This window comes from Tepidimonas alkaliphilus, from assembly GCF_007556595.1.
Taxonomy (GTDB): Bacteria; Pseudomonadota; Gammaproteobacteria; order Burkholderiales; family Burkholderiaceae_C; genus Tepidimonas; species Tepidimonas alkaliphila.
Map to the genome: position 1 here is coordinate 1 of NZ_VJNB01000003.1, position 57671 is coordinate 57671.

A 57671-nucleotide genomic window follows, 5' to 3' on the forward strand; every position below is an offset into this window, starting at 1 on the left:
GCCTTGTGGACGCTGCAGTTCAGCCCCCCGGCGCCTCCGCAGGTTGCCGCGCCTCGGGTGCTGGCAGCGCTTCAGGGGCGGGGGCCACCAGCTGCGCCGCCAGCACCCGAGGCGCGGCAACCTGCGGAGGCGCCGGGGGGCTGAACTGCAGCGTCCACAAGGCAGCCGCGTGCGCGGCCAGCACGCCGCCGCTGACGGCCAAGGTGCGCCGCGACCGCGGCACCGTGCCCGCAGCGTCTGGGCTGCCAGCTTGGGATGGGCTGAAAGGGGCCATGTGCGCGTTCATCATCGCGGGCTGCGCAACACCCACCAGCCCGCTATCGCTACGGCGGCCAGAGCGCCGAGCCAGGCCCACAGCATTTCACTCATCTTCGGCATCTCCTGCATGTCGATGGGGCGTCGCATCGGTCATAGGGATTAAGGTTACGCTTCGAGTTTCATGGGGGCTGGCGCAGCCCAGCAGCGCCAGCGTGGCTTGGAACGCGTCGCGCCAGTGGCGCCAAAAGCGAGCCACCCCGCGCGCGCCGTCTTGGGCCAGAGCCTGCACCACCGGACGGCCTACCAGCACCGCGTCGGCGCCCAGCGCCAGCGCCTTGACAGCGTCGGCGGCGCAACGCAGACCGCCATCGACCAGGACGCAGCGGCGTCCATCGACGGCGGCCAGCACCGCCGGCAGCGCTTGCGCGGTGGCTGGCAAGCCGTCGAGCACCCGGCCCCCGTGGTTGGAGACGATCAGAGCATCGCCAAGGTTGTGGTCGCAGATCCGGCGGGCATCGTCGGGGTGCAGCACGCCCTTGAGCACCAGCGGCAGCTCCAGCCGTCGGCGCAGCCAAGCCACGTCATCCCAGCGCAGCGCGCAGCCGAGCAGGGTTTCCAGCGTGCCCCGCGGGGCGGCGGCCGGCAAATTCGGCTGCGGCCAGTCCGGAGGCAAAGCAAAGCCGGCGTCTTGCTCGCGCGCGCTGGGCCACTGAAGCGGGGCATCGACGGTCAGCACGATGGCTTCATAGCCGGCGCGCTGCGCACGTTGCGCCAGCCGCCACCAGTCTTCGCGGCCTCCATAAGGATAAAGCTGAAACCACAGCGGGCCGCGCTGCGGCTCGGCGCGCACCGCGTCGGCCACCGCTTCCAGCGGCACGGTGGCCTGCGTGGACAGGACGAAGCCCGCCCCCTGAACCGCGCTGGCCAGCGCCGCGCCGAGCTCCGCCTCGGGATGCGCCAGCCGCAGGTGGGCCATGGGGGCGACGAGCCAGGGCGTCGGCCAGCGTTGCCCCAGCAGCGTGGTCGAGATGTCCACCTGCGTGGGGGTGGACAGCACACGGGGCAGCCAGCCGATCGAGCGCCAGGCGCGTTCGTTGGCGCGCAGGGTGATCTCGTCGCCAGCGCCACCCAAAAAATACGCCGCGGCGGCTGCGTCCATCCCGGCGGGCAACGCGGTGGCCGCGCAGCGCGGCGACGGAGCGGGCTGGGTCGCGTGCAGGGTCATGTCGAAGCCCACATGCGCAAGAGGTTGTGATAGACCCCGGTCAACGCGGTGGTCTGCGCGGTTTCCCCTAGCTGCTGGCGCAACTGCAGCAGATTCATGTCCAGCTCAAAGAGCAGGCGGCGCTGCTCGTCGTGGCGCACCATGCTCTCGATCCAAAGGAAGCTGGCCAGCCGCGTGCCGCGCGTGACGGGCGTGACTTCGTGCAGGCTGGTGCCGGGGTAGAGCACCGCGTCCCCGGCGGGCAGCTTGACGCGCTGCACGCCATACGTGTCGTGGATGGTGAGTTCGCCGCCATCGTATTCATCGGGGTCGCTCAAGAAGACCGTGCACGACAGATCGGAGCGTACCCATTGGCCATCGGCCTGGGAGTGCAGCACCGCGCCATCGATGTGCCGGCCATACGCGGGCGCTTGCGGGCGGTAGCGGTTGAAGAGGGGGTTAAAAATTTTGCGCGGCAACGCGGCGGAAAAAAACAGCGGTTCGCGCTGCAGAGCGGTCAGCACCATGGCTCGCAGCTCGGCGGCCTGGGGGCTGTCGTGGGCCAGTTGCTCGTTGTGCTTGACGAGCGCCGCCTGGCTGCCGGCGCTCAAGCGGCCATCCCGCCAGGGCGCATCAGCGGCGTCGAGCACGGCTCGAATGTGGGCGCGCTCGTCGGCGGTCAACAAGCCTTGAAGGTGAAGCAGCATCGGATGGCTTCAAGATACGGTGACATCGTTAAAAAGGGGCCCGATGATCCGGTTGGGCGCATCGGGCCCCAAGCCCCTTGGGAGCACCTTAAACGACAAAACCCCTCAGAAGACGGTTTTCAGGCTCAAAAACACGCGCCGCGGGGCGCCGGGGGTGTAAAAGCCCCGGTAAAGCCCGTCGGCGTAGAGCTTGTCGGTCAAATTGTTGACCGTCAATTTGACCGTGGTGCGCTCATCGACCGTGTATTCGACCATGCCGTCCAGCGTGGTGAACGCGGGTGCCACCACCGTGCGGTTGCCCACGGGGCTTTGCTCGCTGCGATGGTTGACGCCCAGGCCCAGCCGCCATTGGGGCGCGACGCGGTAGGTGGTCCAGGCGCTCAGGCTGTGCTTGGGCGTCAAACCGGGACGGTCGCCGACGCGCTCGACCACGCCGTTGGGCGGGCAGGTGGCGTCGTTGCAGCGGTCGATCTTGGCGCTGGGGATCCAAGTGTGGTTGTAGAAGATTTCCCACTTCGGCGTGATGCGGCCGGCGGCGTTGATCTCCACGCCGGTGGCATGCCGCTTGCCCGACAGCAGCAGCTGCTGCGCGGCGCTGTCGGGGTCGGTGTTGCGCTCGTTGTATTTTTCGGAGCGAAACAGTGCCACCCCCACCAGCGCGCGCTGCTCGAACAGCTCCCATTTGGCGCCGACTTCGAGGTTGCGGCTTTTTTCTGGCGGCGTCTTGGCAAGCTTGGCGTTGGTGCTGCCCGGATCGAAGTTGCCGAGCGCGAACTGATACGTGTCGCCCGACAGGTTGTAAGACTGCCCGAACGAGGCGTAGTAGGATGAGACCGCGTCGGCGTCGAAGATCACGCCGAGGCGCGGGCTCCAGACGTTGTCGCGGCGCGAGCCGGTGGCGCCGCTGGCGGCGTCGCGGTAGTCGGCCTCGAAACGGTCGAAGCGCACGCCGCCGACCAGTTTCCAGCGCGGCGCCACCTCCACCGCATCCTGCAGATAGACCCCGATGCTCTTGGCGTCGAAGGTGTTGTAGATCCAGGTGCGGGTGTCGTCGCGGCGCGCGCCGTCGTTGGGCGTGCCCACGCGCGTCAGGCGCACGCTGGCCGGTGCGGTGGCGGGCAGCGCGCCGCCGCCATTGTTGTTGTTGCGGCGCGCGTCTTCGTCGGTGATGTCGATCCCCGCGGTAAGGTGATGGCGCCAGCCCGCGGCTTCGAACTTGTGGCTGTAGTCGGCCTGCAGCTGGGTGATGTCGCTGATGCCGCGGCGCCCTTTGAAGTTGTTGCGCGACAGGATGGTGTTGGGCCCGGGTGGATTGGTCAGGCTGACCGTCTGTCCCGGGCACAGGGTGGCGTTGTTCTGGCAGAAGCTCACCACGGTGGCCCAGAGGTCGCGCTCGTAGCGTCCGTGGCGCAGGGTGGTTTTGAGCTCCTCCTGCGGGCTCAAGCGCCAGGTGTGCGACAGCGTCAACACGTTTTGTTCGCTGTTGAGGTAGTTGCTGGCCAGCCCGTAATAGTTTTTGGCTGGCAGCACCGGCACGATGCGCCGCCCGGTCTCGCCAGAGTTGCCGGTCAGCAGCCAGGGGTGGTTGTAGTTGGGGCGTTGCCGGGTTTCCAGGTGATAGAGGTCGATGGCGAACTCGTGCCGCTCGCCGATGCCGGTGCGCAGCGCCACCGCCAGCCCGCGGCGGTCATCCTTGGCGCCCCAGAGGTCGGCCTCTTGCGCCATGGCGTTGAGCCGCACGGCGGCGCCGCTGCCGAGCTGGCGGTTCAGGTCGGCCTGCAGGCGGCGGTGGTGGCCGTTGCCGACCGTGGCCTCCAGCTCGTAGCGATCCATCAGGAACGGCTGCTTGGTGACCTGGTTGACCACGCCACCGGTGGAGCCCTTGCCGAACAGCATGGAGGCCGAGCCCTTGAGCACCTCGACGCGGTCGGTGGCGAAGGTGTCGCGGGTGATCAGCTGGCCTTCGCGCATGCCGTCGCGGTAGATGTCGCCGGCCTGGCCGAGCGAAAAGCCGCGCAGCCGCACATCCTCTTCACCGGTTTCGCCGGCCTGGAACGTGATGCCGGCGGTGGTGCGCAGCACGTCGCGGAAGTCGTCCAGGTTGCGGTCGTCCAGCAGCCGCTCGGTCATGACGGTGACGTTTTGCGGGATGTCGCGCAGCGACTGCTCGCCTTTACCAAGCCGCGTGGTGCCGGGCTTGAGGGTGGATTTGGAGCGCACCTCGGCGGGGTCTTGCTGACCGGTGACGGTGACGGTCTCCAGCGTGCCAGCGGCCTGGGGTGCGGGCGGCTGCGTTTGCGCGACGGCGTGCAAGCTGGCGGCCAGCAACGCTGCGCCAAGCGGCAGCACCGGCGCGTTGCGCAACGGGAAGGAGGCGGTGGATTCAAGTTGCATGGGATGGTGGCTCCGTGTCAATGAGCTGTCAGAAAAGTGATGCGAAGGTGATTTTATACACAAATGAGAAACGTTTTTATTCAGTATAGGACGTGACGATCGAGCGGATAGAGACTATCAATGTTAAACTTTGATTGTTGTGGGCTATGATGCACGGGTCGCGGCGCCTCAAAGCGCCAGCGCGGGCGGACGCCTTGAGCGCCGCGTTCATTCCGCAACCACGAAAGGAGCAGCCATGTCGCTGATCAACAAGCAAGTGCAACCGTTCAAGGTGCAAGCCTTCCACAACGGCAAGTTCGTCGAGATCACCGAGCAGTCGCTCAAAGGGCACTGGTCGGTGCTGATCTTCATGCCGGCGGCCTTCACTTTCAACTGCCCGACCGAGGTGGAAGATGCGGCGGAAAACTACGCTGAGTTTCAAAAGCTGGGGGCGGAGGTTTATGTCGTCACCACTGACACGCACTTCTCGCACAAGGTGTGGCATGAGACCTCGCCGGCGGTCGGCAAGGCCAAGTTCCCGTTGATCGGCGACCCGACGCATCAGCTGACCCGCCAGTTCGACGTGCACATCGATGAGGAAGGTCTGGCGCTGCGCGGCACGTTCGTGATCGATCCCAACCTGGTCATCAAGACCGCCGAGATCCACGACAACGCCATCGCGCGCGACGTCAAAGAGACGCTGCGCAAGCTCAAGGCGGCCAAATACGTCGCCGAGCACCCGGGCGAGGTCTGCCCGGCCAAGTGGAACGAGGGCGCCAAGACCATCGCCCCGTCGCTGGATTTGGTTGGCAAGATCTGATCACTGTATGAGGCGGCGCCACGATCCAGCGGTCGCAGCGCTGCCGCACTGAACCTCCCTATCCCTGGATGCGCGCCGCCCCGCCCATCGGGGCGGTGGGGGAGGGCTGTCCCAGTCACCCGAACCACGAGAGGACTCCCCGATGCTCGACGCCCAACTTCAGAGCCAACTGCGCGCCTACCTGGCGCACGTCAAGCAGCCCTTCGAGCTGGTGGCCTCGCTGGATGACTCGGCCAGCGCGCGCGAGATGCTGGAGCTGCTGCAGGAGATCGCCAGCCTGTCGGAGGGGCGCATCACCGTGCGCACGGACGGCAGCGCGCCGCGCCGCCCGTCGTTCGCGCTGCAGCGTCCCGGCGAGCCGGCACGGCTGACGTTCGCCGCGATTCCGCTCGGCCACGAGTTCACGTCGCTGGTGCTGGCGCTGCTGTGGATGGGCGGCCACCCGCCGAAGGTAGCGCCCGAGGTGCTGCAGCAGGCAGCTGAGCTGTCCGGCGAGCACGACTTCGAGGTCTATATGTCGCTGTCGTGCCACAACTGCCCGGACGTGGTGCAGGCGCTGGCGCTGCTGGCGATCGTCAACCCACGCGTGCGCACCACCGTCATCGACGGCGCGTTGTTCCAGCAGGAGGTGCAGGAGCGCAACGTGATGGCGGTGCCGCTGGTGCTGCGCGCCGGGCAGGTGCTGCACTCCGGCCGTGCGACACTGGAAGAATTGCTGGCCAAGTTGGACGACGGCGCGCGTGCGCGCGCCGCGCAGGCGTTGGCGGCCAAGGAGCCGTTCGATGTGCTGGTGGTCGGCGGCGGGCCGGCCGGCGCGGCGGCGGCGGTGTACGCGGCGCGCAAGGGCATCCGCACCGGGCTGCTGGCCGAGCGGCTGGGCGGCCAGGTCAACGACACGCTGGCGATCGAGAACTACCCGTCGGTGCTCCAAACCGAGGGGCCGAAGATGGCCGCGGCGCTCGAGGCGCAGGTGCGCCACTATGAGGTGGACGTGATGAACGGCCAGCGCGCGGTGGCGCTGCGCCCGGCGGCGCAGCCCGACGGCTGGATTGGCGTGGAGGTGGAGGGCGGCGCGACGCTGCGCGCGCGCAGCGTGGTGCTGGCCACCGGTGCGCGCTGGCGCAACCTGAACGTGCCCGGCGAGGCCGAGTACAAGAACCGCGGCGTGGCTTATTGCCCGCACTGCGACGGCCCGCTGTTCAAGGGCAAGCGCGTGGCGGTGATCGGCGGCGGCAACTCGGGCGTGGAGGCTGCCATCGACCTGGCCGGCATCGTCGCGCACGTGACGCTGCTGGAGTTCGCCGAGCAGCTCAAGGCCGACGCGGTGTTGGTCAGCAAGCTCAAGAGCCTGCCCAACGTCACGATCCTGACGCAGGCGCAGACGCTGGCCATCCTCGGCGATGGCCAGCGCGTCACCGGTTTGCGCTTTCGCGACCGTGCCAGCGGCGCTGAGCATGAGCTGGCGCTGGAGGGCGTGTTCGTGCAGATTGGGCTGGTGCCCAACACCGAGTGGTTGGACGGGGTGGTGGCGCGCAACCGCTTTGGCGAAATCGAAATCGACGCCGCCTGCCACACCAGCGTGCCGGGGGTGTTCGCCGCTGGCGACTGCACCACGGCGCCGTACAAGCAGATCGTGGTCGCCGCGGGCGAAGGCGCCAAAGCGGCGCTGTCGGCCTTCGACTTCTTGATCCGCACGCCCGCGCCCGAGCCGGTCGCAGCTTGATCGATGCCGCCTCCGGGGGCTCGCCAGGGCCACCACCGGGCTACGGGCGCAGCATGCATCTCACCACCCCTTGGAGGGGTGGTTTTTTGGTCTTATACTTAAATACAAATCACTCTCGGTTGTGTTGAGTTTTCTGTCGATGTTGAGATCGGGGGCACTATGGCAAGCATCGCGAGGGCATTTCCTGCCCGGGTAGGGGCGGTCGCGCTGGCGTGCGTCGCTGGGTCGGTTGGGGCGCAAGCTTCGGGGGAAGCGGGGGTGGCTGCAGCCGGCGCGGCGGCCCGCTTGCCCGAGGTGGTGGTCAGCGGCGCCCGCAGCGAGCGCACCCTGGATGAGGTGCCCGCCGCCGTGGACATCTTGCGCGACGATGCGCTGGATCCGGCGGAGGTGCAGGACATCCGCGACCTGGTTCGCGAGATCCCCAATGTCAGCGTCAAGCGCGCCGCGGTGCGCTTCAGCGCGGTGTCGCCAGGCGGCACCGGCCGCGATGGCAACGCCGGCTTCAACATCCGCGGGCTGGAGGGCAACCGGGTGCTGCTGTTGGTCGATGGCGTGCGCGTGCCCAGGGAGCTGGTCAGCGGCGTCTTCGGCTCGGCCGCGTTCGGGCGCGATTACTACGACCTCGGGCTGGTGTCGCGGGTCGAAATTCTGCGCGGAGCGCATTCGGCGCTGTATGGATCGGATGGACTGGCCGGCGTGGTGGCGATGTACACCACGCAGCCCAGCGACTTGCTGCGCGGCGGTTCATCTTGGGGCGGGCGAGCGGTGGCGGCTTTTGACGGCGAAGATCGCGCGCGCCGCATCGGTCTGACGCTGGCGTCGGCCGCCGAGAACTGGCAATGGTTGGGCTCGGTTCAGCTTGGGCGCGCGCGCGAGCTGTCGAATCAAGGCGAGCGGGTGACAGCCGACAGCAGCCGAACAGCGCCCAATCCGGAGCGGTTCGAGCACGAAGGCTTGCTGGCCAAGCTGGTGCACACCCCGGGGGGCGGGCAGCGGCATACCTTTACGGTCGAGTATGTCAACCGCGAGGGCGAGGTCGAAGTGCTCAGTGGCCGCAGCGCGGCCATCGTCGCGCCCACGTCTGTGGCGGATTTGGATGGGACGCTCTCGATGCGCCGGGCGCGGTTATCGTGGGATGGTCGCTGGCGGCTGGATGCCCCGTTGGCCGATGAGCTCAGGGTCTTGTTGGCGCGGCAAAACGCCCGGGCGTTTGAGAGCGCCACCGAGTGGCGACCTCTGCAGCCGCCAGCCCAGCGCGAGCGCCAGCGCCAGGTGACCTATGAAGAAGCGCTGACGCAGTTGGCGGTGCAGGCCCAGCGTACGCAAGCGGTGGGCGGCGGCTGGAGTGCGCGTTGGGTCTATGGGTTGGATGTGATTCGAACCGACATGGACAACCTGCTGACCGGCACCGTGCCGCCGCCTTACGAGCGCTATCCGTTGAAGCGTTTTCCGGACACCCGCGAAAGCACCACGGCGCTGTTTGCCCAAGCAGAATGGGCGCAGGATGCCTGGAGCCTGATCCCGGCGCTGCGCTACGACCGGGTGCGTCTGCGCGCGGCGCGCGATGCGCTCTACCCGTTGGAACCAGCGCAACTTAGCGATGGGGCCTGGTCGCCCAAGATCGGGGTGATCTGGCGAGCGCACCCGCGCCAACAGGTGTTTGCCAACGTGGCCGCGGGCTTTCGCGCCCCAGGGCCGTTGCAACTGAACAATTTCTTTGAAAACCTCTCGGGCGCTTCCGGGGCCTACAAAACCATTCCGAATCCCAACCTGAAGCCTGAGACCAGCCGCACGCTGGAGCTGGGCTGGCGTGGCCAGGAGGAGCGCTGGCAATGGGAGGCCGTGCTGTTTCGTGGCCGCTACCGCGACTTCATCGAGGATCTGGTCTATGTCGGCGGACGCGGCACGGTGGCCGATCCGCTCATCTTTCAATCGGTCAACCGCAGTCGGGTCACCCTGCATGGTCTGGAGTTCAAAGGGCGGTTGGATTTGACCCCGAGCACCGCGGTGCGATGGGCCTGGGGCCGCACCGAGGGCACGGTGGACACCACCGGCAAGCCGCTCAATTCCGTCAATCCCCCGGAGCTGATCGTGGGAGTGGAGCACCGCGTGGATGAAGCGCTCGCGCTGGGCGCCAGCCTGCGCCACGTGCGCGGCAAGAAGGCCGGCGATGTCGATGACGCGGGCATCGTCGGCGGGCAGTTCCGTCCCCCGGCATTCACCACCTTGGACGTGCGGATGCGCTGGCGGCTGGATCGTGACTGGCAGCTCAGCGCCGCGGTGCGCAACCTGACCGACCGCCGCTACTGGGAGTGGACCAACGTGCGCGGGCTGTCGGCCACGTCGCCGGTGCTCGAGGCTTACACCGCTGCCGGGCGCTCGTTGGCTGTGGCGCTGACTCGCTCGTTCTAGCAGAGCCGTGCCAGGGCGCGGGGTTGCTCTTTGACCAACCTTTGAGGAGACGATCCATGACGAGCGAAACCCCCTTGGAGCAGGCCCAACGCCTGCGTGAGGCGGTGGCGCAGGGGCTGCAGCGCGGGTTGCGCCTGCGTGAGGCGGCGCAGGCCGCCGGCTGCAGCGAAGGCGAGGCCCTGGCGGCGCACCAGCCGGCGGCGTGGCCGGGTGGCTGCCCCCCGCACGACGCGGCGCTGGTGGCTTACCCGCTGCGCTGCGAGGGCCTGGCGTTGTTGCAGTCGCTGCAGTCGTGCGGCCCGCTGATGGCCCTGACCCGCAACGACGCGGCGGTGCATGAAAAAGTCGGCGTCTATCAAAACGTCAGTGGTGAGGGCGCCGTGGGCCTGGCGCTGGGGCCGGACATCGATCTGCGCTTGTTCTGGTCGCATTGGCACGCCGGCTTTGCCGTGGCCGATCGCCCTGGGCAAGGGGTGCGCAGCTTGCAGTTCTTCGATGCTTTCGGGCAGGCGGTGCACAAAATCCACCGGCGCGAGGAAACCGATGCGGCGGCGTGGGAGGCGGTGGTGGAGCGTTTTCGGGCCACGCAGGCGTGGCCGGGGTTTCGCCGCGGCTCAGCGCAGCCCGATGCCGCCGCCGCGACCAACCCGTCGTCGGCGCCGGCTTTTTTGCAGGCGTGGGATGCGATGACCGACACCCATGAGTTCGCGGGGCTGTTGCGCCGTTTTGGCGTGACCCGCTGGCAGGCCATGCAGTGGGCTGAAGGTCGTCATACCTATGGCGTGGCGCGCGACAGCCTGCAGCGTCTGCTGGAGGCCGCTGCGTTCGAAGGGGCGCCCATCATGGTGTTTGTGGGCAACCCGGGCTGCATCCAAATCCACACCGGCCCGGTGCGCCGGATCCACACCGGCATCTACGGAGGGCAAACCTGGGTCAACGTGCTGGACGAGCGCTTCAACCTGCACGTGCGGCAGGACGATGTGCACGCATGTTGGGTGGTGCGCAAGCCCACGCGCGACGGCGTCGTCTCGTCGCTGGAGGTGTTCGACCGCCACGGTGAGGTGATCGCCATGCTGTTTGGCGCGCGCAAGCCTGGCGAGCCGGAGCGACCCGTCTGGCGCGCGCTGCTGGCGTCGCTGCCGGAGGCGACGCCGCAGGAGGTGGCAGGATGAGCCGGGCGGGCGTTTGCCGCGCGCCGTCGATTTGGAGGCGACGCGACGCGCTGGCCATCCTGATGGCTGCGCCAGCCGCAGCCTGGTCGCCGGTGTCGGCGCAACGCTCGCCGCGCCTGGTCACGGTGGGCGGCGCGTTGACGGAAATCGCCTTCGCTTTGGGGGCGCAGGGACAACTGGTGGGGGTGGACAGCACCAGCGACTACCCCGAGGCGGCCCAGCGTCTGCCCCGCGTGGGCTACATGCGGCAACTGTCGGCTGAAGGCGTGCTGGCCTTGCGCCCCGACGCCCTGGTGGCCACCTCCGAAGCGGGGCCGGCGGCGGTGCTGCGCCAGCTGCGCGAAGCGGGATTGACGCTGCGCCTCATCCCGGTGACGCATGATTGGGATGATCTGCAGCGCAAAATCGAGGTCATGGCCGAAGTCACGCAGCGCTTGCGCGAAGGCCAGGCGCTCTTGGAGCGACTGCGCGCGCAGCGCCAGCGGCTGCAGGCGCATGTGTCGCCATCGACGCGGGGGCCGCGCGCGCTGTTTGTGCTGGCGCACGGCGGCAGCCCGATGGTGGCGGGCCGCCAGACCGCCGCCGACGCGGTGCTGCAGCTGATGGGGGCGCGCAACGCAGTGAGTGGCTACGCGGGGTATCGGCCGCTCAGCGCCGAAGCGGTGCTGACCCTGCAGCCTGATCTCATCGTGACCACCACCCAAAGCCTGCGCGCGGTGGGCGGGGAGGCCGCGTTTTGGGCGCGACCGGAGTGGGCCTTGTGGCCCATGGAGCGACGCCGTCTGTGGCACGACGACGCGCTGGCGCTGCTGGGCTTTGGCCCCAGGCTGCCCGAGGTGATCGAGCGCGCGGCTCAAGCCATCGGCACATGGCGCCCGGCGTGATGAACGTCCGGCGCGTGCCGGGCCCGCTGCTGATGGCGACGTTGCTGCTGGCGATGGCGGCGGCGCTGCTATGGTCGGCCACCCAAGGCGCTTATCCGGTTTCGTGGCAGCGCTGGCCGCAGTGGTGGCAGGCGTGGCGCGACAGCAGCGCTTGGCCGCAGGATGCCATGGTGTTTGGCACCCTGCGGCTGCCGCGCCTGCTGCTTGGAGCGTTGGTCGGAGCGGGCCTGGGGCTGGCCGGCGCGTTGATGCAGGGGCTGTTTCGCAACCCGCTGGCCGATCCGGGGTTGATCGGCGTCAGCAGCGGTGCGGCGCTGGCGGCCGGGGTGGCGATTGTCGCGCTGGGGCAGTGGTGGCCCGAAGCGCCGCGTTTGTTGGGCAGCTGGACGCTGATGGTGGCCGCGGCTCTCGGGGGTTGGCTGGCGACCCTGCTGGTGGTGGCCCTGGCGCGCGGCGAACACGGGGTGCGAGTCGGCGTGATGTTGCTGGCGGGGGTGGCGGTCAACGCCTTGGCCGGCGCGGGCATCGGTTTGCTTGGCTACGTGGCCACGGACGAGCAGCTGCGTCAATACCAGATGTGGATGCTGGGTAGTCTGGGAGGCGCGCGTTGGTCGGTGGTGGCGGTCATGGCGGTGGTGGTGGGATGCGCCTGCGCCATCGGGTTGGCGTTGGCGCGACCGCTGGATGTGCTCGCTTTGGGCGAAGCGCAGGCGGTGCTGATGGGGGTGCCGCTGGCGCGGTTGAAGGCGGGCTGCGTGGCAGTGGCCGCGGTGGTCACGGGCGCGGTGACGGCCTCGGTTGGCATGATCGGCTTCGTGGGTTTGGTGGCGCCGCATTGCGTGCGCCTGCTGGCTGGACCCTTGCACCGTTGGGTGATCCCCGGTTCGGCAGCCTTAGGCGCTGTGCTGGTGCTGGTGGCCGATGCCGCCGCGCGCACGTGGCGCTCTCCAGCGGAGTTGCCGCTGGGGGTGTTGACGGCGTTGCTTGGGGTGCCGTTTTTGATCGGGTTGCTGCGCCGCGCGCGGCGCAGTCTGTGAGCTGGCGGAGGTCGTGCGGTGTTGGCGCTGGATCAAGCGGCGGTGCGCGCACCTCAAGGGCATTGGTTACTGCAGGAGGTGACGCTTGAGCTCAAGCCCCAAGCGTTGTATGCGGTGGTGGGCCCGAATGGAGCCGGCAAATCGACCCTGCTGGGGGTGTTGGCTGGCTTGCGGCGGTTGACCCGCGGACGCAGCGAACTGGATGGCGTGGCCCTGCAGCGCTGGTCGGCCAGCGCGTTGGCGCGGCGGCGCGCCGTGATGTTGCAAGACACCGCGGTGGCGTTGGAATTGACCGTGCGCGAATTGGTGGAACTGGGGCGCTACCCCCACCGGCAGCAGCCAAGCGCGCATGAGGAGGCGCTGATCGATTGCGCGCTGGCCGAAGCGGACTTGACGGCGCTGGGCCAGCGCAGCGTCGGCTCGCTCAGCGGCGGGGAGCGCGCCCGCGCGCATTGGGCGCGGGCCTGGGCGCAGATCGGCTGCCCGGGCGCTGGTCTTGACGACGAGCCCGCAGGCCGTTGGCTGCTGTTGGATGAACCCACCGCCGCCTTGGATTGGGCGCACCAGCACCGTCTGTTGCAGCGCTTGCGCGCAGCGGCCGAACAATCCGCAATCGGCGTGGTGGTGGTGCTGCACGACCTGAACTTGGCGCTGCGCTACGCGCACCAGGCGGTGCTGGTGCACCAGGGGCGTGTGCTGGCCTGCGGCACACCAGCGCAGGTGCTGTCGCCGACGCGCGTGCAACAGGTTTGGGGCGTGGCGGTGCAGCACGTCGCGGCGCGCGACGGCGCAGTGCAGCTGATTACTTGAGATCGTCGGCCAGCAGCTGGGCGATGCGCACAGCGTTGGCGCTGCGATCGGGCTGCCCGTTGCCGTCGAGCACCTGCACGAGCGTGCGCGGGCCATCCGGACGCACAAGGATGCGCAGCCGCAGGGGCGCGGACTCGGCCTTGCGGCCCGAGCCGAACCAGCCAGCGATGCGGCTGAAGAAGCCCGATTCCTCGCGTGGGGCGCGGTCGGCCTCCGGGGTGACGTAACGAACGAAATACACCCCTTCCGCGCGGTTGCGATCCTCCACCGTAAAGCCGCTGCGATCCAGGCTCAAGCCCACGCGACGCCAGGCGCGGTCGAAATTGTCTTCCAGCACCACCACCGGGCCGCCGTCGCGCGTTTCCAGGCGCGCCAGCGCCGCAGCCGCGGTGGCCGCCGCAGCGCTGCGGGCTTGCTCTTCGGATGCGCCCAGCTTGACCATCAGCCGGCGCAGAAATTCGGCTTCCAGCTCTGGGTCGGCGGGGCGCGGTTGCCAAACCGTGCTGTCCTGGCGGGCGTTGGTATAGACCTCCACCATGCCGCGGTGGCTGATGAAGATGTCGCTGCCGCCGCTGGCGTTGCGCTCCACGCGCGTGCGAAATTTGTCGCGCTCGCCGGTGGAGTAAAGGTTGTCGAACAGCTTGCCGATGGTGGAGCGAATGAAGTCCTGCGGGATTTTGGCGCGGTTTTCGGCCCAGTCGGTTTCCATCAAGCCCAGTTGGGGCTGATCCAGCGTCAGCACAAAGCCGTGATCCTGCCAAAATTCCCGCAAGGTCGGCCAGAGTTGCTCGGGCGGGCGGCTGACGACCAGCCAGCGTTGGCTGCCCGCGCGCTCCAGGCGCACGTCGCCGAGCTGATCCGGCGCGGCCACCGCGATCTTCGGGCGCGCGGCTGAAGCCGCCTCCAGGCCGCTGGCGGTCACCGCCCCCCCAGGCAAGGCGTAGCGGCTGTCGCGGGCCAACTGGGTTAGATCCGGCGGAACCACCAGCGCGTTGACCGTCTTGGCGCTGCGGTAGTCGATGCGGGTTTCTTCCAGCACCGAACAGCCGCTGGCCAGCAGCGCTGCCACAGCCATCAGACCGAAGCGGGCGCACGCGGCAGGCGGTTGCAAGCGGTTCAAAGGCATCGGACTTTCCTTGGTTGGAGAGCTGGCGCCCGGGGTTACAGCAAGCCGCTTTCTCGCAAGGCCGCTTCCACCGCAGCCTGGCCGGCGCTGGACAGCGGCGTCAGCGGCAGCCGCAGCGTGGGGCCGCACAGGCCCAGACGCGCCATGGCCCATTTGACCGGAATCGGGTTGGCTTCGACGAAGAGCTGCTGGTGCAGCGGCAGCAGCTGCATTTGGATGCGCATGGCGCGGCGCGCATCGCCGGCGATGGCCGCCGCGCACAGCTCGTGCATCAGCCGCGGCGCCACGTTGGCGGTGACGCTGACGTTGCCCTGGCCGCCGCACAGCATCAGCGCCACCGCGGTGGCGTCGTCCCCGGAGTAGATGGAGAAATGGGCGGGCCGCTGACGGATCAGCCATTGGGCCCGCTCGATGTTGCCGGTGGCCTCTTTGATGCCGACAATGCCAGGCACCTCGGCCAGCCGCAGCACGGTCTGCGGCAGCAGATCCGCCACGGTGCGGCCGGGCACGTTGTAAAGCACGATGGGCAGGTCGCCAGTGGCTTCTGCGATCGCCTTGAAGTGCTGGTAAAGACCTTCTTGGGTCGGTTTGTTGTAATACGGCACCACCTGCAATTGGCAGTCGGCGCCCACCTTGCGAGCGAATTCGGCCAGCGCGATGGCTTCGCGCGTCGAGTTGCCGCCGCAGCCCGCCATGATCGGCACCCGCCCCGCGGCGTGTTCCACCGCCACGCGAATGATTTCACAGTGTTCTTCGACCGTAACCGTGGGGGATTCGCCGGTGGTGCCGACCACCCCGATGCAATCGGTGCCCTGCTCGATGTGCCAATCGATGAGCTTGCGCAAAGTGGCGTAATCCACGCTGCCATCCTCGTGCATGGGCGTGACGAGGGCGACGATGCTGCCGGTGATGGGCTTCATGAGAATCAGGCCAAAGCAAAGAGGGCGGCGGTTGCAGCAGGCAGACCGACCTGCATTCTAACCAGCTCCGGATCGTGCACGGGCCAGCGGCAGTCGCTGGGGCGTTGGATCGTTGGCGCCGGGGCGCAGCGCGACGATGCGCTGCACGAAGCGCGGCGCATCGGGATCAAACCCGTCTTCATACGCCAGCACGCGCAAGCCCGCGCAGGCGCGCAGCAGCTCGCCCGGCTGCAGCAGGAACTCGGCGCGCGCGGGCCGTCCGATCGTTTCTTGACCGGCGGCGAACGTTTCGTAGAGCAGCACGCCGCCGGGGGCGAGGCTGGCTACCAGCGTCGGCAGCAGCGGTCGCCAAAGGTAGTTGGTCACCAGCACGACGTCAAAGGTCTGACCGGGCAGCGGCCATGGGGCGTTTTCCAAGTCGGCCTGCAGCGGCGTGACGGCAGGCGCAGCATCCGTCAGCGCGGCCAGTGCGTCGGCGTCCCGATCCACCGCCGTGACGTGGTAGCCCAGCTGCGCCAGCCAGCGCGCGTGACGCCCGTGGCCGCAAGCCACATCCAGCGCGCAGCGAGCGCGCTCGCCGTGCAAGGCGTGCAGCAGCGCCGCGCGCGCGGTGATCCAAGCGGAGGGGGGCAGCGGGTTGGGTTGAAGCATCGTGGAAGAGGCCGGATTCGTGGCGCCGAGCCGGAGAGGGCTCGCAACGCTGGCGATGGTAGCCGATGGCGATGCCCGCGACGCCGCGCCATCTGGATGCGCGGGTTGCAGTGCTGTCGTAGCCGATGACGCTAAAGCCTTGTGCAGCCGAGCGGGATGGCGGTTTTCCCGCGTCGCTGTGGATAACTTTGTGGGCAAGCCGTGGCTTGCGGCTGCAAAGCCGCGTCCGGCAAGCCTTCCAACAGCTTGCCTATTTTTTGGGCAATCAAAAATATTGTATAAAAACAAGCACTTGTAAGCGCCTCGAGAGCGTTGCAGCGCAACCAAGGCGTGCGCGCGCCGGCACACAAGCCGTCTCCTGGGAGCAGGGCGGATGTGCACAAACCCGCCAACGGCTGCCCCTACAATCGCCCGCCATGGCCGAGACGACCGCCATCCCGCAGGGCTACGCCGAGGGCGCGATCCGTGTGCTAAAGGGGCTGGAGCCCGTCAAGCAGCGCCCCGGCATGTACACCCGCACCGACCACCCGCTGCACATCGTGCAGGAGGTGATCGACAACGCCGCCGACGAGGCGCTGGCCGGCTTCGGGCGTCGCATCGCCGTTACGCTGCACGCCGACGGCTCGGTCAGCGTGGAGGACGACGGCCGCGGCATCCCGCACGGCCTGCACCCGGAGGAGGGCGCGCCGGTGCTGGAGCTGGTGTTCACCCGGCTGCACGCCGGCGGCAAGTTCGACAAGGGCAAGGGCGGCGCCTACAGCTTCTCCGGCGGGCTGCACGGCGTGGGGGTGAGCGTGACCAACGCGCTGGCACGCCGGCTGGAGGTGGCCAGCCACCGCGACGGCCACGTGGCGACGATGGCGTTCGAAGGCGGCGAGGTGGTGCAGCCGCTGCAGCGCCGGCCTCTCGCCGCCGGCGAGCGGCGCCAGGGCACGACGGTGCGGGTGTGGCCCGATCCGCGCTATTTCGACCGCGCCGAGCTGCCGCGCGCGGAGCTGCAGCACCTGCTGCGCAGCAAGGCGGTGCTGCTGCCCGGCGTGACGGTGACGCTGGAGGACGAGGCGGGCGGCACCCGCCAGACGTGGCAATACAAGGGGGGCTTGGCGGACTACCTGGCGCAGAGCTTGGCGGCCGAGCCGGTTGTGCCGCTCATCACCGGCGAGGGCTGGGCCGAGGCCGGACACGAGAGCTTCGCCGAGGGCGAGGGCGCGCAGTGGGCGCTGGCCTTCACCGAGGACGGGCCGCTGGTGCGCGAAAGCTACGTCAACCTGATCCCCACGCCGGCCGGCGGCACGCACGAAAGCGGCCTGCGCGAGGGGTTGTTCCAGGCGGTGCGCGGCTTTGCGGAGCTGCACGCGCTGCTGCCCAAGGGCGTGCGGCTGCTGCCGGAGGACGTGTTCGCGCGCGCCAGCTTCGTGCTGTCGGCCAAGGTGCTGGACCCGCAGTTCCAGGGCCAGACCAAGGAGCGGCTGAACTCGCGCGACGCGCTGCGGCTGGTGGCCAGCTTCGTGCGCCCGGCGCTGGAGCTGTGGCTGCACCAGCACGTCGAGCACGGCAAGCGGCTGGCGGAGCTGGCCATCCGCGCCGCGCAGAGCCGCCAGCGCGCCGCGCAGAGGGTGGAAAAGCGCAAGAGCAGCGGCGTGGCGGTGCTGCCCGGTAAGCTGACCGACTGCGAAAGCCGCGACCTGGCGCGCAACGAGCTGTTCCTGGTCGAGGGCGACAGCGCCGGCGGCAGCGCCAAGATGGGCCGCGACAAGACCTTCCAGGCGGTGCTGCCGCTGCGCGGCAAGATCCTCAACACCTGGGAGGTGGAGCGCGAGCGGCTGTTCGCCAACGCCGAGGTGCACGACATCGCGGTGGCCATCGGCGTCGATCCGCACGGGCCGCAGGAGGCCGCCGACCTGTCGGGCCTGCGCTACGGCAAGGTCTGCATTCTGTCGGACGCCGATGTTGACGGCGCGCACATCCAGGTGCTGCTGCTGACGCTGTTCTTCCGCCACTTCCCGCGCCTGATCGAGGCCGGGCACGTGTTCATCGCCCGCCCGCCGCTGTACCGGGTGGACGTGCCGGCGCGCGGCAAGCGCCCGGCGGCCAAGTTCTACGCGCTCGACGACGGCGAGCTGCAGGCGCTGCTGGACAAGGTAGCGCAGGAGGGCGTGGCGCGCGAGCGCTGCGCGATCAGCCGCTTCAAGGGCCTGGGCGAGATGAGCGCCGAGCAGCTGTGGGAGACGACGCTCAACCCCGACACGCGCCGCCTGCTGCCGGTGCGGCTGGGCGATCGCGCCGCCGTCGAGGCGCGGCTGCACCAGCTGATGGGCAAGGGCGAGGCCGCGGCGCGGCGCGAACTGCTGGAGCGCTGGGGCGACGCGGTCGAGGTGGACGTCTGAGCAGCCGCCTGGGCCGGCGCCGCGGGCCTCATCCGGGGTCGCGCCGCAGCAGCACGACGCCGCCGCGCTGGTACAGCACCGTGTGCGGCACGTCGGTGGGCACGCGGTCGATCCGCGTCAGCGCCCACTCGCCTGGCTGCGGCGCGCGCCGTGGCGTCACCGCGCGCGCATAGACCGCCAAACTCGGCGCATCGAAGCGCCACAGCACCGCCGGCGCCTGCGCCGCCTGCACGCGCCGGCCGGCTTCGCGCACCGCGCCCTGCAGCACGTCGCCGAACCACGGCGCCACCACCGCGCCGAGCAGCAGCGCCTGCAGCGCCGCCAGCGCCTGCAGCCGCCGCCACGCCGGCCAGCGCGGCGCCAGCGCCAGCGCCACGCCGAGGCCGAGCGCCGCCCACGTCGCCGTCGCGTAGTGCGCGGGGGCGAGCGCCGGAGCCAGCGCCAGCTGCGCCGCGTAGTAGGCGTCGGAGGTGCGTGCGCCCAGTTCGGCCAGCAGCGCCGGCAGCCACGGCCACAGCGCCAGCAGCGCCAGCGGCGCCACCAGCGCAGGCGCGCGCAGCGCCGGCAGGCGCCGCGCCAGCAGCAGCATGAGCGGCGTGGCGCCGTAGAGCACGTAGTGCGGCAGCTTGGTGCCGGAGAGGCTGAAGAACGCTACCACGAAGCCGCACCACAGCCAGAGGTAGCGCGGCAGCGCCTCGCCGACGTCGGCGCGCAGACGGGCCAGCACCGCCGGCAGCGCCGCGCTCCACGGCAACAGCAGCAGCGGCAGCACGACCAGGTAATAGAGCCAGCCGCCGCCGTGGCCTTCCAGCGTGGCGGTGAAGCGCTGCACGTTGTGGCGCAGGATGAAGCCGTCGATGAACGCCTGCCCGTGCGTGGCCAGCATCGCCGCGTACCACGGTGCGGCCACCGCCAGCAGGATCAGCCAGCCGAGCGGATCCAACGCCGCGCGCCGCCAAGTGCGCGCGTCGCGCTGCAGCAGGCAATGCAGCGTGCCGGCGGCGGCCGGGATCAGGGCCGCCACCGGCCCCTTGGTCAACAGCCCCAGCGCCACCCACAGGTAGGCGCGGCGCAGGGCGCGCCGATCCCCGTGGCCGAGAAAGCGCCACAGGTCCAGGCACGCCAGCGCCAGCCACAGGTTCAGCAGCGCGTCCGCCGTGGCCGCGCGCGCGATGATCCACGGCCCCAGCGCCGTGGCGACGATCCACAGCGCCCGCTCGGCGCTGGCCTCGTCCCACTGCTCGCGCGCGAAGCGCCACGCCGCCCAGCCCCAGCCGAGCGCCGCCAGCGCCGACGGCAGCCGCAGCGCCCATTCGTTGAGTCCCAGCAGCGCCACGCTGGCCGCCTGCAGCCAATAGATCAGGATCGGCTTGTCGTAGCGCGGCGCATCCAGCAGCCAGGTCGAGAGCCAGTCGCTGCGCACCAGCATCTCGCGCGTGGCCTCGGCAAACGCCCCTTCGTCCACGTCGAACAGCGGCGGGCTGCCGAGACCGGTGAGCCAGACGGCCAGCGGCACCAGCCAGAGGATGAGCCGGCGCCAATTCCAATTCATCGGTTGCGGCGAAGCGTGCGCGTTCACGATCGACGGCAGGTCGCAGCTCCGGACGCGGGGTCCCCAAACCGCTCCCTTCAGAGCGCCCTTTGCGGCCCCAGGATCCGCGACACCGGCGCCAGCGCGGCCAGCGCCGCCCCCACCGCCAGCCCGCCCAGCGCCCAGGCCAGCGGCGCTACCTCCGCTGGCAGCGTGCGCATCCACAGCGTCAGCCCCAGCACGAGCGCCCCCAGCGCTGCCGCGCGCCGCCCGCCCAGCGCCGGCGGCAGCGGCCAGCGCCGCGCCAGCGTCACCGCCAGCGCCGCGCACAGCCAGCCCAGCAGCGCGCCGACCGCCACGTCCAGCGGCCAGTGCGCACCGACCGCCACGCGCGAGACGCCCACCGCCGCCGCCAGCGGCAGCGCCGCCGCAGCCGCCGCCCACCGGCGCGCCGGGGGCGTCGCCAGTACCCAGCAGCCGGCCAGCGTGAACGCGGTGACCGTGTGGCCGGAGGGAAAGCTGCCGTGCCGCAGCACCTCGCCGATGACGTGCAGCTGGTCCGGCGGCAATACCGCCGCCGGCCGCGGCGCCGCGGCGATCATCTTCAGCGCGTGCGTGACCAGCGTCGCCGGCAGCAGGCTCCAGATCAGCGCCGGCAGCGCCGCGCGGTGTCGCCCCAGCAGCGCCGCGGCGACGAACAGCGCCAGCGCCAGGTGCGTGTCGCCGAGCCAGGTCAAGCCATGCCAGAGCATGTCAGGCCCGATGCGGGTGAGCTGCTGCAAGCGAATCAAACCGTGGTCGGCCTGAACTTGCCACCCGATGAGGCAGCCGACCAGCAACACGCACGCCACGGCCCAAGCGACAGGGCTGCGCCAGGACGGCGGGTTGGCCTCATCATGAATCGGGCTAGACATGGACAAAATCCAGGCAGAATGCACGAGACGATAGCGGGGTCGGATGACAAAGCTGCGACGCCGAAATGACCAAGATTGAACCCCATCGTGGCTTAATCCAGGCTTAACCAGGCCCCGGGCCGTGACCGGCAGGCGACCCCTGTAGCGAAACCCATGCGTGTGCTGATTGTGGAAGACGACGACGCCATCGCCGAAGGGCTGGCGGCGCTGTTGCGCGCTCAAGGCCATGGCTGCGACGTCTGCGCAACCTTGGCCTGCGCCAGCCGCGCGCTGCAGGCCGAGCCGTTTGACCTCGTGCTGTTGGATTTGGGGCTGCCCGACGGCGATGGGATTGACTGGCTGCGCGCCCGCCGCGCCGCCGGGCTGCGCTGCCCTGTGCTGGTGCTGACCGCCCGCGACGCGCTGGCCGACCGGGTGGCAGGGCTCGACAGCGGGGCGGATGACTACCTGGTCAAGCCGTTTGCCCCGGAGGAGCTGCTGGCGCGCATGCGCGTGGCGCTGCGCCGCAGCGCCGGTCAAGCCGAGGCGGTGCTGCGCCATGGCGCCCTGACGGTGGATCCCGCGGCGCGCGCGGTGTGGCTGCACGGCCAGCCTGTGGCGCTGCGCGCCAAGGAATTTGCCTTGCTGTGGACGCTGTTGCGCGCTCGGGGCCGCGTGCTGACGCGCGCGCAGTTGCAACAAGCCCTCTACGGGTTCGACGACACGGTGGAAAGCAACGCCTTGGAGGTTCATATCCATCATCTGCGGCGCAAACTGGGCGAGGGGCTGATTCGAACCGTGCGCGGCGTGGGCTACACCATCGCACGATGGTCCGAGGAGCGCGATGGCGCGGCCTGAGCGCCCGCCGCGGTTGGACCGACGGCTGCTCGCTTGGGTGCTGGCCACGTTGCTGGCGGTATGGGTGGCGCTGCTGGCCAGCGCGTATCAGACGGCGGTGCACGAGGCGCAGGAGATCAGCGATGGCCAGCTGGTGGCTGCGGCGCGTTTGCTGCTGACGGCCCCGGCGCAGGGGGCGAGCTTGACGGTGCAAGCCGCGGCTTTGCCGTTGCCAGCGGAGCCGCGCTATGCGCCCGAGCTGCACGTGGTGATTTGGGAAGACGGCCAGCCGCGCTGGGATCCGCAAGGCTGGGCCGCGCGCCTGCCGCCAACCTTGGCGCCGGGGCATCATACGCTGGTGCTGCCGCTGGGCGGCGAGATGCGCACTTGGCGCTGGTTTGTCGCCTTTTACGGTGCGCGTCAGGTCGCAGTCGGGCTCGACACCAGCCGCCATGCCGAGCTGGGGCGCGATGTCGCCGAGCACCTGGTGCGTCCCGCGGTGGTGCTGCTGCCACTGGTGGCGCTGCTGCTTGGCTGGGCGATCCACCGCGGGCTGGCGCCGCTGGCGGCGCTGGCGCGGGCGCTGCAGCATTTCGATCCGCAAACCGCGCAGGGTTTGCCGCCGGCGCAGCGCTACCGGGAGTTGCAGCGCGTGCAACAAGCGCTGCAGGATTTGGTCGAGCGGCTGCGGGCGCTGTGGCAACGTGAGCGGCGCTTCACCTCCGACGTGGCGCATGAGCTGCGCTCGCCGCTGACGGCGCTGCTTTGGCAGGCGCGGCTGGCGCGGCTGCAGGCCGGCACGCCGGCCGGGGAAGCGGCGCTGCAGAAGGTGGAGCGCGAGGCGTTGCGCGCCGGCGCGATCCTGACCCAGCTGTTGGCGCTGGCGCGCGCCGACGCCCCGGGCGGCGAGGCGGCGCAGCCGGTGGAGCTGCGCGCCTTGGCGCACGAGGTGGCGCAAGAATGCGCCGCGGCGTTGGGTGGGGGGCGCGCGTCGCCGCCGGTGCAGGGGCCGCCCACCGTCGTCCAAGGCCGACCGACGCTGCTGCGGCTGGCGCTGCGCAATTTGATCGACAACGCCTTGCGCCACACCCCGCCTCAAGCGCCGTTGCTGGTGCGCGTTGGACCGCGCGCCGATGGCGCGGTGGCCATCGAGGTGCTGGACGGCGGCGGCAACCGAACGGATGGGCCGGCTGACCGAGGCGGCCTAGGTTTGGGGCTGGCGCTGGTGCAGCGCATTGCTGAGCATGAGGGGGCGCAGCTGGAGCGTCTGCAAAGCCTCCCGCCGCCGTGGGCGACGGGCTTCGCGCTGGTGTGGGGCGCCACGCCGCCAGCGCCAGCGCCGGTTCAAGCCCGTCGAGCCGACAACGTTGCGCCGTCGTCTTAAGCGGGGACTTAAGGCCGCGCTAATCTGAAGGCGCCATGGTGTGCGCCCATGGCAGATGGCGTATCGACAACCCCGGCAGGCCGCGTGGCCGACGCCGAGGCCGCCCCGCAGACTCCCGGCTGGCACCCGATGGCGGCGCTGGCCCTGCTGGCCGCTTGGCTGGCCACGGTTGGCAATGTGCCGCTGTGGTCGGCGGTGTGGCAGGCGCAGGGGCCGCTGGGTGGGCGCGGCTGGGCTGTGACGCTCGCGTGGGTGCTGGCGCTGGCGCTGGTCAATCTGGCGGCGCTGGCGTGGCTGGCGGTGGGCCCGCTGCGCCGGCCGGCGGGGGTGGCGCTGCTGGCGCTGGCCGGGGCGGCGAGCTACTTCATGCTGGCCTACGGCATCGTCATCGATGCGGCGATGGCGGCCAACGTGTTCCAGACCGACTGGCGCGAGGCGCGCGACCTGCTGACCCCGGGCCTGCTGGTCGCGCTGGCGCTGGGCGTGGCGCTGCCGGGCTGGCTGTGGTGGCGCCTGCCGGTGCAGCCATGGCCTGTGCGGCGCGCGCTGTTGGGGCGTGTTGGCGTCGGCGCGGCGGCGCTGGGGCTGGCGGTGGCCCTGCTGTGGCTGACGTTTCAGGATCTGGCGGCGCTGATGCGCAACGACCGTGCGCTGCGCTATCTGATCAATCCCTACAACAGCATCTACGCGGCGCTACGTTACGGCTGGGGTCGGCGGACGCTTGCGTCCGCGCCGCCGCAGCCCATCGGCCAAGACGTGCAGCCGCTGCCCGCGGCGGCGCGCGAGGACGAGGCGCCGCTGGTGGTGCTGGTGGTCGGCGAGACGGCGCGCGCGGCCAACTGGGGCTTGAACGGCTACGCGCGCGACACCACGCCGCGGCTGCGCACGCTGATCCAGCAGGGGCAGCCGATCGTGTCGTTCGCCATGGTGACCTCCTGCGGTACCGATACCCAGACCTCGGTGCCGTGTTTGTTCGCTCCGCAAGGCCGAGCGCGCTGGAATCCTGCGCAAGCGCAGGAAAACCTGCTCGACCTGCTGCAGCGCGCGGGGCTGGCGGTGACGTGGCTGGACAACCAGTCCGGCTGCAAGGGCGTGTGCGCGCGCGTGCCGTCGCGCCAGACCGACCATCTGCAGGTCCCGGGCCTGTGCCGTGGCGACGAATGCCACGACGAAATCCTGCTGCGCGAGCTGCCCGGCGCGCTGCAGGCCCTGCCCGAGGCGGCGCGCCGGGTGGGGACGCTGGCGGTGCTGCACATGATGGGCAGCCACGGGCCGGCCTACTTCAAGCGCACGCCGGCGGGGTTCAAGCGCTTTCAGCCGGAGTGCGCGACGGCGCAGCTGCAGGCGTGCGAGCCGGCGCACATCTTCAACGCGTATGACAACACGCTGCGCTACACCGACCATGTGCTGGCGGAGCTGATCGGCTGGCTGGCGCAGCGGCGCGGCCCCACGGCGCTGCTGTATGTCTCCGACCACGGCGAGTCGCTGGGAGAGCGTGGCATCTACCTGCACGGCCTGCCGTGGGCCGTGGCTCCGCGCGAGCAGAAGGAGGTGCCGATGCTGCTGTGGGCCAACGCCGGCATGCAGCGGCGCTTGCGGCTGGATTGGGCCTGCGTGCAGCGGCGCGCGCAGGAGCCGGCCTCGCACGACCATGTGTTCCACACGGTGGCGGGGCTGTTTGGGGTGCGCAGCGCGGTGGTGGATAACGGGCGCGATCTGTTGGCGGCGTGCCGCCGCTTGGAATGATCAGCGGGCGCGAGCAGGGCGCAGCGGCTGGCTTGACAGCGCTTCAACGGCTCGCCGCATCAGCGCCGACCCGCCCCGGGCCGTTGGGCAAGCTTACGCGGCTATGCTCCGCGCCACCACGTCCACAGCGCCGCGCCCCACACTCCGCCGGCAAACAGCAGCGCCAGCAGCACGGCGGCGCTGCCCAGATCCTTGGCGCGCTTGGCCAGCGCGTGCCACTCCGGGCCGATGCGGTCCACCACCGACTCCACCGCGGTGTTGAGCAGCTCCACCACCCACACCGCGATCACCGCGCCGACCAGCAGCGCCATCTCCGCCCACGTGCGCCCGAGCTGCCAGGCCGCCGGCAGCAGCACCGCGCCGAGCACCAGCTCCTGCCGGAACGCCGGCTCGCGCCAGCCGGCGCGCAGGCCGTCGATCGAGTAGCGCAGCGCAAACAACAGCCGCATCAGGCCGCGGCGTTTGGGCGGGGGCGTGGGCGTCATGGCTGGAGCGGGGGCTGCAGGTGACGGCGATTCTGGCATGGATGGGCGCACCCACGGCCTCCGCTATCCTAAGCGACCTGATGGATACTCCAACCGCTTGGACTTCCCGCACCGCTGAAGATCAGGGCCAGCCCGTGGCCGACCTCGGCGCCTACGCCGAGCGCGCCTACCTCGAATACGCGCTCAGCGTCGTCAAGGGCCGCGCGCTGCCCGACGTCTGCGACGGCTTGAAGCCAGTGCAGCGGCGCATTCTCTACGCCATGCAGCGCATGGGGCTGGGCTGGGGCGGGCCCAACCGCAGCCAGCCGGCCAAGCCGGTCAAGAGCGCGCGCGTGGTCGGCGACGTGCTGGGGCGCTTTCACCCGCACGGCGACCAGGCCGCCTACGACGCGCTGGTGCGCATGGCGCAGGATTTCGCCCAGCGCTACCCGCTGATCGACGGGCAGGGCAACTTCGGCAGCCGCGACGGCGACGGTGCCGCCGCGATGCGCTACACCGAGGCGCGTCTGAGCCGCATCAGCGCGCTGCTGCTCGACGAGCTCGACCAGGGCACGGTGGACTGGGTGCCGAACTACGACGGCTCCACCGAGGAGCCGCGCCAGCTGCCGGCGCGGCTGCCGTTCGTGCTGCTCAACGGCGCCAGCGGCATCGCCGTGGGGCTGGCCACCGAAATCCCGAGCCACAACCTGCGCGAGGTGGCCGACGCCTGCGTGGCGCTGATCCGCGACCCCGGGCTGCCGCAGGACGAGCTGCTGCAGCGCCTGCCAGGGCCGGACTTTCCCGGAGGGGCGCAGATCATCAGCAGCGCCGACGACATCCGCGCCGCCTACGCCAGCGGCCGCGGCAGCCTGAAGGTGCGCGCGCGCTGGGCAGTGGAGGAGCTGGCGCGCGGGCAGTGGCAGCTCGTCGTCACCGAGCTGCCGCCGGGGGTGAGCGCGCAGCTGGTGCTGCAGGAGATCGAGGAGCTGACCAACCCCAAGGTCAAGCCCGGCAAGAGGGCGTTGACGCAGGAGCAGCTGCAGCTGAAGGCCAGCCTGCTGGCGGTGCTGGAGGCGGTGCGCGACGAATCGAGCAAGGAGGCGCCGGTGCGGCTGGTGTTCGAGCCGCGCTCCAGCCGCATCGCGCAGGCCGAGCTCGTCAACCAGCTGCTGGCGCACACGAGTCTGGAGACCTCGGTGCCGGTCAACCTGACGGTGGTCGGGCGCGACGGGCGGCCGACCTGCAAGCCGCTGCGCACGATCCTGCTCGAGTGGATCGCGTTCAGGCGCGACACCGTCACGCGGCGCACGCGCCACCGGCTGCAGCAGGTGCTCGACCGCATCCACATCCTGGAGGGGCGGCAGGTCGTGCTGCTCAACCTCGACGAGGTGATCGCCATCATCCGCGCCAGCGACGAGCCCAAGCCCGCGCTGATGGCGCGCTTCGCGCTGACCGAGCGGCAGGCCGAGGACATCCTGGAGATCCGGCTGCGCCAGCTGGCGCGGCTGGAGGCGATCCGCATCGAGCAGGAGCTCACCGAGCTGCGCGCCGAGCAGACGCAGCTGGAGGAGGTGCTGGCCAGCCCCAAGAGCCTTGATCGCCTGCTGGTGCGCGAGATCGAGGCCGATGCCCGCGCGTTCGGCGACGCGCGCCGCACCCTGATCCAGGCCGAGCGCCGCGCGGTGGCCGAGGTCAAGGTGATCGACGAGCCGGTGACGGTGATCGTCTCGCACAAAGGCTGGGTGCGCGCGCGCGGCGGCCACGGGCACGACGCCGCGGCGTTCACCTTCAAGGCGGGCGATGCGCTCTACGCGGCGTTCGAGTGCAGGAGCGTGGACACCCTGGTGGCGCTGGGCCGCGACGGGCGGGTCTGGAGCGTGCCGGTGGCGAGTCTGCCCAGCGCCCGCGGCGACGGCCAGCCGATCAGCGCCTTCCTCGACGTGGGCGGCAGCGGCGCGCCGCTGCACTACCTGGCGGGCCCGGCGTCCAGCCTGTGGCTGCTGGCCACCAGCGGCGGCTACGGCCTGCTGGCCAGCGTCGAGGACATGACGACGCGGCTGAAGGCCGGCAAGGCGTTCCTGACGGTGGCCGACGGCGAGACGGTCTGCCCTCCGAGCCCGGCGGGCGGCCACGGCCGCATCCAGTGGGCCACGGCGCAGGGCGTGGCCCAGCTTGCGCCGCAGGCCGATGGCGCCGCCGAAGGCGTGCGCGTGGCTTGCTTGAGCGAGCAGGGACGGGTGCTGGTGTTCGGTTTGCAGGAACTGCGCCGCCAGGCCAGCGGCGGCCGCGGCCTGATGCTGATGAGCCTGGAGGACGGCGACCGCTTGGCCGGCGCGGTGGCGCTGCCGCCCGGCGCCGGGGTGCTGGTGGAGGGCGCCGGCCGCGGCGGCAAGCCGCGCGCGGAGACGCTGGGCGCGCGCGTGCTCGACCAGGCGCAGGCCGCGCGCGCCCGCAAGGGCCGTGAGGTGCGGCTGGGGTTCAAGGTGGCCCGGGTGTGGCCGGCGCTGGCGTAAAGGGGCGGCTCGCGCTAGACTTCCAAGCGACGTTGCACAGCACCGAAAGCCTGCGATGAAAGCCGCTGCCCTGGCCTGGATCGACGAAGATGAGTACCTGCGCTGGGAGGCCGCGCAGCCGACCCGGCACGAGTATGTGGACGGTCAGATCTACGCGATGACCGGCGCTTCGCTGCGTCACAACATCATCGCTGGCAACATCTACACCCTGCTGCGCCACCACCTGCGCGGCAGCCCGTGCCGCACCTTTCTCACCGACGTCAAGCTGCGTGTGGCCAAGCAGCGCAGTATCTACTATCCGGACGTGATGGTCACCTGCGATCCGCGCCACCAGCAGGTCGAGCCGGGTGACTTCATGGTCGAGCAGCCGCGGCTGGTGGTGGAGGTGCTGTCCACCACCACCGCCGCCACCGACCGGCGCGAGAAGTGGCACGCCTACCGCACGCTGCCGAGCTTGCAGGAATACGTGCTGATCGAGCAGGACCGCGCCGCCATCACCATCCACCGGCGCGACGGCGACATCGGCTGGCAGCGCATCGAGCTGCAGCCTGGCGACCCGGTGGAGTTCGCCAGCGTCGAGCTGGTGACGGACTTCGCCGCCATTTACGACGAAAGCGGCGTGCCGCTCAGCGACGACCCGCACGCCTGAGCCACGCGCAGGCCGCCGACCTTCAGCGCAGCTCGGCGATCAGCTCGATCTCGACGCAGGCGCCCAGCGGCAGCTGCGCCACGCCGAAGGCGCTGCGCGCGTGCGCGCCAACCTCGGGGCCGAACACCTGCAGCAGCAGCTCCGAGCAGCCGTTGGTCACCAGGTGCTGTTCGGTAAACGTCGGCGTGGAGTTGACGAGGCTGAGCACCTTGACGATGCGCGCCACGCTGTCCAGGTCGGTGCCGGCGGCGCGGCAGGCCGCCTGCAGCGTGCCGAGCAAGTCGATCGCCACCGCGCGCGCGGCGGCCTGGCCTTCGGCGGTGGTCATCGTCGCCCCCAGCTGCCCGACCCACGGCTGGCCGCCACGCTTGGCGATGTGGCCGCTCAGGAACACCAGCTTGCCGGTCTGCACGAACGGCACGTAGGCCGCGGCCGGCACCGCCACCGGCGGCAGTTCGATGCCCAGCGTCTGCAGTCGCTCCAGCACGCGCATGCGGTTCTCCTTTTTCGTTACGATGGATGGGGATTCAACGCCATTGTAAGAAGGCGTCGGCGGTGCAAGTCCGACCGGGGCGCCAGGGGAGGGCATGGACAGAGAGGCGAAGCAGCTCGACGCAGCGGCCTGGTGGCGCGCCGCATGGGGGCCGGCGCTGCTCGGCTGGGTGGCTGGGCATGCGGCACAGCTGACGCAGACCGCGCTGTGGACGCCGGCGGCGTACGGCGCGGTGCTGCTGGCCGGGCTGGCGCTGCTGGCGTGGGCGCGCGGGCGCCGTGAGACCGGGCCCCGGGCGGCGCTTTCGGTGGCGCTGGCCCTCGCGCTCTTGGCGTGGGCGCACGCCGGTGGCCGCGCGGTGGAGCGCATGGCGCGGCTGTGGCCCGCGGCGCTGGATGGTGCTGTGGCGCCGGCGCGCTGGGTCGTCACCGGCCTGCCGCGCGAGGAGGCGCGCGCCACCACGTTCGAGGCGCGTCTGCTCGGCTGGGAAGCGGGCGCGCCCGCCGGCCTGCCGCCGCCGGATCGGGTCGGTGCGCTGCGGCTGACGTGGCGGGCTGCGCAGCCCGGGCAGGCCGCGCCGCGCGTGCGCCCCGGGGAGGTCTGGCGCGGCGTGCTGCGACTGCAGCGCCCGCGGGGGCTGGCCAACCCTTACGGGTTCGATGTGGAGACCTGGGCCTGGCGCGAGGGGATCGCCGCCACCGCCACCGTGCAGGCGCGCGGTGCGGCCCCGCCGCAGCGGCTGGCCGACGAGCCCGGGCAAGCCCCGGTGGCGCGCGCCCGCGCGGAGGTGCGCGCAGCGCTGCAGGCGCGGCTGCAGGGGTTCGACGACGCCAGCCGCGGCCTCGTCGTGGCCCTGGTCACCGGCGACCAGGCGGCGATCCCGCCGGCGCAGTGGGACGTGATCCGCGCCACCGGTGTGGCGCATCTGGTGGCGATCTCCGGCCTGCACGTGACGATGTTTGCGGCGCTGGCGCTAGGGGCGGTCGGCGCCGCGTGGCGCCGGCTTGGGGCGCGCTGGCCGGGGCTGATCCTGCGCGCGCCGACGCCGCTGGTGGCGAGTCTGGCCGCAGTGGCGCTGGCGGCGGCCTACGCGCTGTTCGCCGGCGGCGGCGTGCCGGCGCAGCGCACGGTGGCGATGCTGGCGCTGGTGCTGGGGCTGCGGCTGCTCGGGCGCAGCTGGCCGTGGCCGTGGGTGTGGCTGGCGGCGCTGGCCGCGGCGCTCGCGGTGGATCCTTGGGCGTGGCTGCAGCCGGGGTTCTGGCTCAGCTTCGTGGCGGTGGCGGTGCTGTTCGTGCGCGGGCACGGCGCGGCTGTGGCGCCGGACGGCCAGGGCCGGCTGCGCGCCTGGCTGCGCGAATTTTGGGGGGCGCAGTGGGCGGTGACGGTGGGGCTGGCGCCGCTGCTGCTGTTCTGGTTCGGGCAGGTGTCGCTGGTCGGCCTGCTGGCCAACGCGATCGCGATCCCGTGGATCACCTGGGGCGTGACGCCGCTGGCGCTGCTGGGCGTGGCGCTACCGCCGCTCGTGGACGCCGCGGCGTGGCTGGCGCGGGGGCTGTGGGCGCTGCTGGAACCGATGGCGCGCTGGCCCGCCGCCGTCTGGTCGCGGCCGGCGCTGCCGTGGGCGCTGGCGCTGGCCGGCACCGCCGGGGCGCTGGTGCTGCTGCAACGCGGGCCGTGGCCGCTGCGCGCCTGGGGCGGACTGTTGCTGTGGCCGGCGCTGGCGTTTCGCCCGGCGGCGCCGCCGCCGGGGACGTTCGAGGTGCTGCTGCCGGACGTCGGGCAGGGTTCGGCGGCGATCGTGCGCACCGCGCGCCACACACTGGTGGTGGACACCGGCCCGCCCTTGCCCGGCGGCAGCGCCGCCGAGCGCGCGCTGCTGCCGTGGCTGCGGGCGCTTGGCGCGGTGCCGGATGCGGTGGTGCTCAGCCACGACGACGCCGACCACGCCGGCGGCTGGCCGGTGCTGGCGGCGGCCTACCCGCGCGCGGCGTGGTGGGCCCCCAACGGGCAGGCGCCGGCGGGGCTGCCGGTGGCGCAGCTGTGCGAGGCCGGCGTCGGCTGGGCATGGGACGGCGTGCCGTTCATCTTTCTCCACCCGCCGCCCGGCTGGGGCGGTGATCGCGACGGCAACGCGCGCTCCTGCGTGCTGCTGGTGGGCCGGGGAATCTCGGCGGCGCTGCTGCCGGGCGACATCCCGCAGGCGGTGGAGGCGGCGCTGGTGGCGGCCTACCCGGGGCTGCGCGCCGGGCTGCTGGTGGCGGCGCACCACGGCAGCCGCACCTCGACCTCGGCAGCGTGGCTGGATGCGCTGCAGCCGGCGCTGGTGGCGATCCAGGCCGGCTGGCGCAACCCCTACGGCCACCCGCACGCGGAGGTGCTGCGCCGGCTGCGCGAGCGGGGGCTGGCGGTGGCCGCCACGCCGGACTGCGGCGCGCTCACCTGGCGCAGCGACGCGCCTGGCCAGTGGCAATGCGAGCGCGCGCGGCGGCGCTTCTACTGGCAGGGCGGCGGCGTGATGCCCGAGACAGCAGCCGTCTTGACCGGCACCGCCGCCACCATGGCTGGGGACGACACGGCGCCGTCCAACAGGTAGAGTCCTTGGGCCGACTGCTTGGCGTGGTGCTTGGCCAGCGCGGCGGCGGAGGCCACCGCCTCGGCCTGCCGGTATTGGCCCGGGTGCACGCGCACCACGCCGACCGCCAGGGTGGTGAGCGGGTGGAAACGCTGCACGCCGTGGCGATCCTCGGCCCAGATGCCGCCGGCGGCGCGCGCCGCCTCGTCGTACAGCAGCCGCGCCTGCTCGTTGAAGGTGCGGATCGCGCGCTCGATGCGCTCGGCCCAGTCGGGGCTCTGCATCAGCAGCACGAAGTCGTCGCCGCCGACGTGGCCGAGGAAATCCAGCCGCGTGTCGCACGCGGCGGCCAGGCACTTGGCCAGCAGCCGGATCATCTCGTCGCCGCGCCAGTATCCATACTGATCGTTGAACGCCTTGAAGTGGTTCAGGTCGGCGTAGCAGGCGATGAACGGCTCGCCGTGGTCGAGCAGCCGCTCGATGTGCATCGTCAGCGGCACGTTGCCCGGCAGCGCCGTCAGCGGGTTGGCGTGGCGCGCCGCCTCGATGCGCGCTTCGGTGACGCGGCGTACCAGCTGCTCGCTGGTGCCCAGGCCCCGGTAGCGGCCGTTTTCGGTCAGGATGAAGCCTTCGCGCAGGTAGCGCTGATCGGGCGAAGTCAGCACCTGGGTCAGCTGCTCGATCGGCGTATGAATCTCCACGCACAACGGCTGCGTGTTGGCGTGGATCAGCGCCGGGCGACGCCCATACAGCTCGCGAAAGTAGAGCTGGTTGAGCGACAGCTCCTGCAGCGTGTGGCGCGCGATCAGCCCGACCGGCCGCTGCTGTTCGTCCAGCAGCGCGATCGATTCCTGCTCCGGGTGCTGATGGAACAGCTCGGCCACTTGCGCGTGGCTGGCGTTGTGCGGCAGCGCTGGCGCCTCGATCAACAGCATCTCGGCGGTCAGCCCGCGATTGGCGATGTGGCGGTCTTCCGGCAACACCACGATGTGACGCGCTTGCAGCGTGGCGTGCACTTCTTCCGGCAGGTTGCGCGCCAGCGCCGCAGCGGGGCGTCCCAACAGATACCCCTGCGCGAACGGGATGCCCAGGTCGCGCAGCACCAGCAACTCGTCGGTTTGTTCAACCCCTTCCGCGATCAGCCGCGAGCCGAACGTATCGGCCAGCTGCTGCAGCGCGCGCAAGGTTTTGAGCTTGTCGCCGACGCGGTGCACGTCGCGCACGAAATACTTGTCGATCTTGACAAACTCGGGCCGCAGCTCCGACCACAGTCGCAGGCTGGAGCGGCCGTCGCCGAAGTCGTCCAGCGCCAGCGTGGCGCCGGCCGCGCGCCAGCGCGCCAGCGCGCGCTGCACCGACTCCAAATCGTGCACGCGCTCGTGCTCGGTCAGCTCCAGCACCACGCCCGCCAGCGGCAGCCCGTCGCGGCGTGAGCACGGTTGCGGCACGGGACGGTCGGCCAATGCGGCCAGCGCTTCGGCGCTGAGGTTGACAAACAGCCGCCCGGCGCCGGCATCGCAGCATGCATCCAGCGCCAGCTGCACGCAGGCGTGCTCCAGCTCCAGCACGCAACCCTCTCGATGGGCGGCGGCAAACAGCTGGTCGGGCGTGCGCCAGGCGCAATCGGAGGGTGTGCGCACCAGCGCTTCGTGGCCAATGATGGCGCGCGTGGTCAAATCCACAATCGGCTGCCAGTGCATGCGCAGCCGACCCTGGCGCAACAGCAGGCGCACTGCGTGCGGATCCGGCGCTGAAACAGGGGCGGGAACCGGCAAGACCGTCATGGTGAGCGCAAGAGAAACTTTTCTCAGCTTGCATCGTGAGGAAGGGGTGTGACGGCGTGATGACAAGGCGCGGCGGTCAGGCGCGTGGGCGGCATCAATCGGTTCGACATGGACGCAGTCGAACCACCCCGCCGTGAGCCGAAGCTTGGGCCGGCAGTCGTTCTGCCAGTGGGGTGCAGCGGCCATCCAAACACAAGGCGTAGTCGGCTGTGTAGGCCGAATGGGCCAGCAGCAGTTGGGGCACGGGCTGGGGCGGCGTCCATTCGTAGCCCCCGTGGCGCCACAGGGCCTGCGGTGCGGGTTCCATTCCGGCACCGCTGCCCACCACCCGAGCGCGCAGCGGTTGCAGCGCCGAGAACTGGGCATCCGGCTGCGGCAGCGCGTAGGCTTCGATCCACTGCACCCGCTCGATTGAATGCATCCAGTGCAGTTCCACGATACGAGCGGGCCACACCTGCTCGCCCGGTTGCGGCGCTTGCGGTGGAGTCTCATCGAGCGCGGCGGCGCTGGCCGCCCATGCGACGCACAGGGCCCACCACACCTCGGTCACCCCCCTTCGATACGGTCAACGCGAGCGCCGCAGCTCGCCGGCGGCTCCCGAACGACGGCGGTGACGCCAGCCATGCCACGCCAGCCACAGCGCCGCCACGCCCAGTCCGAGCTCATCGGTGACCGGCAGCGCCGCCACCAGCAGCGCCGCGGCAGCGAACGCCCACAGCCGCTCCCACGCGCGCAGCGGCCCCCACAGGAAGCCGATCGCCGCCGCGCCCCACAGGCCGATGGCCACCAGCGCCTTGAACACGATCCACGCCACCGCCAGCGGCCCGGCGTCGCCCTGCAGCATCAGCGCCGGGCTATAAACCGCCATGTAGGGCACGACGAAGCCGGCGATGGCCACGCGCACGGCGTTGAGGCTGATCAGCAGTCCGCGCTCGCGTGCGATCGGCGCGGCGGCGAACGCCGCCAGCGCCACCGGCGGCGTTAGATCGGCCATGATGCCAAAGTAGAACACGAACATGTGACTGACGATCAGCGGCACGCCCAGCTCCAGCAGCACCGGCGCCGCCAGCGAACTCGTGATGATGTAGTTCGGGATCGTCGGGATGCCCATCCCGAGCACGAGGCACGTTACCATCGTCAGCACCAGCGCCAGCAGCAGGTTGTTGCGGCCGATGCCGATCACGTGACCCCCGATTTCGGCCGCCACGCCGGTCAGGTTGATGACGCCGATCAGCACGCCGACCAGCGCGCAGGCGGCGGCCACCGGCAGGGCATGCTGGGCGCCGTCCACCAGCGCGCGCAGCGCCTGAGCGCGCGCCTCGCGGCCGCAGCGCAGTACGTAGGTCAGCGCGACAAGCGCTGCGGTGACGACGAGAAAGGCGCCGGCGCCGAAGCGGAAGAAGCCACCGCAGGCCAGCGCCAGCAGCACCCAGAACAGCACGCGCAGCGCCGTGCCGCGGATGCCCTGCATCACCGCCGCGCCGAAGATCAGGATCACCGTCAGCGCCAGCCCCACGGTGCCGGAAAACATTGGCGTGTAGCCGGAAAACAGCAGCGCCACCAGCCCGGCCAGCGGCAGCAGCAGGTACCAGCGCTGGCGCACCGCTGTCCACGGGTTGGGGCACTCATGGCGCGGCAGACCGTGCAGCCCGCAGCGCCCGGCCTCCAGGTGCACCATCCAGAACACCGTGACGAAGTACAGGATGGCCGGAATCAGGGCGGCCTTGACGATGGCCAAGTACGGCACGTTGATCGTCTCGGCCATGATGAAGGCCACCGCGCCCATCACCGGCGGCATGATCTGACCGCCCATGCTGGCGGTGGCCTCCACCCCACCAGCGAACGCCGGCCGGTAGCCGAAGCGCTTCATCAGCGGAATCGTGAACTGCCCCGTGGTGACGACGTTGGCCACGCCGGATCCGTTGATCGTGCCCATCAGGCCGGAGGAGATCACCGCCACCTTCGCCGGCCCGCCACGGGTGTGGCCGACCGTGCCCATCGCGAAGTCGGTGAACAGGCGCACCATCCCGGCCTGTTCCAGAAAGGCGCCGAACAGGATGAACAGGAAGATGTAGGTCGAGGAGACATAGGTCGGCGTGCCGTAGATGCCTTCGGTGCCGAAGCCGAGCGTGGCGATGAGCACCTCCCAGTCGTAGCCGCGGTGCGCCAGCGCCCCCGGCAGGTGCTGGCCGAACGCGGCGTAGGCGAGGAACAGCCCGCAGATCAGCGGCAGGCCCCAGCCCATCACGCGCCGCGCCGCCTCGAAGACGAGCGCGATCGCGGCGATGCCGGCCACCCAGTCCCAGCCCTGCAGTTCACCCGCGCGCTGCGTCAGGTCGGCCTCGAACACCCACTGATAAAGCCCGGTGGCGAATCCCACCAGCCCGAGCGCCCAGCCCAGCGCCGCGCCGGCCGCGCCGAGCACCCCGCCGCGCCCCTTGAACGGCGGGTAGATCAGAAAAATCAGCCACAGCACGAAGCCGACGTGCAGGGCCCGGATGACCTGGCTGGACAAGGTGTGGAACGCCGCCATCCAGAGCTGGAAGGCGGCGAACGCCAGCGCCACCCACACCACGGGGTCGCGCACGTCCACCCGCGGGGCGGGGGAGGCCGCGCCGGTCTGATCGACGGTGCCCATGCGCTTACTTCAGCAACCCGACCTCGCGGTAGTAACGCTCCGCGCCCGGGTGCAACGGGATTGGCATACCTTTGAGTGCCGTCTCGCGCTTGATGGCGCGCGCGGCGTTGTGCGCAGCGTGCAGAGCGTCCAAGTGCTCAAACATCGCTTTGGTCGTGCGATAGACCGTCTCCTCGGGCACACCGCTGTGCGTGACGAGGAAGTTGGGAATCGCTGCGGTCGGCACGTCCGCCGTCTGGCCGGTGTAGGTGTTGGCCGGGATCACGGCCGGCTGGTAGGCCGGGTCGCCGACTTTGGCGACGACCTCCGGCGGCACCGGGATGACGACGATCCGGATCGCCGTGGCCAGATCGCGGATCGAGGCCACCCCCAGGCCCGCCGACTGCAGCGTGGCGTCGAGCTGGCGGTTTTTCATCAGTTCCACCGATTCGCCAAACGGCAGGTATTCGACCTTGCCAAGGTCGGCGTAGGACAGGCCGGCGGCCTTCAGGATCTCGCGCGCGTTGAGCTCGGTGCCGGAGCGCGCCGCCCCGACCGAGACGCGCTTGCCTTTCAGGTCTGCGAGCGTGCGAATGCCGGAGTCGGCGTTGGCGACGATCTGGATGTAGTTGTTGTACAGCCCGGCGATGCCGCGCAGCTTGTCGAGCTTTTGTTTGAAGCCGGCTTCCTCGTTGCCCTTCCAGGCATCCGACAGCGTGTCGGCCAGCGTGAAGGCGACCTCGCCGCGGCCAGCCTGCAGCAGGTTGAGGTTTTCGGCGGAGGCTCGCGTGACCTGGGTGGTCACGCGAGCGTTGGGCAGCTCCTTGGCGTAGATTTGCGACAGCGCGACGCCAACCGGGTAGTAAACCCCGCTTTGTCCTCCTGTGAGGATGTTGATGAAAGGTTGGGCGCAGGCAACCGCAGCGACGCCAAGCGCAGCGGCGCCAACAGCCAAGCGGCGGCTCCAACGTGGCCAAGCAAGCATAGTAGGTCTCCTCTGATAAGGGTGGAAGCAACAGGAGGGATCGTAACAAGTTCGCAACCCAATTCCCAGCTTGTGCGCCTGCAAACCGGCTACCGATGCGCCCGCATGCGCTCGACGGCCTCCCCAAGCTCCAGCACCGCCAGCGCGTAGTAGCTGGAGCGGTTGTAGCGCGTCAGCGCCCAGAAGTTCTGTGTGCCAAGCACGTAGGTCGGCGCCGCGCCGCCGCGCGCCGGGTCGCCGTTGTGCAGCAGCACCAGCGCCATCGGCCCGTCGTGCCGCTGGGCCTCCGGCGGCAGCTCGGCGCCGAGCTCGCGCAGCTGCGCCGCGCTGAAGGTCGGGCGGATGTCCGGCGCCAGCAGCGTGCCAAGCGCCTGCGGGTGCGTCGGGGGCGTGACGCTAAAGCGCGCCGGCACGCCGCGCTGCCAGCCGTGCGCGGCCAGGAAACTGGCCACCGAGCCAATCGCATCGACCGGGCTGCCGATCAGGTCGATGCGGCCGTCGCCGTCGAAATCCACTGCGTGCGCAAGCCAGCTGCTCGGCATGAACTGCGGCCAGCCCAGCGCGCCGGCGAAGCTGCCGCGCCAGGCGTCCGGGGGCACGCCGCTGGAGCGCGCCAGGCGCAGAAAGGCGCGCAGTTCGTCGCGGAAAAAGGCCTGCCGCGCCTCGGCGCGCGGGTGCTCGCGCGGAAAGTCCAGCGCCAGCGTGGCCAGCACGTCCAGCGTGCGGTGCTGGCCCAGGTGCTGGCCGTAGAGCGTTTCCACGCCGAGGATGCCGACGATCACCGCCGCCGGCACGCCATAGCGCGCTTCGGCGCGCGCCAGCGCCTCGGCGTGCGCGTCCCAGAAGCGCACGCCGGCGGCGATGCGTCGCGGTTCGACGAAGCGGGCGCGGTAGGCCGCCCAGTTGGGGTAGGCGGTCGGCGGCGGCGGGACGTTGAGTGCGCGCGCGCGCAGATCCGGCTGCGCCTGCGCGAGCCAATGACGCGCCCAGCCGTCGTCCCATCCTTCCGCGGCGTCGATCGCCTCGGCCAGCGCGCGCGCCGCCGCATGGTCGGCGTAAGTGGTGCGGGCCGGGTGCGGCTGCGCCTCGGCCGCCGGCGGGGTGAGCGCACCGGCCAGCGCCAGCAGCAGGCCTACAGCGGCGGCCTGGGCCTTGCGAGCGGGCAGCGGCAGCCGGGCGAGCCGCCTTGCCAAGGCGCGCTGCGCGCGGTCGGATCGGGCAGCTTCGTTCATGGCCGGATCGTAGCGCAGCGCCTCCAGCTCCAGCAGCCAGGCGCGCCAGGCCGCGCGCGCGGCCGGTTCCAGTCCGTGGGCCTGCTCCAGCGCCGCCGCCAGCGCGCGCGGCGTCAGCGGCCGCGGCGGCGCCACCCCCGCGCGCGCCGCCCGGCGGGCCGCACGCTGCAGCAGCCGCGCCCAGGCGTCGGCTCGGCGCCGCGCGGGCAGCAGCAGCCACGCCCCGGCCAGCAGCGCTGCCGCGCCCAGCGCCGCGGCCAGCGCCTGCGCAGCGTCGCGCCAGTCCTGGGCCGCCCAGCCGAGCCGGCGCAGCAGTTCAAGCTGGCGCGTGGGGCCGTAGTCCAGCACCCACTCGTTCCAACGCTGGTTGGCGGCGTCCCACCAGGCGCGCGCCAGCTGCAACAGGCGCGGATCCACTTGAACGACCGCTCGCGCCAGCGGCCCGGCGGGCGCTTGCAACCGCGCGCCGCGCTCGGTGCGGTCGGGCGCCACCCAGGCGGTGGGGTCAATGCGCACCCAGCCCTCGCCGGGCAGCCAGACCTCGGCCCAGGCGTGCGCGTCGCTGTGGCGCACCGTCCAGAGGCCGTCCACCGGGTTGCGCTCGCCGCCCTGGTAGCCGGTGACGATGCGCGCCGGCACGTCCAGCGCGCGCAGCGCGATCACGAACGCCGAGGCGATGTGCTCGCAGAAGCCCGCCTTGCGCTCGAACCAGAATTCGTCGGCGCTGTGCGGCCCGTACACCCCGGGCTCCAGCGTGTAGACGTAGCCGCCGTCGCGCAGGCGGCGCAGCAGCGCCTCCAGCAGCACGCGCGGCGCCGGCTCGCCGAGCTCGCGGCGCAGCGCCTGCGCCCAGGCCAGCGTGCGCGGGTTGAAGCCCGGCGGCAGCTCCCGGTCCACCTGCAGCGCCAGCCGGTCGGCCTCCACGCCCCAGTCCACCGTCGGATGGGCCTGCGCGTCGTAGCGCAGCACGTCGGTGACGGGGTAGGGCAGCCACCAGGCCCCATCGGGGGAGGTCAGCGGCGCCGCACCCGCGGCCGACGGCTGCGGTGCCTGCAGCGTGTGGTCCAGCACCGGCAGCCACGGCCGCTGCGTCGGCTCCAGCGTGACGCGGTACGGCAGCGGCGCGCCGCGCGGCGTGCGGCGCACCCCGGCGTCGGCGCGGATCAGCGCACCCGGCGCCAGCGCCACCGCCTGGGGACCGTGCAGCGGCAGCCAGCGCTCGCCATCGAAGACGCGCAGCACCGGCCCGCGAAAGTACAGCTGCGCCGCTGGCGGCGTCCCTTGCGGAAACGCCACCCGCATGGCGACGCGCTCGTCCAGCGCCAGCCGCGCCACGTCGCCGACGCGCATCTGTCCCGACAGGCCGCTGCGGCCGAACGGCTCGCCCTGCGGCAGCCCCCACAGCGGCGGCAGACGCGGAAAGAGCGCGAACAGCAGCACCAGCAGCGGCGTACCGGTCAGCATCAGCCAGCCGGCCTGGCGCGCCGCGGCCGCCAGCGGCGGGTGACCGAGCGGGCGGTGGGCCAGCACGAGGCTCGTCAGCAGCCCGGCCACCGCCAGCAGCACCCCGAGCGCCATCGGCAATGACTGCGAGCGCAGCAGCGGCGCCAGCAGCGTGAAGAAGGCAAGGAAAAACACCACCCAGGCGTCGCGCCGCGCGCGCAGCTCCAGCGTCTTGAGCGACAGCAGCACGACGATCAGCGTCACGCCGGCTTCCGGGCCGAGCAGCGTGCGGTGGGTGGCGACGGTTGCCCCGACAGCCAGCGCGGTCAGACCGACGCGCCACGGCCAGCCGGGCAGCGGCCGGCCGTGCCACGCCAGCCAGCCGCGCCACAGCAGCACCCCGCCGGCCAAAACGCTGGTCCAGCCCGGCACGTGGCCGAGCAGCAGCGCCTGGATCCAGGCCAGCACCGCCAGCAGCCACAATGTGTCGCGCACCTCGCGCGGGCGGGCCTGCAGCGCCGTGGCCCAGCGGGACGCCAGCCTCAGTGGCATGCCAGCGCCTCCAGACAGCGGCGACGCTGCGCCGGCCCGTGGTCGGGCGCAATTTCCACGCCGCCGACGCGCAGACCGTAGCGCAGCCCGCGCGCATCGGCCGCCAGCACCCAGGCGCACAGCCGCGCGCGCACAGCCTCCGGATCGGTCAGGCCGCTGTCGCGCTCGTCCAGCCACAGGTCTGGCTGCGCGGCCTGCGCGGCGGCGCTGCGCACCCACCACTGCGCCGGGTCGTCCTGCGGCAGCCGCGCGGCCTTTTTCCACAGCACGCGCCGCGGCGCGTCGCCGGCGCGCCACGGGCGCACGTCGTCCGGCACGCCGGATTCGGGCGCCGGCGCGTGGCCACCGTCGGGCGCCGCGTCGTCGCGCCGCCGCGCTGGGGGTGGCGGGGCGTCGGGCTCCGGCGCGGGGTAGACCAGCAGCTGTGCCTGCGGGCGCCAGACGCTCCAGACCCGGCAGACGCCAAGCGGGTAGCGCGTGCCGACCGCAAGCAGCGGCGCCGGCAGGCGCCCGCGTCGCGGCGGCGTCCAGGTCACCGTCGCCAGGGCGGGCTGGCGCGCTGGCACGTCCAGCAGCGTGGCGGCATCGGCCCCGGCGCCGGCCACGCGCAGCTCCAGCGCCAGCCGGTCGCGGGCAGCGGGGTCGAGGCTCAGCGTCAGCGCCGCGGGCTGTCCGGCCCACAGCTCCGGCTGGCCGTGCAGCGCCAGTGTCAGCCCGCGCAGGTTGGCGTGCGCCGCCCAGACCGCGGCGGCGGCGCTGCCGGCGACGAGGAAGGTCAGCGCGTAGCCGAGGTTGAGCTGGAAGTTGATGCTGCCGATCAGCAGCAGCGCCAGCGTGCCGATCAGCATCCAGCCGGGCCGCGTCGGCAGCACGTAGAGGTTGCGGAGGTTGAGCCGCCAGGTCGGCTGCGGCGGCAGGCGCGCCCACCACCAGCGCTGCAGACGGTCGCGCCAGCCGGTGCGCTTGGCTGGGGCGGGCGGGGCGATGGCGGTCATGGGCGCGGCGGGGCTGCGGGGCGGGGTCAGCCGAGCTCGGCCAGCAGCGCGCGCAGCTGGCCGGCGGCGTCGCGGCCGCTGCCGGGCGCCGGCACCAGGCGGTGCGCCGCCACCGGCACCAGCACCGCGTGCAGGTCGTCCGGGGCGACGTAGTCGCGCCCCTCGACGAAGGCGCGCGCGCGCGCCGCGCGCAGCAGCGCCAGCCCCGCGCGCGGGCTCAGGCCGTGCACGAACCAGCGCCCGTCGCGCGTGGCCTGCAGCAGCGCCTGCAGCGCATCCAGCAGCGCGTCGGCCACGCGCACCTCGGCGGCGGCCTGCTGCAGGGCGCGCAGCGCCGCCGGGTCGGCCAGCGCCGGCAGCCGCTCCAGCAGGGCGCGCCGGTCCTCGCCGCGCAGCAGCGCCCGCTCCGCGGCGGAGTCGGGAAAACCCAGCGACAGCCGCATCAGGAAGCGGTCCAGCTGCGATTCCGGCAGCGCCTGCGTGCCGCTCTGCTCGAAGGGGTTCTGGGTGGCGATGACGAAGAACGGCTGCGGCAGGCGGTGCGTCTCGCCATCGACGCTGACCTGGCGCTCCTCCATCGCCTCCAGCAAGGCACTCTGGGTTTTCGGGCTGGCACGGTTGATCTCGTCGGCCAGCAGCACCTGCGCGAACAGCGGCCCGGGGTGGAACACGAAGCGCCCCTCGGTGCGATCCCAGATCGAGGCGCCGATCAGGTCGCTGGGCATCAGGTCGGCAGTGAACTGCACGCGCGCAAAGCGCAGCCCCAGCGTGCGTGCGAGGGCCTGGGCTAGCGTCGTCTTGCCGACCCCGGGCACATCCTCCAGCAGCAGGTGCCCGCCGGCCAGCAGGCAGGTCAGCGCGTCGCGCACCACCGCGTCCTTGCCGACGATGACCGTGGTAAGCTGCTGCAAGAGCGAAGCGATAAGGGCGGAGCGAGCAAGCATAACCGCGACGATACCGCAGCCGCGCCGCCTTCGCGCCCTGCCTTGGTGCACGCCATGAGATCGACCGGCTATTACACCCACCCCGCCTGCGCGCGCCACGACATGGGGCCGGGGCATCCGGAGTGCCCGCAGCGCCTGGGCGCCATCGACGACCGGCTGCTGATCACTGGGGTGCTGGACGCGCTGGAGCAGCGCACCGCGACGCTGGCGTCGGTGGCCGAGCTGGAGCTGGCGCACGACCGGCTGCACGTGGCGGCGCTGCGCGGGCTGGCCGACGAGCTGCGCGACAACGTGGCCGCCGGCGGCCCGGCCTATCTTCCGCTGGATCCAGATACGGCGCTGGGCGTGCACACTTGGGATGCCGCGCTGGCCGCCGCTGGCGCCGCCATCCATGCCACCGAGGCCGTGGTGGGCGGCGAGCTGGCCAATGCCTTCTGCGCCGTGCGCCCGCCGGGGCACCACGCCTGCCGCAACCGGGCGATGGGGTTTTGTTTTTTCAACAACGTGGCGGTGGCGGCCAAATACGCGCTGGCGCGCTTGGGGCTGCAGCGCGTGGCGATCGTTGACTTTGACGTGCACCACGGCAACGGCACCGAGGATATCGTCGCCGGCGACGAGCGCATCCTGATGTGCAGCTTCTACCAGCACCCCTACTACCCGGAGTGGGACCACCGCGACGACGCCAACCTGGTCAACGTGCCGGTGCCGGCCTACACCAAAGGCATGGACGTGCGCGAGCTGATCGAGATGATGTGGCTGCCGCGGCTGGAGGCGCATCGTCCGCAGCTGATCCTGATCAGCGCCGGCTTCGACGCCCACCGCGAGGACGACCTGGGCCAGCTGGCGCTGGTGGAGCAGGACTACGTCTGGATCACCCAGCGGCTGATGGACGTGGCGCGCCGCCACGCCCAGGGCCGCATCGTCAGCGTGCTGGAGGGCGGCTACAACCTGAGCGCGCTGGCGCGCAGCGTGGAGGCGCATGTGCGGGTGTTGGCGGGTTTATGAGGCCGTGCGCCCAGGCCGGCAGGAGCGAGCGATGACCACCGAAGCCGAACCGATCTTGTTGCATGCGCGCGATGCGCGCGGCGTGCACACCCTGACGCTCAACAACCCTAAAGCCTTCAATGCGCTCAGCGAAGCGATGCTGCAAGCGCTGTCGGCCAAGCTTGACGAAATCGCCGCCGACGACGGCGCGCGCGTGCTCGTCATCGCCGCGGCCGGCAAGGCGTTTTGTGCCGGGCACGATTTGAAGGAGATGCGCGCCCATCCGCAACTCGAGTATTACCAACAGCTCTTTGCCCGTTGCTCGCGCATGATGCTGCAGATCCAGCGCTTGCCGGTGCCGGTGATCGCGCGCGTGCAGGGGCTGGCCACCGCGGCTGGCTGCCAGCTGGTGGCGCAGTGCGACCTGGCGGTGGCGGCGCAGGAGGCGCGCTTTGGCGTCAACGGCATCGACGTCGGGCTGTTCTGCGCCACGCCCAGCGTGCCGCTGGTGCGCAATGTGCCGGCGAAGGTGGCGATGGAGATGCTGCTGACCGGCGAGTTCATCGGCGCCGAGGAGGCGCGCCAGCGCGGGCTGGTCAACCGCGTGGCGCCGCTGGATGCGCTGGACGCGGAGGTAGAGCGGCTGGTGGGGGCGATCCTGGCCAAGCCGCGCGAGGCGATCGCGCTGGGCAAGGCGGTGTTCTACCAGCATCGCGAAACCGGCATCGAAGCCGCCTACCAGCTCGCCGGCCAGGCCATGGCTTGCAACATGATGTTGGATGTCGCCCAGGAAGGCGTGCAGGCGTTTATCGACAAGCGCCCTCCAGCCTGGCGGCAGGCTCCTAGTGCAGGAAGCTCAGGATGAGTCGCTCGACTTTGACGATGCCCGCCCCAGCCCCGATGGATGACTTTGGCGCCTGGCTGCGCTCGTTTGCCCAGCCTGGCGCGTTGCTGGAGCTGGCCGCGCTGGCGTTGTGCGTCGGCGTGGCTTGGTTGACCGTGCGCGCGCTGCAGCGCGCCTTCAACCCCGATGCGGAGCGCTCCATTTGGTTTGGCCGCCGCGGCATCGACGGCGTGCTGTTTCCGCTGCTGCTGCTGTTGCTGGCTTACGGCGCGCGCGCGCTGACGGCGCTGTGGGCGCCGCGCGCGGTCTGGCACGTGGCCATCCCGGCGCTGATGGCGTTGGTGGCCATCCGCATTGGCGTTAAGGTGCTGGAGGTGGCGTTCAAGGGCGCGGTCTGGCTGCGGCCGGTGGAGCGCACCGTCTCGTGGCTGGCGTGGTTGGCGGCGGTGGCGTGGATCACGGGGCTGCTGCCGGTGGTGCTGGCCGAGCTGGATCAGATTTCTTGGAAGCTGGGCGGCACGACGATCTCGGTGCGCACGCTGATCGAGGGGCTGTTGTCGGCCAGCGCGGTGCTGATCGTGGCGCTGTGGGTGTCGTCGGCCATCGAGGCGCGGCTGCTGCGCGACGCCACCGGCGAGTCGCTGTCGCTGCGCAAGGCCGCCAGCAACGCCGCGCGCGCGCTGCTGTTGTTCATCGGGCTGATGCTGGCGCTGTCGGCGGTCGGCATCGATCTGACGGCGCTGTCGGTGCTGGGCGGCGCCATCGGCGTGGGCATTGGCTTCGGCCTGCAGAAGCTGGCGGCCAACTACGTCAGCGGCTTTGTCATTTTGACGGAGCGCAGCGTGCGCATCGGCGATATGGTGCGGCTGGACACTTTTGAAGGCGTGGTGGCTGACATCAAAGCACGCTACACCGTCATCCGCGCCATCAGCGGGCGCGAGTCGATCGTGCCGAACGAGATCCTGATCACGCAGCGGGTGGAAAACCTCTCGCTGTCGGACCCTAAGGTGTGGCAATCCACCGTGGTTGGTGTGGCCTACGACAGCGACGTGGCGCTGGTGCGCCGGCTGCTGGAGCAGGCCGCGCTGGAGCAGCCGCGCGTACTGCGCGACCCGCCGCCGCTGGCGGCGCTGTCGGCCTTTGGCGCCGACGGGCTGGAATTTACGCTGGGCTACTGGATCGCCGATCCGGAAAACGGTCAGCTGGGTTTGCGCTCGGCGATCAACCTGCGCATCTTGGAGCTGTTCCGCGAGCATGGGGTGGAGATTCCGTACCCGCAGCGCGTGCTGCACGTGCGCGGCGCTGGCATGCCTTCAGCGTCGCCACCGTCCCCGGCGGCGTTGCTGGCTGCCGATCGCGGCTCGGCAGCCGCCGCTTGACGGTAGGCGGCAGCGGGCTGGCGATGCATCCTGCTGGATCGGATGGCGGGTTCTGGGGCTTGTGAGCGGTGCAGGTCATGCCTATAATCTTCAAAAAAGAACGAACGTTCGTTTTTGTGCAAAGGCTGGCGGGCTTTTACAATGCCAGCTGCCTTGACGTTAACGTTAACGTCAAGAAGTCCCGAGCCAGTCTCATCGACCTTCAGGAGCAACAGGCATGAAGATTCTCGTCCCGGTCAAGCGGGTGGTGGACTACAACGTCAAGGTGCGCGTCAAGGCCGACGGCAGTGGCATGGACATCGCCAACGTCAAGATGAGCATGAACCCGTTCGACGAGATCGCGGTGGAGGAAGCCGTGCGCCTGAAGGAAAAGGGCGTGGCCAGCGAGATCGTGGCGGTGTCGTGCGGCGTGACGCAGTGCCAGGAGACGCTGCGCACCGCCATGGCCATCGGCGCCGACCGCGCCATCTTGGTGGAGACCGACGCCGAGCTGCAGCCGCTGGCGGTGGCCAAGCTGCTCAAGGCCCTGGTGGAGCGCGAGCAGCCGCAGCTCGTGATCCTGGGCAAGCAGGCGATCGACGACGACGCCAACCAGACCGGCCAGATGCTGGCGGCGCTGCTGGACTGGCCGCAGGCCACGTTCGCCTCCAAGGTCGAAGTCAAGGGCGAGGAGGTCGAGGTCACGCGCGAGGTCGATGGCGGCCTGCAGACGCTGGCGCTGAAGCTGCCGGCCATCGTCACCACCGACCTGCGGCTCAACGAGCCGCGCTACGTGACGCTGCCCAACATCATGAAGGCGAAGAAAAAGCCGCTGGACACCGTCAAGCCCGCCGACCTCGGCGTGGACGTGACGCCGCGGCTGGAGACGCTGAAGGTGGCCGAGCCGCCGAAACGGCAGGCCGGCATCAAGGTGCCGGACGTGGCCACGCTGGTGGACAAGCTGCGCCACGAAGCCAAGGTCATCTGAGACAGGCACCCCAGAATAAAGGACGCACGCCATGACCATCCTCGTGATTGCCGAACACGACCACGCCACCCTCAAGGGGGCTACCCTCCACACCATCGGCGCGGCGCTGAAGCTGCAGGCCGCCGGCGCGGGCGACATCCATGTGCTGGTGGCCGGCCACGAGGCCGCCGGCGCTGCGCAGGCCGCCGCGCAGGTGGCCGGCGTGGCCAAAGTGCTGCACGCCGACGGGCCGGCGCACGCGCACGCGCTGGCGGAAAACCTCGCCGCGCAGGTGCTGGCGCTGGCTGGCGGCTACAGCCACATCCTCTTTCCCGCCACCGCCGCCGGGCGCAACGTGGCGCCGCGCGTGGCGGCCAAGCTGGACGTTGCGCAGCTGAGCGACATCACCGCGGTGATCGATGCGCACACCTTCGAGCGGCCGATCTACGCCGGCAACGCGATTGCCACCGTGCGCAGCCGCGACGCGCAGCACGTCATCACCGTGCGCACGACTGCCTTCGACGCCGCGCCGGCGCAGGGGGGCCATGCCGCAGTGGAAAGCATCCCGGCGGTGGCCGACGGCGGCAAGAGCCGCTTCGTCGGCGAGGAGCTGGCCAAGAGCGACCGGCCGGAGCTCACCGCGGCGCGCGTGGTGGTCTCGGGCGGCCGGGCGCTGGGCAGCGCGGAGAAGTTCAACGAGCTCATCACGCCGCTGGCGGACAAGCTGGGCGCCGCCATCGGCGCCAGCCGCGCCGCGGTGGACGCCGGCTACGCCCCCAACGACTGGCAGGTCGGCCAGACCGGCAAGATCGTCGCGCCGGAGCTCTACGTGGCGGTGGGCATCAGCGGCGCGATCCAGCACCTGGCCGGCATGAAGGATTCCAAAGTCATCGTGGCGATCAACAAGGATCCGGAGGCGCCGATCTTCAGCGTGGCCGACTACGGGCTGGAGGCCGACCTGTTCCAGGCCGTGCCGCAGCTGACCCAGGCGCTGTGACGCCGCGGGCGCAAACACCAGGGCATCCGGCGGATGCCCTCTTTTTTGCCGCAACGAGGAGACCGACGATGAGCTTCAAGGCGCCCGTCAAGGACATGCTGTTCGCGCTGCAGCACCTGGCCCGGCTGGAGGAGATCAACCGCATCCCCGGCTTCGAGGACGTCAACCTCGAGACCGCGCAGGCGGTGCTGCAGGAGTGCGCGCGCTTGAACGAGGAAGTGATCGCGCCGCTGAACTGGGAGGGGGACAAGAACCCCTCCTGGTGGCAGGACGGGCAGGTGTTCACGACGCCGGGCTTCAAGGAGGCGTTCCGCCAGTACGCCGAGGGCGGCTGGCAGGGCCTGCAGCACCCGGCCGAGTTCGGCGGCCAGGGGCTGCCGAAGGTCATCGGCGCCATGTGCACCGAGATCCTCAACGCCGCCAACCTGAGCTTCGCCCTGTGCCCGCTGCTGACCGACGGCGCCATCGAGGCGCTGCTGACCGCCGGCAGCGACGCGCAGAAGGCCACCTACATCCCGCCGATGATCGAGGGGCGCTGGACCGGCACGATGAACCTGACCGAGCCGCAGGCCGGCAGCGACCTGTCGCTGGTGCGCGCGCGCGCCGAGCCGCAGCCGGACGGCACCTACCGGATCTTCGGCACCAAGATCTTTATCACCTACGGCGAGCACGACATGGCCGACAACATCGTGCACCTGGTGCTGGCCCGCGTACCCGGCGCGCCGCAGGGCGTCAAGGGCATCAGCCTGTTCATCGTGCCGAAGTTTCTCGTCAATCCGGACGGCACGCTGGGTGCGCGCAACGACGTGCACTGCGTCAGCATCGAGCACAAGCTCGGCATCAAGGCCAGCCCCACCTGCGTGCTGCAGTACGGCGACCACGGCGGCGCCGTCGGCTATCTGGTCGGCGAGGAAAACCGTGGCCTCGAGTACATGTTTATCATGATGAACGCAGCGCGCTACGCGGTGGGCCTGCAGGGCATCGCGCTGTCGGAGCGCGCCTACCAGAAGGCGGTGCAGTACGCGCGCGAGCGCATCCAGAGCCGCCCGGTGGACGGCAGCGTGGCCGGCGCCGCGCCGATCATCCACCACCCGGACGTGCGCCGCATGCTGATGACGATGCGCGCGCTGACCGAAGGCTGCCGCGCCATGGCCGCGGTGGCCGCCGCCGCCTACGACGCCGCCCACCACCACCCGGATGCGGCCGTGCGGCGGCAGAACCAGGCCTTCTACGAATTCATGGTGCCGCTGGTCAAGGGCTACAGCACGGAGATCAGCCACGAGGTCACCAGCCTGGGCGTGCAGGTGCACGGCGGCATGGGCTTCATCGAGGAGACCGGCGCCGCCCAGCACTACCGCGACGCCAAGATCCTGACGATCTACGAGGGCACGACGGCCATCCAGGCCAACGACCTGGTCGGGCGCAAGACGGCGCGCGACGGCGGCGCGGTGGCGCTGGCGGTGGCCGCGCAGGTGGCCGCCACCGAGCAGGCGCTGGCCGAAAGCGGCTCCGAGGCGGCGCAGGCGGTGCGCGTGCGGCTGCAGGCCGCCCGCGCCGCGTACGAGGAGGTGGTGCGCTTCATCGCCGCGCAGGCCAAGGCCGATCCGGTGGCGGCCTACGCCGGCAGCGTGCCGTACCTGATGCTGGCCGGCAACCTGATGGCCGGCTGGCAGATGGCGCGCGCGCTGCTGGCCGCGGAGCAGGAACTGGCCGCCGGGCGCGACGCCGACTTCATGCGCGCCAAGATCGCCACCGCGCGCTTCTACGCCGAGCACATCCTGCCGCGCGCGCTGGCGCAGCGCGACGCCATCGTGCACGGGGCCGGCTCGCTCAAGGCCATGGCGCTGGAGGCGTTCTGATGCCCCGCATCCCCGCCGTCCTGCAACGGCTGGCGCTGCCGGTGATCGGCTCGCCGCTGTTCATCATCAGCAACCCCAGGCTCGTCATCGAGCAGTGCAAGGCCGGCATCGTCGGCTCGATGCCGGCGCTCAACGCCCGTCCGGCCTCGCAGCTGGACGAGTGGCTGGCCGAGATCACCGAGACGCTGGCGGCTCACAATGCCGCGCACCCGGATCGGCCCGCCGCGCCGTTTGCGATCAACCAGATCGTGCACAAGAGCAACGACCGGCTCGAGCACGACATGGCGCTGTGCGAAAAATACAAGGTACCGATCGTCATCACGAGCCTGGGCGCGCGCGAGGACGTCAACCAGGCCGTGCACCGCTGGGGCGGCGTGGTGCTGCACGACGTCATCAACGACACCTTCGCGCACAAGGCGATCGACAAGGGCGCCGACGGCCTGATCGCCGTGGCCGCGGGCGCGGGCGGGCATGCCGGCACCAAGAGTCCGTTCGCGCTGATCCAGGAGATCCGGCGCTGGTTCGACGGGCCGCTGGCGCTGTCGGGCTCGATCGCCACCGGCGGCGCGATCCTGGCGGCGCAGGCGATGGGCGCGGACTTCGCCTACATCGGCTCGCTGTTCATCGCCACCGACGAGGCGCGCGCCAGCGACGCCTACAAGCAGTGCATCGTCGAGTGCACGTCCGACGACATCGTCTACACCAACCTGTTCACCGGCGTGCACGGCAACTACCTCAAGCCCTCGATCCGCGCCGCCGGGCTCGATCCGGATCACCTGCCGGAAAGCGACCCGAGCAAGATGAACTTCGCCTCCACGGGTGCCAAGGCGTGGAAGGACATCTGGGGCTGCGGGCAGGGCATTGCGGTGGTGGACGCCGTGCGGCCGGCGGCGCAGGTGATCGAGCGCCTGAAGCGGGAGTACGCCGAGGCGCGCGCGCGGCTGTGCGGCGTGGTCGGCTGAGCCACGGCGCGGCGCCTCAGGCTGCGGCGGCGTCGTCCGCGGCCGGCCACGCGGACGGTGCGGGCGGGGTGCTGCCGGGCGGCCCCCAAGCGGCCTCCACGACGGCCAGCGTGCGCCGCAGCACGTCGGCCGCGTCGGCTGGCAGCGCGTGGCGCGCCGGCATGGAGCGCAGCCATGTCAGCTGCCGCTTGGCCAGCTGGCGCGTGGCGGCGGCGGCGCGCTCGTGCAGCCGCGCCTGCTCGTCGGCGGTGAGCGCGTCGCGGCCGGCCGCGGCGGCCTCCTCCAGCGCCTCCCACGCCTGGCGGTAGCCGACGCAGCGCAGCGCCGGCAGCTGCAGGCCGAGGTCGCCGCGGGCGCGCAGGGCACGCACCTCGTCCAGCAGCCCGTCGCGCCACATCGCCTGCAGGCGTGCGTCGATGCGCGCGCGCAGCCAGCCGCGGTCAGCCGGCTCCAGGCTCAGCAACCAACCGGGCCAGGAGCCGATGCGCAGCGTGTCCTGAGGCAACGCCGATTCGTCGGCGACCGGACGGATCGCCACCGTTTCCCCGCTGACATCGTCAGCCCTGGCAGCGGCCCCCGGGGCACGCCGCCAGCGGCGCTGCAGCGCCGACAATGGTTGGCCAGTGGCGCGCCAGACCTCCAGCGCGCGGCCGATGCGCTGCGCGTCGTGCGGCGCCAGCCGCGCGGCGGTGACGGGATCGACGCGTGCCAGCTCGGCGTGCAGCGCGGGCCAGCCGCGCGCGCGCGCCTCGGCCTCGATGGCCGCGCGCAGCGCCGGCTGCGCCGGCGGCAGCTCGTCCAAACCGTCCAACAGGGCTTTGAAATACAGCATCGTGCCGCCGACCAGCAGCGGCCAGCGCCCGCGCGCCCGGATCGCCGGCAGCAGCGCCCGCGCGTCGCGCACGAACTCAGCCGCACTGTACGGCTCGCGCGGGTCGCGGATGTCGATCAGGTGGTGCGGCACGCGCGCGCGCTCGGCGGCGTCGGGCTTGGCGGTGCCGACGTCCATGCCGCGGTAGACCAGCGCCGAGTCGACGCTGACGATCTCCACCGGCCAGCGACCGGCGATGGCCAGCGCCAGCGCCGTCTTGCCGCTGGCGGTGGGGCCGGCCAGCGCCAGCCACGCGCACGGCGGGGTCTCGGGGGCGGCGGTCATGCGGCGCGATGATCGGGCTGGCCGTGAGGCGGGTTGCGCACCTCGCCGTGACGCTGCACCAGCGTCCAGGCCACCAGCGCGATCAGGGCGCCCCAGAACCACAGGCCGTTGGTGAGGGGATAGACGCCGGTGTCGGCCCCGGGTGACATGCGCTGGCCGAGCCACAGCCCCATCAGAAAAGCCGTCACCATCATGATGAAGCCGGCCAGCGCCGAGGCCGCGCCAGCCGCCTGCGGAAACGGCGAGACGGCGCCGCTCTGGCCGCAGGGCTGGTGCACGCCGTGGGCCAGGATGAACAGGTAGAACGGCCCCATGATCGCCCAGGTGGTGTGCAGCCCGGCCAGCGCCAGCACCCCGGCCAGCGTGCCGCCGCCAAGCGACAGCCCGGCCGCCCACGCGACGGTGCGCCGCAAGCCGACGCGAGGGATCAGCCAGCGGCATAGAAACGTGCCCGCGATATAGACCGCCGACATCGACAGCATCAGCAAGCCATAGCCGGTTTTGCTGTGGCCCAGCACGTTGATGAACACGAACGACGAGGTGGCCAGGAACGTGAACAGACCTCCATAGGTGGCCGATGCCAGCAGCGCCCATGCCCAAAACGTCGGATGGCGCACGATACGCCCCCAGATGCGCAGCATTTCGGCGGGTTGCAGCGCGCGCGGGTTGCGGGCTGGCAGCGTCTCGCGAAAGCGCCACGCCACCAGCGCCAGCGCCGCCGCGCCGAACACCGCCAGCGCCGCCAGCGCCGCGCGCCAGCCCGCGTGCTCGGTCAGCCAGCCGCCCAGCGGCCCGCTGAGGCACGCGAACAGCCCGAGGCCGCTCAGCCCCTTGGACATCATGCGCGCGCCTTCCACCGGAGGGTAGAGGTCGCGCACGATGGCGCGCGCGCCCATCACCGCCGCGCCCATCGCCGCCCCCTGCACGATGCGCCAGACGATCAGCTGCTCGACGCTGCCGGCCAGGGCGCTGCCGACCGAGGCCAGCGTGTAGGCCCCCAGTCCGGCCAGCAACACCGGGCGGCGGCCCAAGCGGTCCGACACCGGGCCCCAGACCAGCTGCGCGGCGCCAAACGCCAACAGCAGCGCCGACAGCGTGGCCTGCACCTTGGCCATCGGCGCGTCGAATGCCGCCGTGATGGAAGGCAGCGCCGGCAGATACAAATCCGTGGCCAACGGCTGCACGCCCAGCAGCAACGACAGCAGCACCACCACCCAGCCTGGGGTCATCGGCGTGCGGGTCGGTTGCGTGACAGCCATGGCGTCGGATGCTACCAAAGGCCAGCGGCGCGGCCTGTCGCGCGGGGCGTCGTTGCGTGCCGCCGCTAGCGTCCGCGCAAGAACAGCGCGTCGAGTTCTTGGAGTGTCAGCTGCCGCCACGTCGGGCGACCGTGGTTGCACTGGTCGCTGCGCTCGGTGGCCTCCATTTGGCGCAGCAGGGCATTCATCTCCTCCAGTGTCAGGCGTCGGTGGGCGCGCACCGCGCCGTGACAGGCCATCGTGGCCAGCAGCTCGTGCTGGGCGCGCTTGAGCACCTGCGCGCCGCCGTGCTCGTGCAGCTCGGCCAGCACCGCGCGTGCCAGCGTCACCGGTTCAGCCTGCGCCAGCAGGGCGGGCACGCTGCGCACCGCCAGCGTCTGCGCCGACAGCGGCGTGACCTCCAGTCCCAGGTGGCGCAGCACGTCCGCGCAGTCTTCGGCGGTGGCCCGCTCCAGCGGCGTGGCCGCAAACGAGGCGGGCAAGAGCAGCGGCTGGCTTGGCAGCGGCGCGTTGCCGTGGGCGGCTAAGTGGGCTTTGAGCTTTTCGTAAAGAATGCGCTCGTGCGCGGCGTGCATGTCCACCAACACCAGACCGTGGGCGTTTTCAGCCAGGATGTAGACGCCATGCAGCTGCGCCAGCGCCCGGCCAAGCGGCCAGTCAGCGTCGGCCAGCGGGGTGGTCTGCGCGGCGGCGGGGGATGGAAGCGTCCGCTCCAAGGCCGCCGCGCCGCCAGCCGGGTCGGAAGCGGCAGGGCGGGCCGGTTCGTCAGGCCAGCCGGCCCAGCGTGGCAGCGGCTCACGCGCCGTCAGCGCCAGCGCCGGGGCGGCGGCGTAGCGGGTCGTGTCCCACGTTCGCGGGTAGGCTGTGGCGGTGGCGGCGCGAGGCGGCTGCGCCGGGTCCTGGGCCGCAGCGGCGGCTGGGCCGATGGCCGAAGCGCGGGGAGCGGAGAGGGCAACCCCAGCGCGCGGACGCGCCAGCGCCGCTTCCAGCGCATGCTGCACCGCCTGATGCACCGCACCGCTGTCGCGGAAGCGAACCTCGATCTTGGTCGGGTGGACGTTGACATCCACCGTGCGCGGATCCAGCTCCAGCCACAGCACGTAGCTCGGCTGGCGCTGGCCGTGCAGCACGTCGTCGTAGGCGCAGCGCACGGCGTGGGCGATGACGCGGTCGCGCACGAAGCGGCCGTTGACGTAGGCGAACTGGCGCTCGCCGCGGCCGCCGGCGGCGTCGGGCCGCACGATGCGCCCGCGCAGGCGCAGCGGCCCTGCCGCGGCCTCCACCGGCAGCGTCGCGGTGAGGAATTCCTCGCCCAGCGCGTCGGCGACGCGGCGCTGCCAGGCCAGCTCCGGCGTGAGCGCCTGCGCCGCCGGCCAGCGGTGCAGCAGCCGCCCCTCGTGCCAGACGGCAAAGCCGACGTCGGGCCGTGCCAGCGCGTGGCGCCGCACGGCCTCCACGCAATGGGCCAGTTCGGTGGCCTCGCTCTTGAGGAATTTGCGCCGCGCCGGCGTGCGGAAGAACAGCTCGCGCACCTCCACCGTCGTGCCGGGCGGGCGCGCCGCCGGGCGCAGCTCGCCGCTCGAGGTCTGCAGCGCCCAGGCGCAGCCGTCGGCGGCGTCGGCGCTGCGCGAGGTCAGCGTCAGCTCCGCCACCGAGGCGATGGCCGCCAACGCCTCGCCGCGAAAGCCCATCGTCGCCACCGCCTCCAGCTCCGCCAGATCGCGGATCTTGCTGGTGGCGTGGCGCTGCAGCGCCAGCGGCAGCTCATGGCGCGGAATGCCGCAGCCGTCGTCCTCCACCGCCACCAACCGCACGCCGCCGCCGGCCAGCCGCACGACCACCTCGCGCGCGCCGGCGTCCAGCGCGTTGTCGATGAGTTCGCGCACCACCGAGGCCGGCCGCTCCACCACCTCGCCAGCGGCGATTTGGCTAATCAACTCGTCAGGCAGGGGTTGGATCGACCGTCTTGGTTGGACGGCGTTGACGGCGGCGGGCTGCACCGGAATGATTTTAGGTTGAGGCTAGACGCGCCGCGCGCTGGCCAGCGGCGGGTGACGCTCAAAATAGGCGCGGATGCCGTCAGCCAGTTCCCGGGCGAGCCGGCGCTGAAACGCCGGGTCGCGCAGCCGTCGCTCTTCGTCGGGGTTGCTGATGAAAGCGGTCTCCACCAGCACGCTGGGGATGTCCGGCGCGCGCAGCACTGCAAAGCCCGCCTGCTCGACGCGCGGCTTGTGCAGCGGGCCCACGCGCGCCAGCCGCTCCAGCAGCGTGGCGCCAAGCTTGAGGCTGTGGTTGATCTGGGCGGTCATGCTCATGTCGAGCAGTGCGCGCTGCACATGGGCGTCGCGCACCCGCAGCGGCAGCCCCCCGACGGCGTCGGCGCCGTTTTCTTTTTGCGCGATCCAGCGCGCCGCGGCGCTGGAGGCCCCCCGCTCGCTGAGCGCATAGACGCTGGCGCCGCGCGGCCGCGGCGAGAAGAAGGCATCGGCGTGCAGGCTGACGAACAGGTCGGCTTGCACCTGGCGCGCCTTGTGCACGCGCGTGTGCAGCGGCACGAAGTAGTCGCCGTCGCGCGTCATGAAGACACGCACCGTGTGGCCGCGGATGCGTGCGCCGTCGAGCTCGTCGCGCAGCTGGCGCGCGATCGCCAGCACGATGTCCTTTTCTTGCGTGCCGCCGGGGCCGATGGCGCCGGGATCTTCGCCGCCGTGGCCGGGGTCGAGCGCCACGATGATCAAGCGCTCCACGCCGCCGCGCGCCGCTGAACCCGGCGCGGTGGCGGCGCGCGGTGGCGGGCTGTCCGCGCGGGACGACGACGCGGTGGGGGATTCGGGGGAGCTGGATTCCCGCCGGGCAAGCCATTCCCCTAAAGGATCGGAGGAGGGGGGCGCAGCGGCCGCCGAAGCCGGGGCGCCAGGGGCGCTGGCCTGCGCGCCGCTGTGGCGCGCGATCAGCGCTTCCAGCGGATCGATCGGGTGCAACGGCACCAAATCCAGCACCAGCCGGTGCTGGTAGGCCGCCACCGGTTCGAGCTGAAACACCTCCGGTCGCACCGGGGCTTTCAGATCCAGCACCAGCCGCACCGTGTCAGGGTCGAACAGGCCGACGCGCACGCGCGCCACGTAGGGGTCATCCGGGGTGATGCGCTGCACCAGCGCTTGCAGGCTGGCCAGCAGCTCGGCGCCGCGAATGTCCACCGCCAGCCGCGGCGGGTCGGGCACGTAGAGGGGCGTGGCCTGCAGCGCGGCGTCGGACTCAATGGTCACGCGGGTGTAGTCGCGCGCCGGCCAAACGCGCACGCCGATGATGCGCGCAGCCCAGGCCGGCCAGGCCAAGAAGCCGGCGCCTGCGGCCAGCCAGACGGCCAGACGGCGCAGCCAGCGCCGGCGTGCGCCAGACAGGTCGGGGGCGGATCGAAGGGGGCGGGTGCTCATGCCGGCTCGTCGGGCCCGAGTTCCAGCAGCGCGCGGCCTTGCGGACTGTAGGCGAGCCACTGCAGCGTGCGTCGATCGTCGTCCGCTGCGTCCAGATGCACCGCCACATCCGGCCGGCTGAGCGCCGCGCCGGCCCGCTCGGGCCACTCCACCAGCCTGAGTCCGCGCCCCGCAAACAGTTCCGCCAAGCCCGCCTCGATCCACTCGCTGGGCCGTGTCAAGCGATACAGGTCGGCGTGCCAGACTGGCACCGTCTGGCCGCCCAGCGTCAGCTCATACGGCTCGACCAGCGCGAAGGTGGGGCTTTTGATGCGGCCTGACACGCCCAGCGCGCGCAGCAGGTGGCGCACCAACGTCGTCTTGCCAGCGCCGAGCTCGCCATGCAGCGTGATCAGCACGTCGGCGCGGGCCGGATCGGCCTGCAGCCCCCGCGCCAGCGCCGACAGGCGCGCGGCCAGGTCGTCCTCGGTGAGCTGAGCCCAGCGCCGGGCGGCCAAGGGAACCGGGTCAAGGATCATCGCTTCCTACAATGCGCGCGCATGGAACAGCCTGCACCCGCCACGCCACAGCCCGCCGCTGCAGCGCAGCTGTGGCAGCGGCTGCGCGGTTGGGCGCGGGAGCTTGGATTTTCCCAGATCGGCGTGGCCGACATCGACCTCAGCCGCGCCGAGCCGGGTCTGCTGGCGTGGCTGCGCGAGGGCCACCACGGCACGATGGATTACATGGCGCGCCACGGTCTTAAGCGCGCCCGTCCGGCGGAGCTGGTGCCGGGGACGGTCAGCGTCATCACCGCGCGCATGGATTACCTGCCGCGCACGGCGCCGCCCGACTGGCGCGAGCGCGAATGGGCGCGGCTGCGCCAGCCGCACGAGGCGGTGGTGTCGCTCTACGCCCGCGGGCGCGACTATCACAAGGTGCTGCGCCGCCGACTGCAGACGCTGGCCGAGCGCCTGCAGTCCGCCTGGGCCGAGCTGGAGCCGCGCCAGCCTGCGCCAACTTGCCGCGTGTTTGCCGACTCCGCGCCGGTGCTGGAGGTGGAGCTGGCCGCACGCAGCGGGCTGGGTTGGCGCGGCAAGCACACCTTGTTGCTCAGCCGCCAGGCCGGCTCGATGTTTTTTCTCGGCGAGATTTTCATCGACCGTTGGTTGCCGCGCACGCTGCCTGAGTCGCCGCATTGCGGGCGCTGCCGCGCGTGCCTGGAGGTGTGCCCAACGCAGGCGATTGTGGCGCCGTATCGGCTGGATGCGCGGCGCTGCATCTCGTATTTAACGATTGAGCACGCCGGCTCGATTCCGCCTGCACTGCGGCCCTTGATCGGCAACCGCATCTACGGTTGCGATGATTGTCAGCTCGTCTGCCCGTGGAACAAGTTCGCGCAGCGCAGCGCGCTGCCGGATTTTGACCCGCGCCACCAGCTCGATCGCGCCACGCTGCTGGAGTTATGGAGCTGGACCGCAGCGGATTTTGCGCAGCGCACCGAAGGCAGTGCGATCCGTCGCATCGGCTATGAGCGCTGGCGCCGCAATTTGGCAGTGGCGCTGGGCAATGCGCGCCGCGCGGCGCAGGCTGGCGGTGCTGCCACAGCAGCGGACGCGATCGCCCAGGCGCTGCGCGTTGCCCTTCAGGAGGGTGGCGACACACCCATGGTGCGCGAGCATATCCTTTGGGCGCTGGACTAACATGAGCGTGATGCCTGCTCCAACTCCGTCTTGGACTGCCTCGGTGCAAGGCTG

At 71.2% G+C, this 57671-nt stretch carries 46 protein-coding genes (1 of these 46 running past the window's edge); 23 read left to right on the forward strand and 23 right to left on the reverse strand.

The genetic code is table 11. The features are described 5' to 3' along the window. Positions 1-19: 19 nt before the first annotated feature. From Talka_RS03720 to Talka_RS03735, 4 genes are all read right to left on the reverse strand, one after another. Positions 20-223 (reverse strand): hypothetical protein, encoded by a 204-nt coding sequence (locus Talka_RS03720; RefSeq protein ID WP_143889779.1) that lies wholly within the window; start codon positions 221-223, stop codon positions 20-22. Positions 224-361: 138 nt separating this feature from the next. Beyond that, positions 362-1483, reverse strand: a complete 1122-nt coding sequence (locus Talka_RS03725; protein WP_143889780.1) for an alpha-hydroxy acid oxidase — start codon at positions 1481-1483, stop codon at positions 362-364. Beyond that, positions 1480-2169 carry a Fe2+-dependent dioxygenase gene (locus Talka_RS03730; protein ID WP_143889781.1) on the reverse strand — a complete coding sequence of 230 codons (690 nt, stop codon included), beginning with the start codon at positions 2167-2169 and terminating at the stop codon, positions 1480-1482. The genes Talka_RS03725 and Talka_RS03730 overlap by 4 nt, the downstream gene beginning before the upstream one ends. A 105-nt stretch (positions 2170-2274) precedes the next feature. Beyond that, positions 2275-4563, reverse strand: coding sequence for a TonB-dependent receptor (locus tag Talka_RS03735; RefSeq protein ID WP_143889782.1), 2289 nt, complete (start codon positions 4561-4563; stop codon positions 2275-2277). Positions 4564-4798: 235 nt separating this feature from the next. Here Talka_RS03735 and ahpC point away from each other — a divergent pair, with 235 nt between their 5' ends. The 7 genes from ahpC (at position 4799) to Talka_RS03770 (ending at position 13400) form a co-directional block, all read left to right on the forward strand. Further along, entirely contained in the window at positions 4799-5362 is a 564-nt protein-coding gene (gene ahpC / locus Talka_RS03740; protein WP_143889783.1) for an alkyl hydroperoxide reductase subunit C, read from the forward strand. A gap of 142 nt (positions 5363-5504) precedes the next feature. Further along, positions 5505-7085, forward strand: coding sequence for an alkyl hydroperoxide reductase subunit F (ahpF, locus tag Talka_RS03745; protein WP_143889784.1), 1581 nt, complete (start codon positions 5505-5507; stop codon positions 7083-7085). 258 nt (positions 7086-7343) lie between these two features. Continuing rightward, positions 7344-9497, forward strand: a complete 2154-nt coding sequence (locus tag Talka_RS03750; RefSeq protein WP_185970052.1) for a TonB-dependent hemoglobin/transferrin/lactoferrin family receptor — start codon at positions 7344-7346, stop codon at positions 9495-9497. A gap of 56 nt (positions 9498-9553) precedes the next feature. Beyond that, positions 9554-10669: a hemin-degrading factor gene (locus Talka_RS03755; RefSeq protein WP_143889786.1), complete on the forward strand. Its 1116-nt coding sequence runs from the start codon at positions 9554-9556 to the stop codon at positions 10667-10669. Next, the gene (locus Talka_RS03760; protein WP_143889787.1) at positions 10666-11553 is read left to right on the forward strand and encodes a heme/hemin ABC transporter substrate-binding protein; all 888 of its coding nucleotides are present in this window, start codon (positions 10666-10668) and stop codon (positions 11551-11553) included. The genes Talka_RS03755 and Talka_RS03760 overlap by 4 nt, the downstream gene beginning before the upstream one ends. Continuing rightward, positions 11553-12590 (forward strand): FecCD family ABC transporter permease, encoded by a 1038-nt coding sequence (locus Talka_RS03765; RefSeq protein WP_246100561.1) that lies wholly within the window; start codon positions 11553-11555, stop codon positions 12588-12590. Before Talka_RS03760 ends, Talka_RS03765 begins: the two co-directional genes overlap by 1 nt. Positions 12591-12608: 18 nt before the next feature. Next, positions 12609-13400, forward strand: a complete 792-nt coding sequence (locus Talka_RS03770) for an ATP-binding cassette domain-containing protein (RefSeq protein ID WP_143889789.1) — start codon at positions 12609-12611, stop codon at positions 13398-13400. On the opposite strand, the gene bamC is transcribed toward Talka_RS03770, so the two are convergent. Genes bamC through Talka_RS03785 form a run of 3 tightly spaced genes read right to left on the reverse strand, consistent with a single transcriptional unit; the run spans position 13393 to position 16097 of the window. Further along, positions 13393-14526 (reverse strand): outer membrane protein assembly factor BamC, encoded by a 1134-nt coding sequence (gene bamC / locus Talka_RS03775; protein WP_143889790.1) that lies wholly within the window; start codon positions 14524-14526, stop codon positions 13393-13395. The two genes, Talka_RS03770 and bamC, sit on opposite strands and share 8 nt — an antisense overlap. A 35-nt stretch (positions 14527-14561) precedes the next feature. Beyond that, complete coding sequence (dapA, locus tag Talka_RS03780) at positions 14562-15446, reverse strand: 4-hydroxy-tetrahydrodipicolinate synthase (protein ID WP_143889791.1); 885 nt, start codon at positions 15444-15446, stop codon at positions 14562-14564. A gap of 57 nt (positions 15447-15503) precedes the next feature. After that, a complete protein-coding gene (locus Talka_RS03785; RefSeq protein ID WP_143889792.1) occupies positions 15504-16097 on the reverse strand; it encodes a class I SAM-dependent methyltransferase in 594 nt (197 codons plus the stop codon). Positions 16098-16513: 416 nt separating this feature from the next. On the opposite strand from Talka_RS03785, the gene Talka_RS03790 reads away from it, so the two are divergent. Then, complete coding sequence (locus Talka_RS03790) at positions 16514-18484, forward strand: DNA topoisomerase IV subunit B (RefSeq protein ID WP_143889793.1); 1971 nt, start codon at positions 16514-16516, stop codon at positions 18482-18484. Between the two features lie 28 nt (positions 18485-18512). On the opposite strand, the gene Talka_RS03795 is transcribed toward Talka_RS03790, so the two are convergent. Both Talka_RS03795 and Talka_RS03800 read right to left on the reverse strand, forming a co-directional pair. Beyond that, the gene (locus Talka_RS03795; RefSeq protein WP_143889794.1) at positions 18513-20036 is read right to left on the reverse strand and encodes an ArnT family glycosyltransferase; all 1524 of its coding nucleotides are present in this window, start codon (positions 20034-20036) and stop codon (positions 18513-18515) included. A gap of 77 nt (positions 20037-20113) precedes the next feature. Continuing rightward, positions 20114-20929 carry a phosphatase PAP2 family protein gene (locus Talka_RS03800; protein ID WP_185970053.1) on the reverse strand — a complete coding sequence of 272 codons (816 nt, stop codon included), beginning with the start codon at positions 20927-20929 and terminating at the stop codon, positions 20114-20116. A gap of 153 nt (positions 20930-21082) precedes the next feature. Between Talka_RS03800 and Talka_RS03805 the strand changes: the two genes are divergently transcribed. Genes Talka_RS03805 through Talka_RS03815 form a run of 3 tightly spaced genes read left to right on the forward strand, consistent with a single transcriptional unit; the run spans position 21083 to position 24875 of the window. Next, positions 21083-21766, forward strand: a complete 684-nt coding sequence (locus tag Talka_RS03805) for a response regulator (RefSeq protein ID WP_143889796.1) — start codon at positions 21083-21085, stop codon at positions 21764-21766. Next, positions 21753-23129 (forward strand): sensor histidine kinase, encoded by a 1377-nt coding sequence (locus Talka_RS03810; RefSeq protein ID WP_143889797.1) that lies wholly within the window; start codon positions 21753-21755, stop codon positions 23127-23129. The genes Talka_RS03805 and Talka_RS03810 overlap by 14 nt, the downstream gene beginning before the upstream one ends. Positions 23130-23177: 48 nt before the next feature. Next, positions 23178-24875, forward strand: coding sequence for a phosphoethanolamine transferase (locus tag Talka_RS03815; protein WP_143889798.1), 1698 nt, complete (start codon positions 23178-23180; stop codon positions 24873-24875). Between the two features lie 101 nt (positions 24876-24976). On the opposite strand, the gene Talka_RS03820 is transcribed toward Talka_RS03815, so the two are convergent. Continuing rightward, on the reverse strand, positions 24977-25360 hold the full coding sequence (locus Talka_RS03820) for a diacylglycerol kinase (protein ID WP_143889799.1): 384 nt from the start codon (positions 25358-25360) through the stop codon (positions 24977-24979). Between the two features lie 77 nt (positions 25361-25437). On the opposite strand from Talka_RS03820, the gene parC reads away from it, so the two are divergent. Both parC and Talka_RS03830 read left to right on the forward strand, forming a co-directional pair. Next, positions 25438-27852, forward strand: coding sequence for a DNA topoisomerase IV subunit A (gene parC, locus Talka_RS03825; RefSeq protein ID WP_425472628.1), 2415 nt, complete (start codon positions 25438-25440; stop codon positions 27850-27852). Between the two features lie 55 nt (positions 27853-27907). Further along, positions 27908-28501 carry a Uma2 family endonuclease gene (locus Talka_RS03830; protein WP_143889801.1) on the forward strand — a complete coding sequence of 198 codons (594 nt, stop codon included), beginning with the start codon at positions 27908-27910 and terminating at the stop codon, positions 28499-28501. Positions 28502-28523: 22 nt separating this feature from the next. Here Talka_RS03830 and Talka_RS03835 read toward each other — a convergent pair whose 3' ends face one another. Beyond that, positions 28524-28994: a RidA family protein gene (locus Talka_RS03835; protein ID WP_143889802.1), complete on the reverse strand. Its 471-nt coding sequence runs from the start codon at positions 28992-28994 to the stop codon at positions 28524-28526. Positions 28995-29088: 94 nt separating this feature from the next. Here Talka_RS03835 and Talka_RS03840 point away from each other — a divergent pair, with 94 nt between their 5' ends. Further along, the gene (locus Talka_RS03840) at positions 29089-31587 is read left to right on the forward strand and encodes a DNA internalization-related competence protein ComEC/Rec2 (RefSeq protein WP_246100562.1); all 2499 of its coding nucleotides are present in this window, start codon (positions 29089-29091) and stop codon (positions 31585-31587) included. On the opposite strand, the gene Talka_RS03845 is transcribed toward Talka_RS03840, so the two are convergent. The 7 genes from Talka_RS03845 to Talka_RS03875 form a co-directional block, all read right to left on the reverse strand. Then, on the reverse strand, positions 31488-33350 hold the full coding sequence (locus Talka_RS03845) for an EAL domain-containing protein (protein WP_143889803.1): 1863 nt from the start codon (positions 33348-33350) through the stop codon (positions 31488-31490). The two genes, Talka_RS03840 and Talka_RS03845, sit on opposite strands and share 100 nt — an antisense overlap. A 94-nt stretch (positions 33351-33444) precedes the next feature. Continuing rightward, positions 33445-33900 (reverse strand): DUF1850 domain-containing protein, encoded by a 456-nt coding sequence (locus Talka_RS03850; RefSeq protein WP_143889804.1) that lies wholly within the window; start codon positions 33898-33900, stop codon positions 33445-33447. Positions 33901-33915: 15 nt separating this feature from the next. Beyond that, complete coding sequence (locus Talka_RS03855) at positions 33916-35988, reverse strand: TRAP transporter permease (protein ID WP_143889805.1); 2073 nt, start codon at positions 35986-35988, stop codon at positions 33916-33918. 4 nt (positions 35989-35992) lie between these two features. Beyond that, positions 35993-36922, reverse strand: coding sequence for a TAXI family TRAP transporter solute-binding subunit (locus Talka_RS03860; RefSeq protein WP_342781038.1), 930 nt, complete (start codon positions 36920-36922; stop codon positions 35993-35995). 119 nt (positions 36923-37041) lie between these two features. Continuing rightward, the gene (locus Talka_RS03865) at positions 37042-40179 is read right to left on the reverse strand and encodes a transglutaminaseTgpA domain-containing protein (RefSeq protein WP_143889807.1); all 3138 of its coding nucleotides are present in this window, start codon (positions 40177-40179) and stop codon (positions 37042-37044) included. Further along, a complete protein-coding gene (locus tag Talka_RS03870) occupies positions 40170-41174 on the reverse strand; it encodes a DUF58 domain-containing protein (RefSeq protein WP_143889808.1) in 1005 nt (334 codons plus the stop codon). Before Talka_RS03870 ends, Talka_RS03865 begins: the two co-directional genes overlap by 10 nt. Before the next feature lie 26 nt (positions 41175-41200). Then, positions 41201-42118 (reverse strand): AAA family ATPase, encoded by a 918-nt coding sequence (locus Talka_RS03875; protein WP_143889809.1) that lies wholly within the window; start codon positions 42116-42118, stop codon positions 41201-41203. Positions 42119-42172: 54 nt separating this feature from the next. On the opposite strand from Talka_RS03875, the gene Talka_RS03880 reads away from it, so the two are divergent. From Talka_RS03880 to Talka_RS03910, 7 genes are all read left to right on the forward strand, one after another. Further along, complete coding sequence (locus Talka_RS03880) at positions 42173-43123, forward strand: histone deacetylase family protein (protein WP_143889810.1); 951 nt, start codon at positions 42173-42175, stop codon at positions 43121-43123. Positions 43124-43154: 31 nt separating this feature from the next. Further along, a complete protein-coding gene (locus Talka_RS03885; protein WP_143889811.1) occupies positions 43155-43967 on the forward strand; it encodes an enoyl-CoA hydratase in 813 nt (270 codons plus the stop codon). Beyond that, positions 43964-45325, forward strand: coding sequence for a mechanosensitive ion channel family protein (locus Talka_RS03890; protein WP_246100563.1), 1362 nt, complete (start codon positions 43964-43966; stop codon positions 45323-45325). The genes Talka_RS03885 and Talka_RS03890 overlap by 4 nt, the downstream gene beginning before the upstream one ends. Before the next feature lie 217 nt (positions 45326-45542). Next, on the forward strand, positions 45543-46292 hold the full coding sequence (locus Talka_RS03895; protein ID WP_143889813.1) for an electron transfer flavoprotein subunit beta/FixA family protein: 750 nt from the start codon (positions 45543-45545) through the stop codon (positions 46290-46292). Positions 46293-46323: 31 nt separating this feature from the next. Next, entirely contained in the window at positions 46324-47268 is a 945-nt protein-coding gene (locus Talka_RS03900) for an electron transfer flavoprotein subunit alpha/FixB family protein (protein ID WP_143889814.1), read from the forward strand. A gap of 68 nt (positions 47269-47336) precedes the next feature. Beyond that, positions 47337-49127 (forward strand): acyl-CoA dehydrogenase, encoded by a 1791-nt coding sequence (locus Talka_RS03905; RefSeq protein WP_143889815.1) that lies wholly within the window; start codon positions 47337-47339, stop codon positions 49125-49127. Continuing rightward, positions 49127-50089: an NAD(P)H-dependent flavin oxidoreductase gene (locus Talka_RS03910; RefSeq protein ID WP_143889816.1), complete on the forward strand. Its 963-nt coding sequence runs from the start codon at positions 49127-49129 to the stop codon at positions 50087-50089. Before Talka_RS03905 ends, Talka_RS03910 begins: the two co-directional genes overlap by 1 nt. Before the next feature lie 16 nt (positions 50090-50105). Here Talka_RS03910 and miaA read toward each other — a convergent pair whose 3' ends face one another. The 5 genes from miaA to tsaE form a co-directional block, all read right to left on the reverse strand. After that, positions 50106-51245 carry a tRNA (adenosine(37)-N6)-dimethylallyltransferase MiaA gene (miaA, locus tag Talka_RS03915; protein ID WP_143889817.1) on the reverse strand — a complete coding sequence of 380 codons (1140 nt, stop codon included), beginning with the start codon at positions 51243-51245 and terminating at the stop codon, positions 50106-50108. Beyond that, positions 51242-52504: a multidrug effflux MFS transporter gene (locus Talka_RS03920; protein ID WP_221933852.1), complete on the reverse strand. Its 1263-nt coding sequence runs from the start codon at positions 52502-52504 to the stop codon at positions 51242-51244. The genes miaA and Talka_RS03920 overlap by 4 nt, the downstream gene beginning before the upstream one ends. Positions 52505-52569: 65 nt before the next feature. After that, the gene (gene mutL / locus Talka_RS03925) at positions 52570-54510 is read right to left on the reverse strand and encodes a DNA mismatch repair endonuclease MutL (RefSeq protein WP_143889818.1); all 1941 of its coding nucleotides are present in this window, start codon (positions 54508-54510) and stop codon (positions 52570-52572) included. A gap of 15 nt (positions 54511-54525) precedes the next feature. Beyond that, complete coding sequence (locus Talka_RS03930; RefSeq protein WP_143889819.1) at positions 54526-55938, reverse strand: N-acetylmuramoyl-L-alanine amidase; 1413 nt, start codon at positions 55936-55938, stop codon at positions 54526-54528. Further along, entirely contained in the window at positions 55935-56456 is a 522-nt protein-coding gene (tsaE, locus tag Talka_RS03935) for a tRNA (adenosine(37)-N6)-threonylcarbamoyltransferase complex ATPase subunit type 1 TsaE (protein WP_143889820.1), read from the reverse strand. Before tsaE ends, Talka_RS03930 begins: the two co-directional genes overlap by 4 nt. Before the next feature lie 21 nt (positions 56457-56477). Between tsaE and queG the strand changes: the two genes are divergently transcribed. Further along, positions 56478-57617 carry a tRNA epoxyqueuosine(34) reductase QueG gene (gene queG / locus Talka_RS03940; RefSeq protein WP_143889821.1) on the forward strand — a complete coding sequence of 380 codons (1140 nt, stop codon included), beginning with the start codon at positions 56478-56480 and terminating at the stop codon, positions 57615-57617. A 1-nt stretch (position 57618) separates the two neighbouring features. After that, positions 57619-57671 carry the 5' portion of an ABC transporter permease gene (locus Talka_RS03945; protein WP_246100564.1) on the forward strand. It continues 721 nt past the right edge of the window, so the window shows 53 of its 774 coding nt (coding positions 1-53); its start codon is at positions 57619-57621; its stop codon lies beyond the right edge, outside the window.

Coding starts and splice junctions, on each gene's coding strand:
- Talka_RS03840 (WP_246100562.1), top strand. CDS start 29,089: ATGGACAGAGAGGCGAAGCAGCTCGACGCAGCGGCCTGGTGGCGCGCC.
- Talka_RS03785 (WP_143889792.1), bottom strand. CDS start 16,097: ATGCTTCAACCCAACCCGCTGCCCCCCTCCGCTTGGATCACCGCGCGC.
- Talka_RS03895 (WP_143889813.1), top strand. CDS start 45,543: ATGAAGATTCTCGTCCCGGTCAAGCGGGTGGTGGACTACAACGTCAAG.
- Talka_RS03815 (WP_143889798.1), top strand. CDS start 23,178: ATGGCAGATGGCGTATCGACAACCCCGGCAGGCCGCGTGGCCGACGCC.
- Talka_RS03920 (WP_221933852.1), bottom strand. CDS start 52,504: ATGGCTGTCACGCAACCGACCCGCACGCCGATGACCCCAGGCTGGGTG.
- Talka_RS03810 (WP_143889797.1), top strand. CDS start 21,753: ATGGCGCGGCCTGAGCGCCCGCCGCGGTTGGACCGACGGCTGCTCGCT.
- Talka_RS03795 (WP_143889794.1), bottom strand. CDS start 20,036: ATGAATTGGAATTGGCGCCGGCTCATCCTCTGGCTGGTGCCGCTGGCC.
- Talka_RS03760 (WP_143889787.1), top strand. CDS start 10,666: ATGAGCCGGGCGGGCGTTTGCCGCGCGCCGTCGATTTGGAGGCGACGC.
- Talka_RS03820 (WP_143889799.1), bottom strand. CDS start 25,360: ATGACGCCCACGCCCCCGCCCAAACGCCGCGGCCTGATGCGGCTGTTG.
- dapA (WP_143889791.1), bottom strand. CDS start 15,446: ATGAAGCCCATCACCGGCAGCATCGTCGCCCTCGTCACGCCCATGCAC.
- Talka_RS03765 (WP_246100561.1), top strand. CDS start 11,553: ATGAACGTCCGGCGCGTGCCGGGCCCGCTGCTGATGGCGACGTTGCTG.
- Talka_RS03885 (WP_143889811.1), top strand. CDS start 43,155: ATGACCACCGAAGCCGAACCGATCTTGTTGCATGCGCGCGATGCGCGC.
- ahpC (WP_143889783.1), top strand. CDS start 4,799: ATGTCGCTGATCAACAAGCAAGTGCAACCGTTCAAGGTGCAAGCCTTC.
- Talka_RS03910 (WP_143889816.1), top strand. CDS start 49,127: ATGCCCCGCATCCCCGCCGTCCTGCAACGGCTGGCGCTGCCGGTGATC.
- Talka_RS03790 (WP_143889793.1), top strand. CDS start 16,514: ATGGCCGAGACGACCGCCATCCCGCAGGGCTACGCCGAGGGCGCGATC.
- Talka_RS03725 (WP_143889780.1), bottom strand. CDS start 1,483: ATGACCCTGCACGCGACCCAGCCCGCTCCGTCGCCGCGCTGCGCGGCC.
- bamC (WP_143889790.1), bottom strand. CDS start 14,526: ATGCCTTTGAACCGCTTGCAACCGCCTGCCGCGTGCGCCCGCTTCGGT.
- Talka_RS03930 (WP_143889819.1), bottom strand. CDS start 55,938: ATGAGCACCCGCCCCCTTCGATCCGCCCCCGACCTGTCTGGCGCACGC.
- miaA (WP_143889817.1), bottom strand. CDS start 51,245: ATGACCGCCGCCCCCGAGACCCCGCCGTGCGCGTGGCTGGCGCTGGCC.
- Talka_RS03905 (WP_143889815.1), top strand. CDS start 47,337: ATGAGCTTCAAGGCGCCCGTCAAGGACATGCTGTTCGCGCTGCAGCAC.
- Talka_RS03855 (WP_143889805.1), bottom strand. CDS start 35,988: ATGGGCACCGTCGATCAGACCGGCGCGGCCTCCCCCGCCCCGCGGGTG.
- Talka_RS03800 (WP_185970053.1), bottom strand. CDS start 20,929: ATGTCTAGCCCGATTCATGATGAGGCCAACCCGCCGTCCTGGCGCAGC.
- Talka_RS03845 (WP_143889803.1), bottom strand. CDS start 33,350: ATGACGGTCTTGCCGGTTCCCGCCCCTGTTTCAGCGCCGGATCCGCAC.
- Talka_RS03900 (WP_143889814.1), top strand. CDS start 46,324: ATGACCATCCTCGTGATTGCCGAACACGACCACGCCACCCTCAAGGGG.
- Talka_RS03805 (WP_143889796.1), top strand. CDS start 21,083: ATGCGTGTGCTGATTGTGGAAGACGACGACGCCATCGCCGAAGGGCTG.
- Talka_RS03830 (WP_143889801.1), top strand. CDS start 27,908: ATGAAAGCCGCTGCCCTGGCCTGGATCGACGAAGATGAGTACCTGCGC.
- Talka_RS03735 (WP_143889782.1), bottom strand. CDS start 4,563: ATGCAACTTGAATCCACCGCCTCCTTCCCGTTGCGCAACGCGCCGGTG.
- Talka_RS03890 (WP_246100563.1), top strand. CDS start 43,964: ATGAGTCGCTCGACTTTGACGATGCCCGCCCCAGCCCCGATGGATGAC.
- Talka_RS03865 (WP_143889807.1), bottom strand. CDS start 40,179: ATGCCACTGAGGCTGGCGTCCCGCTGGGCCACGGCGCTGCAGGCCCGC.
- queG (WP_143889821.1), top strand. CDS start 56,478: ATGGAACAGCCTGCACCCGCCACGCCACAGCCCGCCGCTGCAGCGCAG.
- Talka_RS03755 (WP_143889786.1), top strand. CDS start 9,554: ATGACGAGCGAAACCCCCTTGGAGCAGGCCCAACGCCTGCGTGAGGCG.
- tsaE (WP_143889820.1), bottom strand. CDS start 56,456: ATGATCCTTGACCCGGTTCCCTTGGCCGCCCGGCGCTGGGCTCAGCTC.
- Talka_RS03875 (WP_143889809.1), bottom strand. CDS start 42,118: ATGCTTGCTCGCTCCGCCCTTATCGCTTCGCTCTTGCAGCAGCTTACC.
- Talka_RS03870 (WP_143889808.1), bottom strand. CDS start 41,174: ATGACCGCCATCGCCCCGCCCGCCCCAGCCAAGCGCACCGGCTGGCGC.
- Talka_RS03835 (WP_143889802.1), bottom strand. CDS start 28,994: ATGCGCGTGCTGGAGCGACTGCAGACGCTGGGCATCGAACTGCCGCCG.
- ahpF (WP_143889784.1), top strand. CDS start 5,505: ATGCTCGACGCCCAACTTCAGAGCCAACTGCGCGCCTACCTGGCGCAC.
- Talka_RS03880 (WP_143889810.1), top strand. CDS start 42,173: ATGAGATCGACCGGCTATTACACCCACCCCGCCTGCGCGCGCCACGAC.
- Talka_RS03730 (WP_143889781.1), bottom strand. CDS start 2,169: ATGCTGCTTCACCTTCAAGGCTTGTTGACCGCCGACGAGCGCGCCCAC.